54 protein-coding genes (1 of these 54 running past the window's edge) are annotated in these 56,582 nt (G+C 73.9%); 18 read left to right on the plus strand and 36 right to left on the minus strand.

Annotation, left to right across the window (positions count from 1 at the left end):
* Nucleotides 1–86 precede the first annotated feature (86 nt).
* The 8 genes from GCU60_RS10240 to GCU60_RS10275 form a co-directional block, all read right to left on the minus strand.
* Nucleotides 87–905, minus strand: coding sequence for an ABC transporter permease (locus GCU60_RS10240; RefSeq protein WP_163204837.1), 819 nt, complete (start codon nt 903–905; stop codon nt 87–89).
* The gene (locus tag GCU60_RS10245; RefSeq protein WP_345770519.1) at nt 902–1,846 is read right to left on the minus strand and encodes an ABC transporter ATP-binding protein; all 945 of its coding nucleotides are present in this window, start codon (nt 1,844–1,846) and stop codon (nt 902–904) included. Before GCU60_RS10245 ends, GCU60_RS10240 begins: the two co-directional genes overlap by 4 nt.
* Nucleotides 1,847–1,895: 49 nt before the next feature.
* Entirely contained in the window at nt 1,896–3,176 is a 1,281-nt protein-coding gene (locus tag GCU60_RS10250) for a thymidine phosphorylase (protein ID WP_163204839.1), read from the minus strand.
* Nucleotides 3,176–3,601 (minus strand): cytidine deaminase, encoded by a 426-nt coding sequence (locus GCU60_RS10255; RefSeq protein WP_345770520.1) that lies wholly within the window; start codon nt 3,599–3,601, stop codon nt 3,176–3,178. The genes GCU60_RS10250 and GCU60_RS10255 overlap by 1 nt, the downstream gene beginning before the upstream one ends.
* On the minus strand, nt 3,601–4,884 hold the full coding sequence (locus GCU60_RS10260; RefSeq protein ID WP_163204841.1) for an ABC transporter permease: 1,284 nt from the start codon (nt 4,882–4,884) through the stop codon (nt 3,601–3,603). The genes GCU60_RS10255 and GCU60_RS10260 overlap by 1 nt, the downstream gene beginning before the upstream one ends.
* A complete protein-coding gene (locus tag GCU60_RS10265) occupies nt 4,881–6,068 on the minus strand; it encodes an ABC transporter permease subunit (protein WP_163204843.1) in 1,188 nt (395 codons plus the stop codon). The genes GCU60_RS10260 and GCU60_RS10265 overlap by 4 nt, the downstream gene beginning before the upstream one ends.
* The gene (locus GCU60_RS10270) at nt 6,065–7,633 is read right to left on the minus strand and encodes an ABC transporter ATP-binding protein (protein ID WP_163204851.1); all 1,569 of its coding nucleotides are present in this window, start codon (nt 7,631–7,633) and stop codon (nt 6,065–6,067) included. Before GCU60_RS10270 ends, GCU60_RS10265 begins: the two co-directional genes overlap by 4 nt.
* A gap of 295 nt (nt 7,634–7,928) precedes the next feature.
* A complete protein-coding gene (locus GCU60_RS10275) occupies nt 7,929–8,975 on the minus strand; it encodes a BMP family lipoprotein (RefSeq protein WP_163204853.1) in 1,047 nt (348 codons plus the stop codon).
* A gap of 262 nt (nt 8,976–9,237) precedes the next feature.
* On the opposite strand from GCU60_RS10275, the gene GCU60_RS10280 reads away from it, so the two are divergent.
* On the plus strand, nt 9,238–10,545 hold the full coding sequence (locus GCU60_RS10280; RefSeq protein ID WP_163204855.1) for a D-alanyl-D-alanine carboxypeptidase family protein: 1,308 nt from the start codon (nt 9,238–9,240) through the stop codon (nt 10,543–10,545).
* Here the strand turns inward: GCU60_RS10280 and GCU60_RS10285 are convergent.
* The 4 genes from GCU60_RS10285 to hisC form a co-directional block, all read right to left on the minus strand.
* A complete protein-coding gene (locus GCU60_RS10285; protein WP_345770521.1) occupies nt 10,430–11,428 on the minus strand; it encodes a YihY/virulence factor BrkB family protein in 999 nt (332 codons plus the stop codon). The genes GCU60_RS10280 and GCU60_RS10285 overlap by 116 nt on opposite strands.
* A gap of 79 nt (nt 11,429–11,507) precedes the next feature.
* On the minus strand, nt 11,508–12,077 hold the full coding sequence (locus GCU60_RS10290; RefSeq protein WP_163204857.1) for a 2'-5' RNA ligase family protein: 570 nt from the start codon (nt 12,075–12,077) through the stop codon (nt 11,508–11,510).
* Nucleotides 12,074–13,096, minus strand: a complete 1,023-nt coding sequence (trpS, locus tag GCU60_RS10295; RefSeq protein WP_163204859.1) for a tryptophan--tRNA ligase — start codon at nt 13,094–13,096, stop codon at nt 12,074–12,076. Before trpS ends, GCU60_RS10290 begins: the two co-directional genes overlap by 4 nt.
* A 78-nt stretch (nt 13,097–13,174) precedes the next feature.
* Nucleotides 13,175–14,296, minus strand: a complete 1,122-nt coding sequence (gene hisC, locus GCU60_RS10300; protein WP_345770522.1) for a histidinol-phosphate transaminase — start codon at nt 14,294–14,296, stop codon at nt 13,175–13,177.
* Nucleotides 14,297–14,326: 30 nt separating this feature from the next.
* On the opposite strand from hisC, the gene galE reads away from it, so the two are divergent.
* Entirely contained in the window at nt 14,327–15,283 is a 957-nt protein-coding gene (galE, locus tag GCU60_RS10305) for a UDP-glucose 4-epimerase GalE (protein ID WP_163204863.1), read from the plus strand.
* Nucleotides 15,284–15,289: 6 nt separating this feature from the next.
* On the opposite strand, the gene GCU60_RS10310 is transcribed toward galE, so the two are convergent.
* On the minus strand, nt 15,290–16,621 hold the full coding sequence (locus GCU60_RS10310; RefSeq protein ID WP_163204865.1) for a CNNM domain-containing protein: 1,332 nt from the start codon (nt 16,619–16,621) through the stop codon (nt 15,290–15,292).
* Between the two features lie 198 nt (nt 16,622–16,819).
* Between GCU60_RS10310 and GCU60_RS10315 the strand changes: the two genes are divergently transcribed.
* Complete coding sequence (locus tag GCU60_RS10315) at nt 16,820–17,710, plus strand: CAP domain-containing protein (RefSeq protein WP_163204867.1); 891 nt, start codon at nt 16,820–16,822, stop codon at nt 17,708–17,710.
* A gap of 73 nt (nt 17,711–17,783) precedes the next feature.
* Here the strand turns inward: GCU60_RS10315 and GCU60_RS21575 are convergent, their stop codons facing one another.
* The 5 genes from GCU60_RS21575 to GCU60_RS10340 all read right to left on the minus strand — a co-directional run bounded on the left by GCU60_RS21575 (nt 17,784) and on the right by GCU60_RS10340 (nt 22,335).
* A complete protein-coding gene (locus GCU60_RS21575) occupies nt 17,784–18,677 on the minus strand; it encodes a DUF559 domain-containing protein (protein WP_163204870.1) in 894 nt (297 codons plus the stop codon).
* A gap of 234 nt (nt 18,678–18,911) precedes the next feature.
* Nucleotides 18,912–20,126, minus strand: a complete 1,215-nt coding sequence (locus GCU60_RS10325; RefSeq protein ID WP_163204872.1) for an NADP-dependent isocitrate dehydrogenase — start codon at nt 20,124–20,126, stop codon at nt 18,912–18,914.
* Nucleotides 20,127–20,164: 38 nt separating this feature from the next.
* A complete protein-coding gene (gene mdh, locus GCU60_RS10330; protein WP_163204874.1) occupies nt 20,165–21,118 on the minus strand; it encodes a malate dehydrogenase in 954 nt (317 codons plus the stop codon).
* Between the two features lie 45 nt (nt 21,119–21,163).
* On the minus strand, nt 21,164–21,463 hold the full coding sequence (locus GCU60_RS10335; protein WP_163204876.1) for a DUF3017 domain-containing protein: 300 nt from the start codon (nt 21,461–21,463) through the stop codon (nt 21,164–21,166).
* Between the two features lie 2 nt (nt 21,464–21,465).
* On the minus strand, nt 21,466–22,335 hold the full coding sequence (locus tag GCU60_RS10340) for a bifunctional methylenetetrahydrofolate dehydrogenase/methenyltetrahydrofolate cyclohydrolase (RefSeq protein WP_163204877.1): 870 nt from the start codon (nt 22,333–22,335) through the stop codon (nt 21,466–21,468).
* 105 nt (nt 22,336–22,440) lie between these two features.
* Between GCU60_RS10340 and GCU60_RS10345 the strand changes: the two genes are divergently transcribed.
* Complete coding sequence (locus GCU60_RS10345) at nt 22,441–23,010, plus strand: hypothetical protein (protein WP_204261801.1); 570 nt, start codon at nt 22,441–22,443, stop codon at nt 23,008–23,010.
* Nucleotides 23,011–23,016: 6 nt separating this feature from the next.
* Here GCU60_RS10345 and GCU60_RS10350 read toward each other — a convergent pair whose 3' ends face one another.
* The 7 genes from GCU60_RS10350 to sucC all read right to left on the minus strand — a co-directional run bounded on the left by GCU60_RS10350 (nt 23,017) and on the right by sucC (nt 30,606).
* Nucleotides 23,017–23,649: a pentapeptide repeat-containing protein gene (locus GCU60_RS10350; RefSeq protein ID WP_163204879.1), complete on the minus strand. Its 633-nt coding sequence runs from the start codon at nt 23,647–23,649 to the stop codon at nt 23,017–23,019.
* Nucleotides 23,649–25,199 (minus strand): bifunctional phosphoribosylaminoimidazolecarboxamide formyltransferase/IMP cyclohydrolase, encoded by a 1,551-nt coding sequence (purH, locus tag GCU60_RS10355; protein WP_163204882.1) that lies wholly within the window; start codon nt 25,197–25,199, stop codon nt 23,649–23,651. Before purH ends, GCU60_RS10350 begins: the two co-directional genes overlap by 1 nt.
* Nucleotides 25,199–25,825 carry a phosphoribosylglycinamide formyltransferase gene (gene purN, locus GCU60_RS10360; RefSeq protein WP_163204884.1) on the minus strand — a complete coding sequence of 209 codons (627 nt, stop codon included), beginning with the start codon at nt 25,823–25,825 and terminating at the stop codon, nt 25,199–25,201. Before purN ends, purH begins: the two co-directional genes overlap by 1 nt.
* Nucleotides 25,826–25,910: 85 nt before the next feature.
* A complete protein-coding gene (locus GCU60_RS10365) occupies nt 25,911–27,107 on the minus strand; it encodes a cell division protein PerM (RefSeq protein WP_163204886.1) in 1,197 nt (398 codons plus the stop codon).
* A gap of 74 nt (nt 27,108–27,181) precedes the next feature.
* Nucleotides 27,182–28,384 carry a hypothetical protein gene (locus GCU60_RS19865; RefSeq protein WP_204261802.1) on the minus strand — a complete coding sequence of 401 codons (1,203 nt, stop codon included), beginning with the start codon at nt 28,382–28,384 and terminating at the stop codon, nt 27,182–27,184.
* A 151-nt stretch (nt 28,385–28,535) separates the two neighbouring features.
* Nucleotides 28,536–29,414, minus strand: a complete 879-nt coding sequence (gene sucD / locus GCU60_RS10375) for a succinate--CoA ligase subunit alpha (protein WP_163204888.1) — start codon at nt 29,412–29,414, stop codon at nt 28,536–28,538.
* 31 nt (nt 29,415–29,445) lie between these two features.
* Nucleotides 29,446–30,606 carry an ADP-forming succinate--CoA ligase subunit beta gene (gene sucC / locus GCU60_RS10380; RefSeq protein WP_163204890.1) on the minus strand — a complete coding sequence of 387 codons (1,161 nt, stop codon included), beginning with the start codon at nt 30,604–30,606 and terminating at the stop codon, nt 29,446–29,448.
* A gap of 146 nt (nt 30,607–30,752) precedes the next feature.
* Between sucC and GCU60_RS10385 the strand changes: the two genes are divergently transcribed.
* Complete coding sequence (locus tag GCU60_RS10385) at nt 30,753–32,627, plus strand: CocE/NonD family hydrolase (protein WP_163204892.1); 1,875 nt, start codon at nt 30,753–30,755, stop codon at nt 32,625–32,627.
* A gap of 2 nt (nt 32,628–32,629) precedes the next feature.
* Here the strand turns inward: GCU60_RS10385 and GCU60_RS10390 are convergent, their stop codons facing one another.
* Together GCU60_RS10390 and GCU60_RS10395 are read right to left on the minus strand one after the other, a co-directional pair.
* Entirely contained in the window at nt 32,630–33,037 is a 408-nt protein-coding gene (locus tag GCU60_RS10390) for a cobalamin-dependent protein (RefSeq protein WP_163204894.1), read from the minus strand.
* Between the two features lie 75 nt (nt 33,038–33,112).
* Nucleotides 33,113–34,126 carry a hypothetical protein gene (locus GCU60_RS10395; RefSeq protein WP_345770523.1) on the minus strand — a complete coding sequence of 338 codons (1,014 nt, stop codon included), beginning with the start codon at nt 34,124–34,126 and terminating at the stop codon, nt 33,113–33,115.
* Between the two features lie 183 nt (nt 34,127–34,309).
* Between GCU60_RS10395 and GCU60_RS10400 the strand changes: the two genes are divergently transcribed.
* Together GCU60_RS10400 and GCU60_RS10405 are read left to right on the plus strand one after the other, a co-directional pair.
* Complete coding sequence (locus GCU60_RS10400) at nt 34,310–35,203, plus strand: esterase/lipase family protein (RefSeq protein ID WP_163204896.1); 894 nt, start codon at nt 34,310–34,312, stop codon at nt 35,201–35,203.
* 219 nt (nt 35,204–35,422) lie between these two features.
* Complete coding sequence (locus tag GCU60_RS10405) at nt 35,423–36,256, plus strand: M23 family metallopeptidase (protein ID WP_345770524.1); 834 nt, start codon at nt 35,423–35,425, stop codon at nt 36,254–36,256.
* Nucleotides 36,257–36,270: 14 nt separating this feature from the next.
* On the opposite strand, the gene GCU60_RS10410 is transcribed toward GCU60_RS10405, so the two are convergent.
* A complete protein-coding gene (locus tag GCU60_RS10410) occupies nt 36,271–36,564 on the minus strand; it encodes a hypothetical protein (protein WP_345770525.1) in 294 nt (97 codons plus the stop codon).
* Nucleotides 36,565–36,569: 5 nt separating this feature from the next.
* Complete coding sequence (pcrA, locus tag GCU60_RS10415; RefSeq protein WP_163204898.1) at nt 36,570–38,867, minus strand: DNA helicase PcrA; 2,298 nt, start codon at nt 38,865–38,867, stop codon at nt 36,570–36,572.
* A 329-nt stretch (nt 38,868–39,196) separates the two neighbouring features.
* Here pcrA and GCU60_RS10420 point away from each other — a divergent pair, with 329 nt between their 5' ends.
* Nucleotides 39,197–39,472 (plus strand): chorismate mutase, encoded by a 276-nt coding sequence (locus tag GCU60_RS10420; RefSeq protein ID WP_163204900.1) that lies wholly within the window; start codon nt 39,197–39,199, stop codon nt 39,470–39,472.
* 8 nt (nt 39,473–39,480) lie between these two features.
* On the opposite strand, the gene GCU60_RS10425 is transcribed toward GCU60_RS10420, so the two are convergent.
* Nucleotides 39,481–39,774: a hypothetical protein gene (locus tag GCU60_RS10425; protein WP_163204902.1), complete on the minus strand. Its 294-nt coding sequence runs from the start codon at nt 39,772–39,774 to the stop codon at nt 39,481–39,483.
* A 110-nt stretch (nt 39,775–39,884) separates the two neighbouring features.
* On the opposite strand from GCU60_RS10425, the gene GCU60_RS10430 reads away from it, so the two are divergent.
* From GCU60_RS10430 to GCU60_RS10460, 7 genes are all read left to right on the plus strand, one after another.
* Entirely contained in the window at nt 39,885–40,442 is a 558-nt protein-coding gene (locus GCU60_RS10430; RefSeq protein ID WP_163204904.1) for a carboxymuconolactone decarboxylase family protein, read from the plus strand.
* The gene (locus GCU60_RS10435; RefSeq protein ID WP_163204906.1) at nt 40,439–41,332 is read left to right on the plus strand and encodes an RNA polymerase sigma-70 factor; all 894 of its coding nucleotides are present in this window, start codon (nt 40,439–40,441) and stop codon (nt 41,330–41,332) included. Before GCU60_RS10430 ends, GCU60_RS10435 begins: the two co-directional genes overlap by 4 nt.
* Nucleotides 41,333–41,471: 139 nt before the next feature.
* Nucleotides 41,472–43,292: a SpoIIE family protein phosphatase gene (locus GCU60_RS10440; protein ID WP_163204908.1), complete on the plus strand. Its 1,821-nt coding sequence runs from the start codon at nt 41,472–41,474 to the stop codon at nt 43,290–43,292.
* The gene (locus GCU60_RS10445) at nt 43,289–44,023 is read left to right on the plus strand and encodes a PIG-L deacetylase family protein (protein WP_163204910.1); all 735 of its coding nucleotides are present in this window, start codon (nt 43,289–43,291) and stop codon (nt 44,021–44,023) included. The genes GCU60_RS10440 and GCU60_RS10445 overlap by 4 nt, the downstream gene beginning before the upstream one ends.
* A gap of 37 nt (nt 44,024–44,060) precedes the next feature.
* Nucleotides 44,061–45,218, plus strand: a complete 1,158-nt coding sequence (locus GCU60_RS10450; protein WP_163204912.1) for a serine hydrolase domain-containing protein — start codon at nt 44,061–44,063, stop codon at nt 45,216–45,218.
* Between the two features lie 117 nt (nt 45,219–45,335).
* A complete protein-coding gene (locus tag GCU60_RS10455; RefSeq protein WP_163204914.1) occupies nt 45,336–46,721 on the plus strand; it encodes an acetamidase/formamidase family protein in 1,386 nt (461 codons plus the stop codon).
* A 51-nt stretch (nt 46,722–46,772) separates the two neighbouring features.
* Nucleotides 46,773–47,078 (plus strand): TfoX/Sxy family protein, encoded by a 306-nt coding sequence (locus GCU60_RS10460; protein ID WP_163204916.1) that lies wholly within the window; start codon nt 46,773–46,775, stop codon nt 47,076–47,078.
* Between the two features lie 3 nt (nt 47,079–47,081).
* Here GCU60_RS10460 and GCU60_RS10465 read toward each other — a convergent pair whose 3' ends face one another.
* A complete protein-coding gene (locus tag GCU60_RS10465; protein WP_163204918.1) occupies nt 47,082–47,735 on the minus strand; it encodes a response regulator in 654 nt (217 codons plus the stop codon).
* The gene (locus GCU60_RS10470) at nt 47,732–48,940 is read right to left on the minus strand and encodes a PspC domain-containing protein (RefSeq protein WP_163204920.1); all 1,209 of its coding nucleotides are present in this window, start codon (nt 48,938–48,940) and stop codon (nt 47,732–47,734) included. The genes GCU60_RS10465 and GCU60_RS10470 overlap by 4 nt, the downstream gene beginning before the upstream one ends.
* 124 nt (nt 48,941–49,064) lie before the next feature.
* Between GCU60_RS10470 and GCU60_RS10475 the strand changes: the two genes are divergently transcribed.
* Nucleotides 49,065–50,003, plus strand: coding sequence for a PspC domain-containing protein (locus GCU60_RS10475; protein ID WP_163204922.1), 939 nt, complete (start codon nt 49,065–49,067; stop codon nt 50,001–50,003).
* Nucleotides 49,996–50,289 (plus strand): hypothetical protein, encoded by a 294-nt coding sequence (locus tag GCU60_RS10480; protein ID WP_163204924.1) that lies wholly within the window; start codon nt 49,996–49,998, stop codon nt 50,287–50,289. The genes GCU60_RS10475 and GCU60_RS10480 overlap by 8 nt, the downstream gene beginning before the upstream one ends.
* Nucleotides 50,290–50,371: 82 nt before the next feature.
* Here the strand turns inward: GCU60_RS10480 and GCU60_RS10485 are convergent, their stop codons facing one another.
* The gene (locus GCU60_RS10485; RefSeq protein ID WP_345770526.1) at nt 50,372–51,433 is read right to left on the minus strand and encodes a sodium:calcium antiporter; all 1,062 of its coding nucleotides are present in this window, start codon (nt 51,431–51,433) and stop codon (nt 50,372–50,374) included.
* A gap of 430 nt (nt 51,434–51,863) precedes the next feature.
* Here GCU60_RS10485 and GCU60_RS10495 point away from each other — a divergent pair, with 430 nt between their 5' ends.
* Nucleotides 51,864–53,039: an META domain-containing protein gene (locus GCU60_RS10495; protein ID WP_163204926.1), complete on the plus strand. Its 1,176-nt coding sequence runs from the start codon at nt 51,864–51,866 to the stop codon at nt 53,037–53,039.
* A 25-nt stretch (nt 53,040–53,064) separates the two neighbouring features.
* On the opposite strand, the gene guaA is transcribed toward GCU60_RS10495, so the two are convergent.
* From guaA to guaB, 3 genes are all read right to left on the minus strand, one after another.
* Entirely contained in the window at nt 53,065–54,627 is a 1,563-nt protein-coding gene (gene guaA / locus GCU60_RS10500) for a glutamine-hydrolyzing GMP synthase (protein WP_163204928.1), read from the minus strand.
* Entirely contained in the window at nt 54,627–55,775 is a 1,149-nt protein-coding gene (locus GCU60_RS10505; protein ID WP_204261803.1) for a GuaB3 family IMP dehydrogenase-related protein, read from the minus strand. The genes guaA and GCU60_RS10505 overlap by 1 nt, the downstream gene beginning before the upstream one ends.
* Nucleotides 55,776–55,836: 61 nt before the next feature.
* On the minus strand, nt 55,837–56,582 hold the end of the coding sequence (gene guaB, locus GCU60_RS10510; RefSeq protein ID WP_163204929.1) for an IMP dehydrogenase. 769 nt of this gene lie beyond the right edge of the window; only the last 746 of its 1,515 coding nucleotides appear in the window; its start codon lies beyond the right edge, outside the window; it ends in the stop codon at nt 55,837–55,839.

Below are 56,582 nucleotides of genomic sequence, written 5' to 3' on the forward strand. Positions count from 1 at the left end.
CCGGAGGACCGCGGTGTCATCACCTCCGGCCCCCACTCCGGAGGACCGCGGTGTCATCGCCTCCGGTCCCGCTCCGGGGTCCCGTGCTAGCGCCGGTCCTGCCAGCGGAAGGTCTTGACGCACAGGAACAGCCCGACGACGCACCAGACGGCCAGCACCAGCGCCACCCGGCCCAGCTCCCACGAACCGGCCGGCTCGTCGGCGACCAGCGAGTCGGGCAGGAACACCGACCGCAGCCCCTGGGCCATCCACTTCAGCGGGAAGATCGCGGCGACGGTCTGCATCCAGGTCGGGATCTCGCTGAACTGGAAGAAGACGCCGGAGATGAACTGCAGCACCAGCGCGAACGGGGTCACCGTCGCCGACGCCGAGCGGCCGTTCTTCGCCAGGCTCGACAGCGCGATGCCCAGCAGCGTGCACGCCGCGGCCCCGAGCGCCGACACCCAGGCGAAGACGACCCAGTCCGAGCCCGACGGCAGGTCGATGTCGTAGAAGACGACGCCGATCAGCAGCAGCACGACGATGATCGCCACGGTCACCGCGAGGACCTGGACGACCTTGCCCACGAAGAAGGCGCTGCGCGGCATCGGGGTGCCGGCCAGGTGCTTGAGGGTGCCGTCGGAGCGCTCGGTGGCGATGCTGATCGCCATGTTCTGCAGGCTGGCGCCGAGGATGCCGGCGGCGATGATCCCGGCCATGAAGTACTGGGTGAAGCTGACGCCGTCGGACAGCTCGAAGTTCAGCACCGCGCCGAAGACCGTCAGCAGCAGCACCGGCAGGAGGAGCGTGAAGACCACCGACTCGCGCTGGCGGAAGAACTCCTTGAGCTCGACGACCGCGCGGGAGCGGTAGACGGAGGTCAGTGACGGGAGGGCCGCCTCGCGGGCGGGCTCGGTGGTCGTCATCGGGACACTCCCTCACCGGCGGCCGCGGTGCTGCCCGCACGCTCGCCCTCGCCGATCATCCGCAGGTAGACGTCCTCCAGCGTGGGCCGGGCGACCACCAGGTCCGGCACCTCGCCGGGGAAGCGCTCGGCCAGGCCCCGCACGAAGGCGGTGGGGGTCGCGGTGGCCTCGGTGCGGCGGGCGCCGCCCTCGGTCCAGCTGACCACCGCCGGTGCCGTCTCGCGCCCGCCGAGGGCGGAGGGCACGGCCACCTCGGCGAGCCGTCCGCGGGCGATCACGCCCACCTGGTCGGCCAGCGCCTCGGCCTCGTCGAGGTAGTGCGTGGTCAGCAGCATGGTGGTGCCCAGGTCGCGCAGCGACCGGATCAGCGACCAGAACTGCCGCCGGGCCTCGGGGTCGAAGCCGGTCGTCGGCTCGTCGAGGAACAGCAGCGTCGGCCCGCCGACGATCCCCAGCGCGACGTCGAGCCGGCGGCGCTGCCCGCCGGAGAGCGCCTTGGCGCGGACGCCGGCCTTCTCGGTGAGGCCCACCAGCTCCAGCACCTCGTCGGCGTCGCGCGGACGCGGGTAGTACGACGCCTGCGCGCGCACCAGCTCCCGCACCGACAGCTGGCTGTCGCCGCCGCCGGACTGCAGCACGATGCCCAGCTGCGCCTTCCAGCGGCGGGTGCCCGCGGCGGGGTCGGCGCCCAGCACGCGGACCTCACCGGCGTCGCGGCCGCGGTAGCCCTCGCAGATCTCCACCGTCGTCGTCTTGCCGGCGCCGTTGGGCCCGAGCAGGGCGAAGATCTCGCCGCGCTGGATGTCGAGGTCCAGCCCGTCGACCGCGGTGAAGTCGCCGTAGCGCTTGACCAGCCCGCGGATGGAGATCGCGGCGTCCGGGTCGAGCGGGGCACCGCTGGGCACCGGCCGCACCTCGGGGGCCGCGGGAGTCCGTGTCACGAGAAGACAGTGTCCCCTATGGAGCTGGGACGCCCCGGGCCCCCGCTCGTCACGCCGTGATGCGCTCCAGGACGAGGGGAAGGGGCGTGTCGTCGGTGTCGACGCCGATCGCGCCCTCCAACGCCTCCAGCGCCCGTGGCAGGCGGGCGGCGTCGTCGGTCTGCAGCTCGAGCAGCGGCTGGCCGGCGGTCACCTGCTCCCCCACCCCGGCGGTCCAGGTGATCCCCGCCGCGGCCGACACCGGGTCCTCCTTGCGGGCCCGGCCGGCACCCAGCCGCCAGGCGGCGACGCCCAGGGCGTAGGCGTCGAGCCGGGTCAGCGTGCCACTGGCCGGGGCCGTCACCACGTGGGTCTCGGCCGGCTCCGGCAGGGGCGCGTCGGGGTCGCCGCCCTGCGCGGCGATCATCCGCCGCCACACGTCCATGGCCCGGCCGTCGCGCAGCGCGTCGGCGGGGTCGACGTCCGGGCGGCCGGCGCCGGCCAGCATCTCCCGCGCCAGCGCGAGGGTCAGCTCGACGACGTCGGCCGGCCCGCCACCGGCGAGGACCTCGACGGACTCGGCCACCTCGACCGCGTTGCCGGCGGACCGGCCCAGCGGCCGGTCCATCGCCGTCACCAGGGCCACCGTGCGGACGCCGGCCGCCGTGCCGAGGCCGACCATGGTGCGGGCCAGCGTGCGGGCGTCCTCGGCGCTCTTCATGAACGCACCCGAGCCGGTCTTCACGTCCAGCACCAGCGCGTCGGCGCCCTCGGCGATCTTCTTGCTCATGATCGAGCTGGCGATCAGCGGGATCGACTCCACGGTGCCGGTGACGTCGCGCAGCGCGTAGAGCAGCTTGTCCGCCGGCGCCAGGTCGTTGCCCGCCGCGCAGATCACCGCCCCGACCTCGCGCAGCTGGGCCAGGTAGGCCTCCTCGTGCACGTCGGCGCGCCAGCCCGGGATCGACTCCAGCTTGTCCAGGGTGCCGCCGGTGTGACCGAGCCCCCGACCCGACAGCTGGGGCACCGCGACGCCGCAGGCGGCGACCAGCGGCGCGAGCGGCAGGGTGATCTTGTCGCCGACGCCCCCGGTGGAGTGCTTGTCCGCCGTCGGTCGGCCCAGCGACGAGAGGTCCTTCCGCTCCCCGGAGTCGATCATCGCCTGCGTCCAGGCCGCCAGCTCGCCCGCGGCCATGCCCCGGAAGAACACCGCCATGAGCAGCGCGCTCATCTGCTCGTCGGGCACCGCGCCGCGGGTGTAGGCGTCGATGACCCAGCGGATCTGCTCGCCGGAGAGCTCGACGCCGTCCCGCTTCGCCCGGATGACGTCGATCGCGTCGTGCCCGGCCATCAGCCCTGCCCCCGCTCCGCCGCCGCGACCAGGTCGTCCGGCCCGAACGCGTCGGGCAGCACCTCGCGCATGGGCACGATGCCCAGGGACACCGTCTCGATGAGCATGTCCGCTCCCCCGTGCTCCCACAGCAGCTGCCGGCAGCGACCGCACGGCATCAGCGGCTGCCCGTCCCCGCCGACGCAGGCCACGGCCACCAGCCGCCCGCCACCGCTGCGGGCGAGGTCGCTGACCATCCCGCACTCGGCGCACAGGGCCAGCCCGTAGGACGCGTTCTCCACGTTGCAGCCGGTCACCACGCGGCCGTCGTCCACCAGCCCGGCGACGCCGACCGGGAACTTCGAGTACGGCGCGTAGGCATGGGTCATGGCCTCGCGGGCGGCGGCCCGCAGGGCGTCCCAGTCCGGCTCGGGCAGGGCGGTCACTAGTGGTCCCCTCGTCGGTACACCAGACCGTCGGCCTTGGGCATTCGCAGCCGCTGCGCGGCAAGCGAGAGCACCAGCAGCGTGATCAGGTGCGGGGTGAAGGAGACGATGCCCTCGGGCAGCTCCTCGATGGTCAGGTAGGCGACCAGGCTGGCGGCGGCGAAGACGACGGCCAGCACCGCCTGGACGAGCCGGCGGCGGCCGACCTGGTAGAAGGCGACGGCCAGCAGCAGGATCGCGATCAGCAGCAGCAGCGCCACGACGGCGCCGCGGCTGCGCAGCTGCAGACCGTCGGCGAAGCCGAAGAGCCCCGCACCGGCGGCCAGGCCGCCGGGCCGCCAGTTGCCGAAGATCAGCGCCGCCAGGCCGATGAACCCGCGGCCACCGGTCTGCCCCTCGCGGTAGATGTTGGCGACGAACACCAGCGCCACACCGCCGAGGCCGGCGAGAGCGCCGGAGATGATCACCGCGATGTACTTCAGCCGGTAGACCGGCACCCCGAGGGTGTCCGCGGCGGCGGGGTTCTCACCGCAGGAGCGCAGCCGGAGCCCGAAGGCGGTGCGCCACAGCAGCAGGTAGCTGGCGGGCACCAGCAGCACCGCGAGCAGGGTCAGGACGCCCACGCCGCTGGTCAGGCCGCGCAGCAGCCCGGCGACGTCGGAGACCAGGAACCAGTGCGCGCGTTCGACGTCCCCCAGGAGGTCCGGACCGCTGGACAGCACCGGCAGCGAGAAGCTCGGTGGCCGGCTCGCCAGCGCCGGGGACTGGGTGACGCCACCGCCCTCGGTCCCACCGGCGTACAGCAGCTCGGAGAGGAAGCGGACGACGCCCTCGGCCAGGATGTTGATCGCCACACCGGAGACGACGTGGTCGACGCCGAAGGTCACCGTGGCGACGGCGTGCAGCAGCCCGCCCACGGCGCCGAAGACGGCACCGCCGATGATCGCGGCGCCCCAGCCCCACTGGTAGCCGGCCCAGCCGGCGCCCCAGGTGCCGAGGATCATCATCCCCTCGAGGCCGATGTTCACCACGCCCGCGCGCTCGGCGAACAGGCCGCCGAGCGCGGCCAGGCCGATCGGCACGGCGAGCAGCAGCGCCGCGGCGAACGTCGACGACGAGGTCAGCGCCTGCTCGCCGGAGATGATCCGGACGGCGGACATCAGCAGCATCAGGCCGACGAACAGCCAGGCGATCCGGCGGCTGCGGCCGCCACCGAGGAAGAGCTCGGTCAGCGGTCCCCGGTTCGCGCCGGGAGCCGGGGGTGCGGACGTCGCGGTGCTCATGCCCCGGCCTCCTGGCGGTCGTCGGTGATGCGGGTGCCGACCGGGCCACCGGGGCCGGCGGAGGTCCCGCCGTCGGCGGTGCCGGAGTCGCCCTGGCCGCTGGCCCGGCCGGCGCGACGGCGGGTGAGCTGCTTGGCGACCTCGTTGGCGACGACCACCGAGAGCACGATGGTGCCCTGGATGATCGTGACCACCGACGCCGGGATGTCGGCGAACTGCAGCGGCACCGCCGCCCGGTCGAGGAAGGCGAACAGCAGCGCGGCGAACGCGATGCCGACCGGGGAGTTGCGGCCGAGCAGCGCGACGGCGATGCCGAGGAAGCCCAGGCCGGCGGTGAACTCGGTGCCGAAGTGGTGGGTGTCGCCCAGCAGGTCGGGCAGGCCGATCAGGCCTGCGATCGCACCGGAGATCAGCATCGTCTTGATGACCATGGCGCGGGCGTCGATGCCGCTGGCGGTGGCCGCCGACGGCGACAGCCCGGTGGCCCGCAGGTCGAAGCCGAACCGGGTCCGCTTGATGAGCACCGAGACGACCACTCCCACGACGACCGCCACGAGCAGGAAGCCGAAGAGCTGGCCGCGCGGCTGCTCGAGGCCGAGCAGGTCGAACACCCCGTTGATCGCGGGGAAGCGACCGGACTCGGGGATGTCGGTCGTGGTGATGATCGCCGCGCCCTCCTCGCTGCCCCGCAGGGGGCCGGTGAGCAGGAACGAGGCGGTGCCGAGCGCGATGAAGTTCAGCATGATCGAGCTGATCACCTCGCTGACGCCGCGGGTGACCTTGAGGACGGCGACGATGCCGGCCCAGACGGCGCCGACGGCCATGGCGACCACGATGATCAGCAGGACGTGCAGCGGCGCGGGCAGCACGACGGCCGCACCGGCACCGGCGGCGATGACGGTGGCCATGCGGTACTGGCCCTCGACGCCGATGTTGAACAGCCCCATGCGGAAGGCGACCGCGACCGCCAGGCCCGACAGGAACAGCGGGACGGCGCGGTTGAGGATCACCACGATCGACTGGGTCTGCTGCGCCGGGGTGTCCCCGAAGTCGAACAGCACGCGCAGCGCCACCGCCGGGTCCTGCCCGATCAGCAGGATGACGACAGCGGTCAGGACGATCGCGACGACGACGGCGAGCGCGGGCGCGAACAGCGACGCCCCGATGCGGCGGAGGGCGCTCACGCGGCACCCACCGAGCCGTCGTGGGCGCCGGTCATGTGGCCGCCCAGCTCCTCCGGCGTCAGCGACGACGGGTCGAGCGAGGCCACCAGCCGGCCGCGCAGCATCACGTGCAGCGTGTCGGACAGGCCGATCAGCTCGTCCAGGTCCGCCGAGATCAACAGGATCCCCATCCCCTCCGCGCGGGCGTCCTTGAGCAGCTCCCAGATGGACGCCTGCGCGCCGACGTCGACACCCCGCGTGGGGTGGGCGGCGATCAGCAGCTTGGGAGCGGCGCTCATCTCGCGCCCGATGATCAGCTTCTGCTGGTTGCCGCCGGACAGGGCGCCGGCCGGCGTGTCCGGCCCGGGGGCGCGGACGTCGTACTCGCGCATGATGCGCTCGGTGTCGGCCCGGGCGGAGCGGCGGTCGATGAACCAGCCCTTCACCGCCGGCGGGCGGGTCTGGTGGCCCAGGATCCGGTTCTCCCAGAGCGGGGCGTCCAGCAGCATGCCCTGGCGGTGCCGGTCCTCCGGGATGAAGCCCAGGCCGGCCTCGCGGCGGGCCCGGGTGCTCCAGCGGGTGATGTCCTGGCCGGCGAACGACACCGTGCCCGAGGCCAGCGAGCGCAGCCCCATGACCGCCTCGACGAGCTCGGCCTGGCCGTTGCCCTCGACCCCGGCGATGCCCACGACCTCGCCCTCGCGCACGGTGAGCGCGACGTCGTCGACCGCGGGACGGCCGACGAGGGAAGGGACCGTGAGGCCGGTCAGCTGGAGGACGGGCTTCTCGCGGACCGTCGACGACCGGGTCTCCGGGGAGGGGAGCTCGGAGCCGACCATCAGCTCGGCCAGCTGGCGCGCAGTCGTCGTCCGCGGGTCGGCGGTGCCCACGGTGGTGCCGCGCCGGATCACGGTGATCGAGTCGGCGACCTTGCGGACCTCGTCGAGCTTGTGCGAGATGAAGATGACCGTGAGGCCCTCGCGCTTGAGCTCACCCAGGTTGCCGAAGAGCTCGTCGACCTCCTGCGGGACGAGGACGGCGGTCGGCTCGTCGAGGATCAGCGTGGTGGCGCCGCGGTAGAGGACCTTGGCGATCTCGACGCGCTGCCGGTCGCCGACGCCGAGGTCCTCGACCAGCACGTCGGGCTCGAGGTTGAGCGCGTAGCGGTCGGAGAGCTCGCGGATGCGGCGCCCGGCCTCGGCCCGGTCGAGCCGGCCCCCCCTGGTCGGCTCGCTGCCCAGGACGATGTTCTCCAGGACGGTGAAGTTGTCGGCCAGCATGAAGTGCTGGTGGACCATGCCGATGCCGGCGGCGATCGCGTCGGACGGGCTGCGCAGCTGGGTCTCGCGGCCGTCGAGCAGGATCGTGCCCTCGTCGGGGCGGTGCATCCCGTACAGCGTCTTCATCAGCGTGGACTTGCCCGCGCCGTTCTCGCCGACGATGGCGTGCACCTCGCCGCGCCGGACGCGCAGCTCGATGTCGCGGTTGGCGACGACACCGGGGAAGCGCTTGGTGATGCCACGCAGCTCGACGGCGTACGGGGCGCCGTCCCCCGGCGGGGAACCGGTCGCTCCTGCTGCGGCCATGGTGGGCCTCTCTCTCGCGGTGCGGCCGCGGGTCGGCGGCGCACGTCCACTCGTCTGCACCGGCGGGGAGCAGGTCGTGCGTCTCCCACCGGGTCCTGCCGGGACCGGGTGCGGCCACCGGCCGCCGGATGCGGCACGGGCATGATCCCGCACCGCGTCCCGCGGTCACCGCCCGCCCCCGCGGCCGGTCCCCCCTGGATCACGACGGCGGGCCCGGGCGCATGCGCACCCGGGCCCGCCGTGGACCGATCCGGTTCGGCGCAGGCCCACCGGGAAGGCGGGCCCGCGCCGGAGATCACGGGGTGGTCGGGACCTCGATGTCGCCGTCGATGATCTGCTGGCGGTAGTCCTCGATGACGTCCTGGATGTCGTCGATGAAGCCGCCGGAGGTCGACAGGGCGATGCCGCCGGTCTCCAGGTCGTTCAGGATGTCGCTGCCGCCCTCGAGGTCGCCCGCGGCGAAGTCCTCGATGTAGCCCTCGACGGCGTTGTCGACCCGCTTGAGCATCGACGTCATGATCACGGCCTGCTGCTCGGCCGAGGCGCTCAGGTACTGGTCGGAGTCGACGCCGATGGCGCGCTGACCGGCCTCGACGGCCGCCTCGAAGACGCCCTCACCGGAACCACCAGCGGCGTGGAAGACGATGTCCGCGCCCGCCTGGTACATGCCCTGCGCCGCGACCTTGCCGCCCTCGGGGTCACCGAAGCCGGAGGGGTCACCGGCCGGCGAGAGGTACTTGACGTCGACGATGACGTCCGGGTTCACGGCCTTGGCGCCGGCCTCGAAGCCCGCCTGGAACTTGCCGATCAGCGGGCTCTCCTGGCCACCCACGAAACCGACGTGACCCGTGGCGCTCTTCGACGCGGCGGCGACGCCGGCGAGGAAGCTGCCCTCCTCCTCGGCGAAGACCAGACCGGTGAGGTTGTCCACGCCCATCTCCGAGACGGAGGTGTCGACGATGGCGAACTGGGTGTCCGGGTACTCGGCGGCGATGTCGCCGATGATGTCCCCGTAGGCGAAGCCGACGGCGATGACCGGGTTGAAGTCGTTCTCGGCGAGCTGGGTCAGCAGCTCGGCGCGGTCGGAGCCGTCCGCGTTCGGCGAGAGCTCCTGGATGTCCTCCTTGACGTCGCCGCCGGCGGCCTTGACGGCCGCCTCGACACCGGCGATCGCCGAGTCGTTGAAGGACTTGTCGCCGCGACCGCCGGTGTCGTAGGCGACACCCACCTTGAGGTCGCCCTCGCCACCGCCGCTGGTGCCACCGGAGCTGTTCTCGTCGTCGCTGGCACAGGCCGCCAGGGCCAGGCTGCCGGCCAGCAGCAGCGCCGCGGCCTTCGTCATCCGCGCAGGGCGCAAGACGATCTCCTCTCTGGGGGGACCCGCCCGCCTCGTGGCGATGCGGTGTCCCGGGGAATCAGGTTCATCGATGCCCGCCACCCGCTGTGCGGGCACGGCAGGACACCGGCGACGACGCTAACCGCGCCCACCGAGTGGTCTACAACGTCTGGCCCGGACTGAGACCCGATCGTTGCGAAGGCTCATCCCTTCGGGCACCGGGGACCGGACGGCGGTGTCGCAGGTCACGCTCGCATACGGTGGCGGCATGCCCGTTCGCCGCCGCGCCGGCCTGCTGAGCGGCGTCGCCGTCGCGGTCGCCGTGCTCCTGCCGGCGGCCGGCGCGGCCGCGGCGCCGGCCCCCGCGGGGGCCTCCGGCACCTCCGCGGGACCCACCGTGGACCTCGACGCCGCGACCCCCTCGGCACCCCTCACCGGGCTCCCCGACCGCGGGACGGCGCCGGACGGGAGCACGGTGGGTGGCAGGGCGCTCGCGGCGCGCGGGACGGTCGTGGCCGACGACTCACCACCGCTCCCCCAGGGCCTGACGGCGTCGGCATGGCTGGTCGCGGACGCCACGACCGGTCGGGTGCTGGCCGCCCGTGACCCGCACGGCCGCTACTACCCGGCCAGCACGCTCAAGGCGCTCACCCTGCTCACGCTGCTGCACCGCCTCGACCCGGCCGCCGTCGTGACCGGCACCGGAGAGGACGAGGCCGTCGAGGGCAGCCGGGTGGGGCTCGTGGCCGGCGGGCAGTACCCCGTCCCGCTGCTGTTCGAGGCGCTGGTCCTGCAGTCGGGCAACGACGCGGCGAACGCCCTGGCCCGCGCGGCCGGCGGCGACCGGGCGACCGTGGCCCTGATGAACCGGACGGCGGCCGAGCTGGGCGCGTACGACACGGTCGCCGGGACGCCGTCCGGACTGGACGTCGCCGGCCAGTCCTCCTCGGCCTACGACCTGGCGCTGATCTTCCGGGCGCTGTTGGAGGACCCGGCCGCGACGGCCGTGCTGGGCACCCCGGTCGCGGACATCCCGCCCGTGGACGGCCGGGCGCCGGGCTTCCAGATCCAGAACCAGAACCCGCTGGCGGGCTATCCCGGCATCCTGGGCGGCAAGACCGGCTTCACCGACGCCGCCCGCCACACGTTCGTGGCCGGCGCCGAGCGGGACGGCCGCCGGCTGGTGGTGAGCGTCCTGGACACGGAGAACGTGCCGCTCCGGGCGGCCGACCAGGCGGCGCTGCTGCTGGACTGGGGGTTCGCCGTCCCGGCCGGCGCCGAGGGGGTCGGCCGGCTCGTCCGGGCCGACGAGCTGGTGGCGACGGCCACTCCCAGCCGCACCCCGACCGCCGAACCGACGCCGACCAGCCCCCCCGCGGGCACGGGGACGGCGGCGGCGTCGTCCGCCGCGCTGCTCTCCGCCCCCGCGGTGGGCGGTCTCGGTCTGGCCGGCGTGGCGCTCAGCGCGACGCTGGTGCTGGCTCGCCGGCGGGCTGCCCGTCGTCGCGCTGCGGCGACGGCTCGACCGGCGCCGGCTGCTCCGCCTCGAGGCCGGTGGCCGTCCAGGCGGCGGTGAAGAAGGCGAACCGGGCCACCAGGTTGATCCAGACCAGCACGCCCACGGCGCCACCGAACGCCGAGGCCGTGACGCTGTCGGAGATGAGCGAGAGGTAGTAGCCGCCGATCACCTTGAGCACCTCGAAGCCGAGCGCGCCGAAGAGCGCGCCGGGCAGCAGCCGGCGCAGCGGGTGGTTGACGCCGGGCACCACCCGCAGCAGCCACAGGAAGACGACGACGTCGCCGATCATGGCCAGTCCGATGCCGATCAGCCAGGTGAGCACCCCGTAGCCGGGCTCGTCGGCGAGGTCGAGGAAGTCCAGCACCCGGGACGACGCCTGGGTGACCACGCCGGTCAGCCCGAGGCTCGCGACCCCGACCGCACCCAGCACGACCAGGGCGACGATGTCCTGCACGTTGTCGCGGAGGAACTCCGGTTCGTCCACCCGCCCCTTCCAGATGCGCTCCATGCCGACCCGGAGCTTGTCCATGGTCCGTAGGCCGGCGTAGAGGAAACCGGCCAGCCCGATGAGTCCGACGAAGCCGGCGGAGTCGATGGCCCCCGACAGCTGCTCGACCAGCCGGCGGCCCAGCGCGCCGGGGAAGGTCTCCCGGATCGCGGTGAACAGCTCCCGCTGGAGCAGCTCGTCGCCGGCGATCACCAGCCCGATCACCGAGGCGACCAGCAACAGGACGGGGAAGAGCGCCAGGAAGGCGAAGTAGGTGACACCGGCCGCCATCAGGTCGCCCTGGGTGCGCTGGTAGCGGCCACCGGCGCGGGCCAGGTGGTCGAACCAGCCGAAGCGCGCCCGCCCGGCGTCCAGGCCCGCCTCGACGCGGTCGTACAACCGGGTCCACCAGGCCTTGGACGGCGGCGGCTCGCCGGAACGGGCTGAACTCACCGCCCGAGTCCTGCGCCTGCGCGGCTCCCTCGCAGGGTCCCGACGCGAGCCTGCGAGCGCCGGGGGGCGAGGGGGTCCTTCATCGGCGTTCGGGTCCGGTGAGCCGGTACTCGCGGGCGACCGTCCACCCACCGGCGGCGGTCTGCTCGAACTCGGTGAAGTGCTCGACGCGGAACTCCGCCGACAGGTCCTGCAGCCCGCTGTAGGCGAGCTCCTGCATGTCGGTCGGGACGTCGTGGGCCACGGTCACGTGCGGGTGGTACGGGAAGGAGAGCGTCCGGGCCAGCGGTCCCTGGCGGACGTCGTCGGCCAGCAGCTCGCAGTTGCCGATGCCCCGCGCCACGGCCACGAACACCACGTCGGAGACCGGCCGGAAGGTGCCGGTGCCCGCCAGGTGCATGTCGAACGGCGGGTGCGCCGCGGCGACCTCCTCGAGGTGCCGGGTGATCGCGTCGCGGTCCCCGACCGGCACCTCCGTCGGCGGGAGGAGCGTCACGTGCGGCGGCACCAGCGTCGCCTGCGGGTCGCCGACCTTCGTCCGCCAGTCGACCAGCAGCGCCGCCCACGGGTCGGGCACCGGCACGATCACGCCGAGCAGCGCCGTCTCCGGCGGCCCCTGCAGCCGGCCGACGAAGGTGTCGTCGTTCATGCCGGGGACCCCGCCGGCGGGAGGAAGCCCACCCGGTCGTACGCCTGCGCCAGTGTCCGGGCCGCCACCTCGCGGGCCCGCGCGGCGCCACCGGCGAGGATCCGCTCGAGCTCGGCCCGGTCGTCCAGGAGTTCCTGGGTCCGCTGCTGTACCGGGGTGACGAACTCGGTGACGACCTCGGCGAGCTCCTTCTTCAGGTCGCCGTAGCCCCGTCCCGCGAAGTCCTGCTCCAGCTGGGCGACGGTGCGCCCCGACAACGCGCTGTGGATGGTCAGCAGGTTGGTGACGCCGGGCTTGTTGGCGGCGTCGGCGACGATCTCGCGGCCGGTGTCGGTGACCGCCGAGCGGATCTTCTTCGCCGTCACCTTCGGCTCGTCGAGCAGGAACACGCAGCCGGCCCCGGGCAGGCTCTTGCTCATCTGCTTCTCGGGGGTCTGCAGGTCCAGGATCTTCGCCGCGCCGGGCGGGATGAACGCCTCGGGCACGGTGAACGTCTCGCCGAACCGGCCGTTGAAGCGGACGGCGAGGTCGCGGGTCAGCTCCAGGTGCTGGCGCTGGTCCTCGCCCACGGGCACCCGTGCGGCCTGGTACAGCAGGATGTCGGCCACCTGCAGCACCGGGTAGGTGAACAAACCGACCGTGGTGTTGGCCGAGCCCTGCCGCTGGCTCTTGTCCTTGAACTGGGTCATCCGGCTGGCCTCACCGAAGCCGGTGAGGCACTGCATCACCCAGCCCAGCTGCGCGTGCTCCGGCACGTGGCTCTGGACGAACAGCGCGCTGCGCGACGGGTCGACGCCCAGGGCGAGCAGCTGGGCGGCCGACGTCAGGGTGTTGCGCCGGAGCTCCGCGGGGTCCTGCGCGACGGTGATCGCGTGCAGGTCGACGACGCAGTAGAAGGCCTCGGCGGAGTCCTGGAGGTCGACCCACTGCCGCAGCGCACCCAGGTAGTTGCCGAGGTGGAAGGAGCCGGCGGTCGGCTGGATGCCGGACAGCACTCGGGGAAGAGCCACGTCGGCCATCAAACCAGCCGCCGGCCGGCCCCGTCCCGGGGCCCGCCCGGAGCCTGCGAGGGGTGGGCCCCGGGACGGGGTCCTCTTTCAGCGGGCCGCGCCGCCGAGGGCGTCGTCGAGCGCGGCGAGGAAGACGTCGTCCTCCTCGGGAGTGCCGACGGTGACCCGGATCCCCTCACCGGCGAACGGCCGGGTGATCACCGCACGGGCCTCGAGGGCCGCGGCGAGCTCCGCCGTCCGCTCCCCCACCGGCAGCCAGACGAAGTTCGCCTGGCTGTCGGCGACCTCCAGGCCACGGTCGCGCAGCGCCCCGGTCAGCCGCGCCCGCTCCTCGGTGACGGCCGCGCACCGGCGGCGCACCTCGTCCTCGCTGGCCAGCGCCGCGACGGCGGCCGCCTGCGCCACCATGCCGACGCTGAAGGGGAGGTGCGTCTTGCGCACGGCCTCGGCCACCGCCGGGTCCTCGGCCAGCAGGTAGCCCACCCGCAGGCCGGCCAGGCCCCAGGCCTTGGAGAACGTGCGGAGGACGGCGACGTTCGGCCGGCCGCGCATCAGCTCGACGCCGTCGGGCACCTCGGGGTCGGTGACGAACTCCCGGTAGGCCTCGTCCAGGACCACGAGGGTCTCGGCCGGGACCGCGTCGAGGAACCGCTCCAGCTCGGGCCGGCGGACCGCCGTCCCGGTGGGGTTGTTCGGGTTGCAGACGAAGACGAGCCGGGTGGTGTCGTCGATCTGAGCGGCCAGCGCCTCGAGGTCGTGGGTGTCGGGCGAGCCGCCGTCCCGGCCTGCGACCAGCGGCACCTGGACGGCGCGGGCGCCGGCGACCCGCGCCAGCAGCGGGTACATCTCGAAGGAGCGCCAGGCGAAGGCGATGCTCGTGCCCGGGTCGTTGTAGGCCTGGGCCAGCTCCTGGCAGATGGCGACGGCGCCGCAGCCGGTGGCCACCTGCGCGGGGTCCACGCCGTACCGGTCGGCCAGCGCCCGGGTGAGGACCACCGCGCCGTTGTCCGGGTAGCGGTTGGTCTCGGTCACCGCTGCGGTCACGGCCTGGACGACGGCGGGCAGCGGCGGGAAGGCGACCTCGTTGCTGGCCAGCTTCACCGCCCGCTCGACCCCGATCTCCCGCGCCAGGTCGGCCGGATTGCGGCCGGGCTTGTAGACCGGGAGCGACTGCACGGCTGGCCGGGCCCTGACCACGACTTCCTCCACCTCCGGGGCAGCCCTCGTAGGGTGTGCCCCATGCGCGTACTGGTCGCCGGCGGAGCCGGCTACATCGGCAGCGTAGTGACGGCGGCCCTGCTGGCCGACGGTCACGAGGTCACCGTCCTGGACGACCTCTCGACCGGCCATGCGGACGCGGTGCCCGAGGGGGCCACGCTGGCCCAGGTGTCGCTGCACGACTCCGCCCCGGTCCTGGCGGAGCTCCGACCGGAGGGCGTGCTGCACTTCGCGGCCAAGTCGCTGGTCGGGGTCTCCCAGCAGCGGCCGGAGGAGTACTGGGACACCAACGTCGGCGGCACCTTCGCGCTGCTCGAGGGGATGCGGGCAGCCGACTGCCGGCGGATCGTCTTCTCCTCGACGGCGGCGACCTACGGCGAGCCCGACCAGGTGCCGATCCGGGAGGACGCCCCGACCCGGCCGACCAACACCTACGGCGCCTCGAAGCTCGCCGTGGACCACATGCTCACCTCCTACGCCGTCGCGCACGGGTTCGCGGCGGTGAGCCTGCGCTACTTCAACGTGGCCGGCGCCGCGTACGGCCTCGGCGAGCGGCACGCCACCGAGACGCACCTGATCCCCCTGGCGCTCCAGGTGGCCTCCGGGCAGCGGGAGTCCCTGACCGTGTTCGGCCAGGACTACCCGACGCCCGACGGCACCTGCATCCGCGACTACGTGCACGTCGAGGACCTCTCCGACGCACACCTGCTGGCCCTGCCCGCCCCGGCGGCCGGCGAGCACCGGATCTACAACCTCGGCAACGGCACCGGCTTCTCGGTGCAGGAGGTCGTCGAGGCGGTCCGGGAGGTCACCGGCCACCCGGTCCCGGTCACCCTGGGCGAGCGGCGGGCCGGCGACCCCGCCCAGCTGGTGGCCTCCAGCGACCGCATCCGCGCCGACCTGGGCTGGACGCCGAAGCACACGGACCTGGTGGGCATCGTCCGCGACGCCTGGGAGGTCGCGCAGGCCCGTCGCTGACGCGGGTCAGCCGGCGGAGGTCTCGCCGCTCTCGCCGTCCTCGGACACCGGGGCGGGGGGCGGGCTGACGCGCAGCCGGGCGATCCGTCGTCCGTCGAGCTCCAGCACCTCCAGCCGGCGACCCTCGATCTCGACCGCGTCGCCGACCTCGGGCAGCCGGCCGAGCTCGGCCAGCACGAAGCCCGCCGCCGTCTCGTACGGCCCCTCGGGCAGCGCCAGACCGGTGGCCTCGGCGAAGTCGTCCAGGTTGAGCAGGCCGTCGACCTCCCGCGGGGCGTCGGGTGACTGCTTGCCGTCGGGGGCGACCTCCTCGTCGTACTCGTCGTAGATCTCCCCGATGACCTCCTCGATGAGGTCCTCGAGGGTCACGATGCCGTCGGTGCCGCCGTACTCGTCGACGACGATGGCCAGGTGCTGGTTCTCCCGGCGCATCTCGCTGAGCGCGGTCAGGACCCCGGCGGTGCCCGGCAGCCGCTTCACCTCGCGCGCCAGGTCCCCGACGGTGGCCGCGCGGCCGGCCGCGTGGGTGGGCAGGAACAGGTCGCGGACGTGCGCGAAGCCCAGGACGTCGTCCTGGTCCCGGCCGGCGACCGGGAAGCGGGACCAGTTGGACTCCGCGACCAGCTTCGCCGCCCGGCTGGCCGTCATGGAGGCGTCCAGGAACTGGACCTCGGTGCGGGGCGTCATCACCTCGCGGACCTCGCGCTCACCGGCCCGGAAGACCTCGTCGATGAGCCGGCGCTCGTCGCTGCTCAGCGACTCGTGCGCCGCCACCAGGTCGCGCAGCTCCTCCTGGCTGATGGCCTCGCCGCTGGCCTTGGGGTCTGCCCCGACGAGCCGCACCAGGCCGTTGGTCGACTTCGACAGCAGCCAGATGACCGGGCGGGACAGCTTGGCGATGGCGTTCAGCGGCGCGGCGACGAGCAGCGAGAACCCCTCGGCCCGCTGCAGCGCCAGGCGCTTGGGGGTCAGCTCACCGACGACCAGCGAGACGTAGCTGATCGCGATCGTGACCAGCACCAGGGCCAGCGTGCCGGACAGGCCCTCGCTCATCCCGCGGGTCTCCAACCAGTCGGCCAGCGGCGCGGACAGCGTGCTGGCACCGAAGGCGGCGGAGAAGAACCCGGCCAGGGTGACCCCGACCTGGACGGCGGCCAGGAACTGGTTGGGGTCCTTGAGCAGCTTCTGCACCGCCTGGCCGCGACGGCCGCCCTGCTCGGCCATCGCACGGACCTGCGACTCGCGCAGCGAGACCAGCGCGATCTCGGCGCCGGCGAAGACGCCGCCGACCAGGACGAACGCGACGACCATGACGATGTTGAGCCATACGTCGCTCACCGGCGGCGTGCTCCTCGGGATCTCGGGACGGGACGGACGGGTCCATGGTGCCCGGTCCATGCTGCACGCCCGGCACGCGCGTCATACGCACAGCTGCCCCGGTCGGGTGGGGAGTTCTCCGCGCTCGGGGCTACCGCAACGCGGCGCGCACGGTTAGTCTCGGCTTGATAACAGATCGTGATCATTCTGAGGATCCGTATGCACCACCGGCCTTCCGGTCCCCCGCTGTCCGCCCGCCTCACCGCCCCCGTCCGGGCGGCGCGACTGCTCCTCCGCCACTGGCTGGGGCGCCACGGCCGACGGCTCGGCCTGGGAATCGCCGTGACGGTGGCGGTGACGGCGGTGGTCCTCGCCGTGCCGGTGTCCGTGCCCGCGCCGGGGAGGTCCTCGGTCGCGCTCGCCCCGTCGTCGATCGGCTCGCCGTCGGGGTCCCCGTCGGCCGGGCCGTCGTCGGCGGAGTCCTCCACCTCGGCGTTCCCCGACCCCTCCCCGGCCCCGACGGCACCGGGCGCCGGCCCGTCCTCGTCGGCCGCGGCCCCGCCGCCCGCCCCCGCCGAGGTGCCGCCGCCCGCATCCGAGGCCCCCGAGGCGCCCGCGTCGACCACCGCCGCCGATGCGCCGACGACGTCCCCCCGCTCCTCGGCAGCTGCCACCACGCCGCGGGAGACCTCGGCCGCGGCCCCGCCGCCCGCTCCCCTCGCCGCGGCCACCCCGGCGGCCACGGGGATCGAGGGCGAGGTGCTGGCGCTGACCAACGCCGCCCGCGCCGAGGCCGGGTGCGGACCCCTGGTCGCCGACGCGGGGCTGGCCGCCGTCGCCCGTGCGCACAGCGCGGACATGCGCGACCGGGGATTCTTCGCCCACGACAACCCCTCCGGGCAGAACCCGTTCCAGCGCGCCGGCCTCGCGGGGGTCGCCGCCCTGGCCGAGAACATCGCCCGGGGTCAGCAGGACGCGGCCGACGTGATGGACAGCTGGATGAACAGCCCCGGCCACCGCGCGAACATCCTCGACTGCCGGCTCACCCGCCTCGGCCTCGGCGTCGCCACCGGCGCCGGTGGGCCCTGGTGGACCCAGCTCTTCGGCTGACCACCCCGCGCGTCCGAGCGGCACCATGCGCCCTTGTGCGCGGAAGTGGGGCCCTGCGCGTCGGTGCGGAGCCCTACTTCCGCGCACGAGGCCTGTCGACGAGGGCCCGGATGCGAGCGATGAGCGCCTCCGGGTCCCGGAGATCGGCCGCGGTGACGTGCAGGACCGTCCACCCCGCCTCCACCAACCGGTTGAGCCGACGGCGATCGCGCCGGAACTGCCCGGGTTCGGCGTGCCAGGCCCCGTCGTACTCGATCGCCACTCGACTCTCGGGGAAGGCCAGGTCCACGCGGGCGACGAACTCCCCCGCCGCGTCGCGGATCGTGTGCTGAGGCGTAGCGATCAGTCCGGCGAGCTCCATCAGGACCCTGAGTCGCGTCTCCGGCTGGCTCTCCGACCGCGGATCCGCCATGGCGACCGCACGCTGCGCCCGGCGGGCGCCCCGGGCCCCACCCAGAGCGTCTGCCGCTTCTGCCAGTTCACCCCGCCCGACGACGACCAGGCTGAGGAGGACGTCGAGGGCGACCACTGCCTCGACGAGCGGCTCCACCCGCGCGATGTCCAGGGCGGTGCGCAGTCCGGTGGTGCACCGACGCCGACGCACGACCACGACGTCCGGGTCGAGCAGGGGCACCCGCCGGATGCGCAGGCCGGCCACGGGACCGAACCGGACGGCCGGCGGCACGGAGACCTCGACCGGCGTCCTGGCGTCCACCAGGTCCCGGGCACCGTGCAGGTACGCCGCGGTGCGGCCGCTGAACACCCCTGTCGACGGCACGATCAACGACGCCCCGGCGACGCGGAGTTCGAAGGTCGGCGGCAGGGCGGCGTCGGCGTAGACCCCTCGGTAGAGACGGCACCAGGCCGACGAACGGAGCGAGTCCCGCGTCAGGAGACCGGCGGTCAGCGCGTCCGCACCCCGGAACACCCGGCCGACGAGGGCTTCGGGACGGCGGGGTGGAGGCACGCCCGCAGGATGCCGCGCGCGAGCCTGTGCCCGCTGACGTCGTCCACAGGGGCCATGTGCGGTGAACGAGGGCTCTGGCAGCGCGCGCAGAGCCCTCGTTCTCCGCACGAGGCCGCAGGCGGCCCGCCCGGGCGCCCGAGACCCGCGCGCAGGCGCCCGGGCGCACGACGGCCCCCGCACCCTGGTCGGGTGCGGGGGCCGCCGCGCGTGTGCGCCTACGTCAGGCCAGCACCATCAGGCCATGGCCTTCTGCAGGTTGGTGTCGATCGCCGCCAGGAAGTCCTGGGTGGTCAGCCAGGGGCTGTCCTTGGAGATCAGCAGCGCCAGGTCCTTGGTCATCTTGCCGCTCTCGACGGTCTCGATGCAGACGCGCTCGAGGGTCTCGGCGAAGCGGGTGACCTCGGGGGTGCCGTCCAGCTTGCCGCGGTGTGCGAGGCCCCGGGTCCAGGCGAAGATCGACGCGATCGGGTTGGTCGACGTCTCCTTGCCCTGCTGGTGCTGCCGGTAGTGGCGGGTCACCGTGCCGTGCGCGGCCTCGGCCTCGACCGTGCGGCCGTCCGGGGTCGCGAGCACCGACGTCATCAGGCCGAGCGAGCCGAAGCCCTGCGCCACGGTGTCGGACTGCACGTCACCGTCGTAGTTCTTGCAGGCCCAGACGTAGCCGCCCTCCCACTTGAGCGAGGCGGCGACCATGTCGTCGATCAGCCGGTGCTCGTAGGTGATGCCGGCGGCGTCGAACTTCTCCTTGAACTCGGTCTGGAAGACCTCCTCGAAGATGTCCTTGAACCGGCCGTCGTAGGCCTTGAGGATCGTGTTCTTCGTGGACAGGTACACCGGGTAGCCGCGGTCCAGGCCGTAGTTCAGCGAGGCCCGGGCGAAGTCGAAGATCGACGCGTCGAGGTTGTACATCGACAGCGAGACGCCGGCGCCCGGGGCCTGGAACACCTCGTGCTCGATCGGCTGGGAGCCGTCCTCCGGGGTGAAGGTGACGGTGAGCCGCCCGGCGGAGGGGAACGTGAAGTCGGTGGCGCGGTACTGGTCGCCGTAGGCGTGACGGCCGACGATGATCGGCTTCGTCCAGCCCGGCACCAGCCGCGGCACGTTCTGCATGATGATCGGCTCGCGGAAGATCACGCCACCGAGGATGTTGCGGATCGTCCCGTTCGGGGACCGCCACATCTTCTTCAGGCCGAACTCCTCGACCCGCGCCTCGTCCGGCGTGATGGTCGCGCACTTGACGCCGACGCCGTGCTTCTTGATGGCGTTGGCGGAGTCGATGGTGATCTGGTCGTCGGTCGCGTCGCGCGACTCCATGCCCAGGTCGTAGTACTCGAGGTTGACGTCGAGGTAGGGGAGGATCAGCTGGTCCTTGATGAACTGCCAGATGATCCGGGTCATCTCGTCGCCGTCGAGCTCGACGACGGTGCCCTCGACCTTGATCTTGCTCACGTTGGTGGTTTCCCTCTCTGCAGCTCTGACCCGTTCGGTCAGAGGTCGGCTACGTCGGCCTGCTTGGCACGCACCGCTTCGGCCGCCTCGCGCAGACCTGCCAGCTCGTCGTCCGCCAGGTCGCTCTCGACGACGCGCTTCACGCCCCCGCGGCCGATCTCGGCCTCCACCCCCAGGTACACCCCGGAGATGCCGTACTCGCCGTCCACCCAGGTGCACACCGGCATCACGGCGCCGGAGTCCTCCATGACCGCCCGTGCCATCCGGGCGGCTGCGGCGGACGGAGCGTAGTAGGCCGAACCTGTCTTCAGCAGGGCGACCACCTCGGCGCCCCCGTTGCGGGTGCGCTGGACCAGGTGCTCGATGCGGTCGGCGGCCAGCACGTCGGACAGCGGCCTGCCGTCGACCGTGCAGCGGGAGGGCACCGGCACCATGGTGTCGCCGTGCGATCCGAGGGTCAGCGTGCGCACGGTGCCGACCGGCACGCCGAGCTCCTCGGCGACGAAGTTGGAGAAGCGCGCGGTGTCGAGCATCCCGGCCTGACCCATGACCCGCTGGTGCGGGAACCGGGTGGCCAGCTGCGCCAGCGCGGTCATCTCGTCGAGGGGGTTGGAGACGACGACGACGACGGCGTCGGGCGAGGTCTTCGCGATGTTCTCCGATACCTGGCGGACGATGCCGGCGTTGGTCTCGATGAGGTCCATCCGGCTCATGCCGGGCTTGCGGGGCAGGCCGGCGGTGACGACGACGACGTCGGACCCCTCGGTGCCCTCGTAGGAGCCGCCCCCGACGCCGACGACCCGGGTCTCGAAGCCCTCGATGGGCCGGGACTGGTTCATGTCGAGGGCCAGACCCTCGGGCTTGCCCTCCACGATGTCGGTGAGGACGACGGTCTCGAAGATGTCGTACTCCGCGAGACGGAGAGCGGTGGTGGAGCCGTAGAACCCGGCGCCGACGACGGTCACCTTGCCGTTTCTGGGCTGCGCTGCCATGGCCGCCAACCTAGCCCCCGTCGCTCCGGAGCGCTGCCCTGGGCGTCACGTGCCCGGCACCGCCAGCGCCACGCCGGTGAGCGTGAGGCCCACTCCGGCGAGCAGGACGACGTCGACGGCCCGGCTGCGCACCGCGAGGAACCCCACCTGCCGGACGGGGAGGAGCAGCCGCAGCAGGGAGGCCCCCACGAGGGAGAGGCCGACGACGACCAGGCCGATCCGCCAGTGCTCGAAGGTGACCAGCAGCAGCCCGGCGCCGACGGCGAGCAGCACCGCCAGCAGCGGGAGCTGCCGGACCACGCCGGCCAGGAAGGGCCGGCGGACGTAGAGCGGCGGACGCGTCACGGTCAGGCCGGCTGCGCCTCGAGGGCGGCCGCCTGCTCGGCCGCGAGCACCACGTTCTGCAGCAGCATCGCCCGGGTCATGGGCCCCACTCCCCCAGGGTTCGGTGCCACGTGCCCGGCGACGTCGACGACGTCCGGAGCGACGTCGCCGGCGATCTTCCCGTCCACCCGGCTGACGCCCACGTCGAGGACGGCGGCGCCCGGCTGCACCATGTCGGCGGTGACGATGCCCGGCACACCGGCGGCGGCGACCACGACGTCGGCCCGGCGGGTCTGCGCGGCGAGGTCGCGGGTGCCGGTGTGGCAGAGGGTCACCGTGGCGTTCTCCGAGCGGCGGGTGAGCAGCAGCCCGAGCGGCCGACCCACGGTGATGCCGCGGCCGATGACCACGACCTCGGCGCCGGCCAGCGGGACGTCGTGGCGGCGCAGCAGCTCGACGATCCCCAGGGGCGTGCACGGCAGCGGCCCGGGCACGCCCAGGACCAGCCGGCCGAGGTTCACCGGGTGCAGGCCGTCGGCGTCCTTGGCCGGGTCCATCGCCTCCAGGACCCGCGCCTCGTCGATGTGCCGGGGCAGCGGCAGCTGGACGATGTAGCCGGTGCACGCCGGGTCGGCGTTGAGCTCGGCGACCACGTCGAGCACGTCCTGCTCGGTGGCGTCGGCGGGCAGCTCCCGCTGGATGCTGGCGATGCCGACCTGGGCGCAGTCGGAGTGCTTGGCGCCGACGTACCAGCGGCTGCCCGGGTCGTCACCCACCAGCAGCGTGCCGAGACCGGGGCGGTGGCCGGCCGCGCTGAGGGCGGCCACCCGTTCGGTGAGCTCGGCGCGGATCGCTGCCGCGGTCGCCTTGCCGTCCAGAGTCGTCGCGGGCACACCGACAGTCTGCCGGAGGGGCGCGCGCAGCGGCGTCGCGGTCCTAGGCTCGCGGCAGGGGGCGGGTCCCCACCCCTGCTGCAGACGCACCGGAGGTGTGCCTCGATGACCGAGCGCGAGCAGGAACCCGCCACGACCGCGATCCCGGTGGCGGGCGCCTCGCCCGCGGGCGCGCACCCCGCGTCCGACGACGCCACCGCACCGCCCTGGGCCACCGAGCGTGCGGTGTTCCGCCGCCCGGACCCGCTCGCCGGCCTGCTGCTGGTGCTGGCCGGGCTCGCCGCCGTGGCGAGCCTGCTGCTGCGCTGGCTGGACGACGACCCGGCCACCGGGCTGGACTGGGTGGGGCGCGGCTTCGACGAGTTCGGCGACCTGGTCGGCACCGGCCTCTGGCAGCCGCTGGTGATCGTGCTGGGCGGCGCGGTGCTGCTGGTGCTCGGGGTCCCGATGCTCCTGCCTGCCCGGAGCCACCGGGTGTGGGGCGGGATCGCGCTGGTGGTCGGCGGGCTCGTCTGCTGGGCGGTGCTCGTGCCGCTGATCGCGGCCGACTGGGACCTCGGCGCCTTCGGCCCCGGTTTCTGGTGCGCGATCGCCGTCGCCGTCCTCGGCCTGCTCGGCGGGCTCAAGGCGCTGCTGACCCGGCCCCGGTACGGCACGGAGCCGGCGCGGGGCTGAGCGGGCTCAGTCCCCGACCAGCGCCCCGTGCGAGCGGGTGAACTGGACGGCCTGGGCCAGGTCCAGGCGTACGCCGGTGAGGTCGAACGCGCGCCAGTTGATCTCGTCGGTCGACGCCCCGCGCAGGTCCGCCCCGCGCAGCTTCGTGCCCTGCAGCCGGGTCCGGTCCAGGGAGGCGCCGGTGAGGTCGCACTCGCGCAGGTCGGCGTCGGTCAGGTCGGCCTCGCGGAACCGCTGGCCGGAGAGGTCCAGGCCGGAGAGGTCGACGCCGCGCAGCGCCGCATAGCTCCAGTCGCACTCCGTCGCGGTCATCGGCCGCATGTCGGCGCCGGGGAACTGCGAGCCGGTCAGCTTGCAGCCGTCCCACGTGACGTCGATGAGCTTGGCCCGGTCGAACCGGCAGGAGAGGAAGGCCGTGCCGGAGTGCCGCGCCCCGGCCATGCGGACACCGGTCAGGACGCAGTCGTCGAACACGCAGCGCCGGGTGACCAGCTCCTCCAGCCCGGCGTCGTCGAAGCGGCAGCGGACGAAGGTGACGCCGTCGAGCTCGGCGCCCCACCAGTCGACCCGGGCGAAGTCCTCCCCCTCGATCTCGGCACCGGCCTCCGGCGGCCCGACGTGCGGGCGCGTGCCGCGCATCAGTGCGCGAAGTGGCGCGTACCGGTCAGGTACAGCGACACCCCTGCGGCCGCTGCCGCGGCCACGACCTCGTCGTCGCGCACGGACCCGCCGGGCTGGACGACGGCGCGCACACCCGCGTCCAGCAGCACCTGCAGGCCGTCGGCGAAGGGGAAGAACGCGTCGGAGGCGGCCACGGATCCGGCGGCCCGCTCCCCCGCCCGCGCGACGGCCAGCCGCGCGGAGTCCACCCGGTTGACCTGCCCCATGCCCACGCCGACGGTCGCCCGGTCGTGCGCCAGCAGGATGGCGTTGCTCTTCACCGCGCGCACCGCCCGCCAGGCGAAGACGAGGTCGTCCAGGCCGGCGGCGTCCAGGGGCTCACCGGTGGCGAGGGTCCAGGTGGTCGGGTCGTCGCCGGCGGCGTCGATGCGGTCGACGGTCTGCAGCAGCAGCCCGCCCCCGATCGGGCGCATCTCCGCGCCGGCGCCGGGCAGGTGCGGCAGCCGCAGCAGGCGGACGTTCTTCTTCGCGGTCAGCACCCGCAGCGCGTCCTCGGTGAACGACGGCGCGACGACGACCTCGGTGAACACCTCGGCCACCTGCTCGGCCATGGTGAGGTCGACCTCCCGGTTGGCCGCGATCACCCCGCCGAACGCCGACAGCGGGTCGCAGGCGTGCGCCTTGCGGTGGGCGGCGGCGATGTCGGCGCCGACGGCGATCCCGCACGGGTTGGCGTGCTTGATGATCGCCACGCACGCCTCGTCGTGGTCGTGCGCGGCCCGCCAGGCGGCGTCGGTGTCGACGTAGTTGTTGTAGGACATCGCCTTGCCGTGCAGCTGCTCGGCGTGCGCCAGCCCGGGCTGGACGCCGCGGTAGAGCGCGGCCTGCTGGTGCGGGTTCTCGCCGTAGCGCAGCACCTCCGCGCGCTCCCAGCCGGCGCCCGCCCAGGCGGGGAAGCCGCTGTCGTCGTCGGTGGTGAGCACGTTGCCCATCCAGGAGGCGACGGCGATGTCGTAGCTCGCGGTGTGCCGGAAGGCCGCAGCGGCGAGGCCCTGCCGCTCGGCCAGGCTGAAGCCGCCGGCGGAGACGGCGGCCAGGACGTCGTCGTAGCGCGCCGGGTCGACGACGACGGCGACCGACGGGTGGTTCTTCGCAGCGGCCCGCACCATCGCCGGGCCGCCGATGTCGATCTGCTCGACGCACTCGTCCGGCGAGGCGCCCGAGGCGACCGTCTCGGTGAACGGGTAGAGGTTGACCACCACGAGGTCGAACGCGGCGATGCCGAGCTCATCGAGCTGGGCGACGTGGTCGGCCTTGCGGCGGTCGGCCAGGATGCCGGCGTGCACGGCGGGGTGCAGCGTCTTCACCCGCCCGTCGAGGCACTCGGGGAAGCCGGTGACCTGCTCCACCGGGGTCACGGGCACCCCGGCCTCGGCGATGCGCCGGGCCGTCGCCCCGGTGCTGACCAGCTCGACGCCGGCGGCGGCCAGCCCGCGGGCGAGCTCCTCGATGCCGGTCTTGTCGTAGACGCCCAGCAGGGCGCGGCGGATGGGGCTGCGGTCGCTCATCAGGGGCTCTTCCTCGTCGGGGCCGGGCTTGTCGGTGGTGGGGTGACGAACGCCGCCACGGTCTCCACCAGGAGCACGCGCTCCACGTCCTTGATCCGCTCGTGCAGGGTGGCCTCGTCGTCGCCGGGCAGCACGGGCACCTCGCGCTGGGCGAGCACCGGCCCGGTGTCGACGCCGGCGTCGACCAGGTGCACCGTCGATCCGGTCACGCCGGCGCCGGCCTCGAGGGCGTCGCGCACGGCGTGGGCGCCGGGGAACAGCGGCAGCAGCGCGGGGTGGGTGTTGATCAGCCGGCCCTCGAAGGCCGCGAGCACCGCCGGCCCGACGATCTTCATGAAGCCGGCCGACACCACCAGGTCGGGTTCGAACTCCGCGACGGCCGCGGCCAGCGCGCGGTCCCAGGCGGCCCGGTCGGGGTGGTCGCCGAGCGCGCAGACGAACGTGGGCAGGCCCCGCCGGCGGGCGTGCTCGAGCCCGGCTGCCTCCCGGTCGGCGCCGACGGCGACCACCGTGGCCGGGTAGGCGGGGTCGTCGGTCGCGGCGAGCAGCGCCGCGCACAGCGAGCCGGTGCCCGACAGCAGGACGACGACGCGCGCCCGCTGGGCAGGCTCGTCGGCGGCGGGCACGCGCTCGACAGTAGAGGTCCCGGCCCGCCGGCCCCCGCGCCGGGGCCCGCCGCGAACCTGCGAGCGGTGGGGGCCAGGGGTCCCTTCAGCCCAGGGCCCGCCACCGCGACACAGCGGCGGCGAGCGCGGCGGTGATCCCGGCCTGCGCGGCGACGGCGATACCGGTGGCGACCGGCGGCGCCCCCACCATGGCCAGCGCGCCGTCGCCGAGGCTGCCGCCCCCCGCCCAGGCCAGCACGCCGACGGCCACGCCCAGCAGCGACCCGGTGAGCAGCCCGGCGAGACCGGCGATGACCGATCCGCCGTCGGCGCCGGAGAACCAGCGGCCGACCGTCATCCCCGCCACCAGACCGGCCACGGCGGGGATCACCTGGGAGGCGAACGCGACCAGCGGCACCGCCTGGGTGTCCGGGAGGGCGGCGAGCAGGGGCAGGGCAGGCACCGACCCGAGGGTCACCCCGTGCACCGACACGAGCGTGCCGCTCCCGACGTAGAAGCCGGGGCCGGCCGCCAGCCCCAGGACCGCGACGACGGCGTTGGGCAGGAGCAGCGCGCCGAGACCGAGCAGGCCGACCGCGCCGGCGCCGGCGCCCCCGAGCGAGCCCGAGACCGCGGCGTACCCCCCGGCGTCGCTGGCCAGGGCGATCGCGACCACCCCGGCGCCCAGCGCGAGCGCGGCGAACAGCCCGGCCAGCAGGCCGCGGAGCACCGGCCGGACCACCCCGGGGAGGCGGTCGAGGGCGGCGTCGACGAGCCCGGAGTCGCGTCCGGCGCCCCAGCCGACGGCGAGCACGGCCAGCACGAGCGGTCCGAGCAGGGCCCGGGTCCAGCCGATCCCCGCGCCCTCGCCCCCGGCGACCACCGCGACCAGCGCGCTCAGCAGCACGTGCGCGACGACGACGAGCCCCGCCGCCCGCAGCACGTTCCGCCCGTCGGCGTCGTCGTCGAGCGCCCGCACCGACACCCGCCCCGCCCAGGACAGACCCCAGGCCAGGAGGGCGGTCAGCAGCAGCGGGGCCAGGACCAGCGGCCCGGAGACGAGCGCGAGCTGCCCGCCCTGGGCGAGCACCCACAGGCGCGCGGCGAGGACGGCCGAGGCACCGGTGGACATGCCACCGTCGGGGTCGAGGGTCTGGACGACGACGACCGCGAGCCCGAGGCCGAGCATCCCGACGACCGTGACGGCCACCGCGGCGGCTACAGCGAGGAGTCCGGGCGGGACCGAGCCGTGGGACTCCCCGTCGGCCCGCCGGAAGGGCAGTCGTGCGAGCAGGGCGGCCACCCCTCCACTCTCGCAAGCAGCTCCCTGCGATGCGTGGCGCACTCGCCGGGAGCTCCCCGACCCGTCCGACGACTTCAGTCCTCCGTGCGCGGCCTCTCACTCTCCGCAGCCCCGGAGGCCGTGGCGCCACCTGCCGGCGGCTGCCGCCCCGGCTGGGGTCCACCGTGCTCCGGCCGGCCCGGGCCGGGGTCGCCGGCCTGCTGCCACTGCGAGCCAGCGGCTGCCCCGTACTGCTGCGCCTGCTGGCCGGCCGGTGGGTACTGCGGAGTCTGCTGCGGAGCCGGGTAGGCGTGCGGGTAGGGGTAGGGCTGACCGGCGCCCGGCCGACCGCCCCAGGAGGGCGGCCCGGGGACGCCGGCCGGCCTGGCCGGGCGCTCCCGCATCTCCCGGCGGAGGGTCAGGACGGCGACGACGGTGAGGCCCAGCGCCGTCAGGAAGCCGAGCAGGGCCCAGAACGAGAAGTCGTACTGCAGCGTGTCCAGCCAGGCGAACAGCGTGAGGATCAGGCCGAGCGCGGCCAGTCCGACGGTCAGCGACGACCTGGTGAAGGTGACCGTCGCCTTCACGAAACCGGGCAGCAGCGCCCAGATGGCGGCGAGCACGAACAGCACGGCGGCCGACACCACCATGCCGTCGTCGAACCCGCTGAAGCTGACCCCGAAGGTGTCGTCACCGAACCGCCACCACGGCAGGAAGCCCAGCAGCAGGAAGAGCAGCGTCCCGCCCCCGAACACGTAGTCCAGCGGGCGCAGCCGGCCGAGATCGACGGAGAACTCTGCGCCGGGCCCGGACGGACGGCCGTAGGGGCCCGGCGCCGCACCGAAGGGCGGTTGCCCGTACTGCGGCGGGTAGCCCGGCTGGCCGTAGGGCTGCTGCCCGTACCCCGGCGGGTAGCCCGGCTGCCCGTACGGCTGCCCGGAACCGGGCTGGCCGTAGGACGGCTGCCCGTAGCCGGGCTGCGGATACTGCGGCTGCCCGTACTGCGGCTGCCCGTACTGCGGCTGTCCGTAGCCGGGCTGGGCGTACGGCTGCTGCCCGTAGCCGGGTGGTGCGTACGGCTGCTGCCCGTAGGCCGGCTGGCCGTACTGCGGCTGGCCGTACTGCGGCTGGCCGTACTGCGGCTGCCCGTGCTGCGGCTGCTGCCCGTACTGCGGCGGCTGCCCCTGGTCCTGGCTCGTGGAGCCGGGCGTTCCCGGGCCGTCCTGGCCACCGGGTGCGCCCTGCCCGTGGGGCGGCTGGCCACCCTCGGGTGGGTGCGGGGGCTGACTGGCGGTCACGGGATCTCCTCCGGAGGGGACGGGTGCTCCATGATCGTGGCCGTCCCGGGTGGGCGGCCGCAAACGACGCGCCCACGGGTGGTGGGGCGGGCCGGAGACAGCGCTGCCCGGCGACCGCGGACGCGGTCACCGGGCAGCGGCAGGGGCCTGGTCAGGCGCCGACGATCTCCCGCATGAGCTTCGCGGTCTCCGACGGGGTCTTGCCCACGCGCACGCCGGCGGCCTCGAGGGCCTCCTTCTTGGCCTGCGCGGTGCCGGCCGAGCCGGACACGATGGCACCGGCGTGGCCCATCGTCTTGCCCTCGGGCGCGGTGAAGCCGGCGACGTAGCCGACGACCGGCTTGGTCACGTTGGCCTTGATGAAGTCGGCGGCCCGCTCCTCGGCGTCGCCACCGATCTCACCGATCATCACGATGGCCTCGGTCTCCGGGTCGTCCTGGAAGGCCTGGAGGGCGTCGATGTGCGTGGTGCCGATGACCGGGTCGCCACCGATGCCGATCGCGGTGGAGAAACCGATGTCGCGCAGCTCGTACATCATCTGGTAGGTCAGCGTGCCCGACTTCGACACCAGACCGATCTTGCCCTGCTTGGTGATGTTGGCCGGGATGATGCCCGCGTTGCTGCGCCCGGGGCTGATCAGGCCGGGGCAGTTCGGGCCGATGATGCGCGTCGCGCCACCCTGGGCGTGCGCCCAGAAGTAGGTCGAGTCGTGCACCGGGATGCCCTCGGTGATGACGACGGCGAGCCCGATCTGGGCGTCGACGGCCTCGATGACCGCGGCCTTCGCGAACGGCGGCGGCACGAAGATGACGCTGACGTCCGCGCCGGTCTCCTTCATGGCGTCGGCGACGCTGCCGAACACCGGCACGCTGGTGCCGTCGAAGTCGACGGACGTGCCGGCCTTGCGCGGGTTGACGCCACCGACGATCGCGGTGCCCGAGGCGAGCATGCGCGCAGTGTGCTTGCTGCCCTCGGAGCCGGTCATGCCCTGGACGATGACCTTGCTGTTCTCGTTGAGGAAGATCGACATTCTGGTGTCCTGTCCTGAGTAAGGGCGGCGATCAGGCGGCGAGTTCGGCGGCCCGGCGCGCGGCGCCGTCCATCGTGTCGACCACGGTCACCAGGGAGTGGTTGGCCTCGGCGAGGATCCGCCGGCCCTCCTCGACGTTGTTGCCGTCGAGGCGGACGACGAGGGGCTTGGTCGCCTCGTCGCCGAGGATCTCCAGGGCGGAGACGATGCCGTTGGCGACCGCGTCGCAGGAGGTGATGCCGCCGAAGACGTTGACGAAGACGCTCTTCACGGCGGGGTCGGAGAGGATGATCTCCAGACCGTTCGCCATGACCTCGGCGGAGGCGCCACCGCCGATGTCGAGGAAGTTGGCCGGCTTGACGCCGCCGAACTCCTCACCGGCGTAGGCGACGACGTCGAGGGTGCTCATGACCAGGCCGGCACCGTTGCCGATGATCCCGACCTCGCCCTCGAGCTTGACGTAGTTGAGGTCCTTCTCCTTGGCGCGCGCCTCCAGCGGGTCGGCGGCGGCGGCGTCCTCCAGCGCGGCGTGCTCGGGGTGCCGGAAGCCGGCGTTCTCGTCGAGGGTCACCTTGGCGTCGAGGGCCAGGACCGTGCCGTCCGGGGCCTTGGCCAGCGGGTTGACCTCGACCAGCGTGGCGTCCTCCTTGGCGAAGACGTCCCACAGCTGGACGGCGATGGCGATGACCTGGTCACGCACCTCGGCCGGGAAGTTCGCGGCGTCGACGATCTCGGCGGCCTTGGCCGAGTCGACGCCCTTGCTGGCGTCGATCGGGATGCGGGCGAGGGCCTCGGGCCGCTCGACGGCGAGCTGCTCGATCTCCATGCCGCCCTCCTTCGAGGCCATGGCCAGGAAGGTGCGGTTGGAGCGGTCGAGGAGGTAGGAGAAGTAGTACTCCTCGGCGATGTCGCTGGCCTGGGCCACCATCACGCGCTGCGTGATGTGGCCCTTGATGTCCAGCCCGAGGATGTCCTGGGTGCGCGCCCTGGCGTCCTCGGGGTTGTCGGCGAGCTTCACGCCGCCGGCCTTGCCGCGGCCGCCGACCTTCACCTGCGCCTTGACGACGACGGTCTGCCCGATCTCGCGGGCGATCGCCTCCGCCTGGTCGGGCGTGTCGGCGACGCCGCCGGGGAGCACGGGGACACCGTGCGAGGCCAACAGGTCACGGGCCTGGTACTCGAAGAGATCCACGATCAGGCACCGTAGCCCGCCCGTAACCACAGCGCTGCCCCGGGCGTTACGTCTGTGGGTCAGCCGTGCCGTGCATCACACGATGTCTCACTCGTTCAGAGCACGAAAGGGCTGGCCCACCGCGTGTCCCCCACCGAGGAGCCCCCGTGCGCCGAACCGCGACCGCCCTGCTGTCCTCCGTCGTGGTCGCCGGAGGCGTGGTCGCCCTCGCGCCGCAGGCGTCCGCCACCGGCGGGATCACGCCGCGGGACCTGACGATCACCGTCACCGGGCTCGGGCCGGAGCAGCGGACGTGCCGGATCGACGCCGACCTGTACGTGCCGGCGGGCGCCACGAAGAAGCGGCCGGCGCCGGCGCTGCTGACCACCAACGGCTTCGGCGGCACCAAGGCCGACCAGGCGGACTTCGCGCAGGGGTTCGGTGAGCACGGGTACGTGACGCTGGCCTACACCGGGCTGGGCTTCGTCGACGGCGACCAGTGCCCGATCACCCTGGACGACGTCGAGCACGACGGCGCCGCGGCGAGCCAGCTGCTGCGCTTCCTGGGCGGCGACCCGTCGATCCGGGCCGTCGACGACGCGACCGGGAAGCCGGTGCTGATCGACCAGGTCGCCCGGGAGGACGCCCGTACGAAGGTCCCCCACGACCCGGCGGTCGGCATGATCGGCGGCTCGTACGGCGGGCAGATCCAGTTCGCGACGGCGGGCTTCGAGCGGGCCGCCGGCACCGACCGGCTGGACGCGATCGTCCCGCAGATCACCTGGAACGACCTCGCGTACTCCCTCGCCCCCGAGAACAGCAGCCTGCCCGGGGGCACCGCCCGCAGCGGGTCGGTGAGCGCCTCGGGCACGGGGGTCTTCAAGTACCAGTGGGCGGCCCTGTTCACCGCCCTCGGCGCCGCCGACGGCGTGCAGGACCTCCAGGCGCTCGCCGATCCCGCCCGGTTCACCGAGTTCTTCCTGCAGGCCTCGAAGGCCCAGAACTGCGCGAACTTCGAGCCGCAGGTCTGCACCGCGCTGGCCGAGGTGGCCACGGTCGGCCACCCCAGCCAGGTCTCGATCGACTACCTGCGGTCGAACTCGGTGGCCAGCTACATGGCCGACGTCCGGGTGCCCACGCTGCTCGGGCAGGGCCAGGCCGACACCCTCTTCAACCTCCAGGAGTCGGTGGCCACCTACACGGCCCTCCGGCGGCAGGGGACGCCGGTCTCGCTGGTGTGGCAGTCGTGGGGGCACAGCAGCTCCGCACCGCAGCCGGGCGAGCTGGACGAACGCCACCCGGCCCGGTCGCTGCAGGGCAGGGCGGCGCTCGCCTGGTTCGACCACTACGTGCGCGACCGCGGCCCGAAGCCGCCCCAGGGTTTCGCGTACTACCGGGACTGGGTCTTCCGGGCCACCGGCGACATCGCCGAGGCCTACGCGGTGGCACGCTCCTACCCGGTCGGCGACGAGCAGACCTTCCACCTGTCCAGCACCGGGCCCGGCGGCGGGGCGCTGGTCGGCTCGCCGGCCCAGGTCGCCCGGGGCACCAGCAGCTGGACGAGCGTGGCGCCGATCGGGCCGAACTACACCGAGACCTCGGCGCTGGACCAGAGCGGGCCGGTCACCGATCCCCCGGGCACGGCCGTCCGGTTCTCCACCGCGCCGCTGCCGCACGCCATGGACGTCGTCGGCTCCCCCCGGCTGACGGTGCAGCTGGGCTCCCCGACCGTCCCGGCGACGCAGCTGACAGGGCCGGCCGGCCAGCTGGTCGCCTACGCGAAGGTCTACGACGTCGCTCCCGACGGCAGGGCCGTCGAGCTGCCCAACCGGCTGATCTCGCCGGTGCGGATCACCGACGTGACCAGGCCGGTGACCATCGAGCTGCCCGGCATCGTCCACCGGTTCGACACGGGGCACCGGCTGGCCGTCGTCCTGGCCGGCGGGGACCTCGCCTACCGGGGATCGACCGCGCCGCAGCCGGTGACCCTCACGACCGGGGCGGGCGCACGGCAGAGCCTGACGGTCCCCGTGGTGCGGTGAGCTCAGGCGCCGGCCGGCGCACCGACGTGGGTGCGCACCCACTCCACGATGTCGGTGGTGGTGGCGCCGGGGGTGAACACCCCGGCGACGCCGAGGCGCTGCAGCTCGGGCACGTCCTCCTCCGGGATGATGCCGCCGCCGAAGACGACGACGTCGTCGATGCCGCGCTCGCGCAGCAGCTCGACGAGCCGGGCGAACAGCGTCATGTGCGCCCCGGAGAGGACCGAGAGGCCCACCGCGTCGGCGTCCTCCTGGACGACGGTCTCCACGATCTGCTCGGGCGTCTGGTGGAGGCCGGTGTAGACGACCTCCATGCCGGCGTCGCGCAGCGCCCGCGCGACGACCTTGGCGCCGCGGTCGTGCCCGTCGAGGCCCGGCTTGGCGATGACCACCCGGATGCGTTCGTCCACGGGGGCGAGCTTAGTAAGAGGACCCACTGCCCCCCACCACTCGCACGCTCGCGGCGGGTCCCTGCAGCGGGGCCGTCAGGCAGACCGGCGGGCGCGCCAGGCGACGCCGGTGAGGACCGCGAACGCCACCCCCACGACGACCAGGCCGACGCCGGGCACGGTCCACTCCAGCTCCGCGGAGTGCGACGCGTCGCGCAGCCCCTCCAGACCGGCGACCAGGACGGTCACGGTGATCGCCAGCAACCCGCCGACGGCGGCGAGCCGCGGCCGCAGCGAGGGGGCCACGACCGAGCACAGCAGCAGTGCCCCGGCCAGCAGCAGGCCACCGAGCAGGGCCAGGCCCGGGCGCTCGAGCAGGGCCTGCGCCCCCTCGCGGGTGACCACGGTCCGCAGACCGGTGGCCGGGTCGGTGCGGAGCTCGTCCGGCACGTCGGCGGCCGGCAGGGTCAGGCACAGCACGGCGGCGACGCCGAGCAGCACGGCGGCCCCGGCCAGCACGGCGCGCAGCGGGTCGAGCGCGCCACGGTCCTCCATGACCGTCCGCCCCCAGGCGGCCAGGGCCACGGCGCCCGCGAGGACGGTGAGTGACAGCGCGACGACGCCGAGCACCCACCCGGCGCCGACCTCGATCCCGCGGGTGAGCACCCGCTCGCCGGCGAGGACCTCCACACCCGGCCGGGAGGTGGAGCTGCTGCCCCGGTAGATCTCGATCAGCAGCTCGCCGACGGCGAGCGTGCCGGCGATCGAGGCGTAGGCGAGACCGAACTTGGGGACGGCGCGGCGGACCAGCGTCGCGCCGACGGCGACCTGGACGGCCGGCACGAGGAGCGCCAGGAGCGCGCTCCCGGGGCCGTGCACCTGGCGCAGGACCGTCCCGTCGACGACCAGGTAGGTCGGGAACGCCGCGGCCAGCCCCGCGATGCCCGCGAGCACCAGCAGGACGCCGACGACGGGGACGACGGGCGGCACCGTGCCGACGATCAGCCGGTCGCCGCTCACCGCCACCGAGGGGGCGGTCGTGCGCCTCCCGGCGCGACGGGCGGCAGGTCGGGTGCGCTCGGTTCCGGTGCGGGCGTCGCGGTCGGGCACGGTTCCCCCTTCGGCGGCTTGGTCACGAACAGGCCTCGATCGACGCCCGGCGATGACGATCGTGTGACGCTCGGCACACCGCGGCTTTACCGTCGCGTGAACGGAGCACACACGGGAGCGACGCACCGGCGGACGACCCGAACCCGAGGTTCCGCCGGACGGCTCCAGACGGGGAGAACGGCCATGCAGCCATCGAGCGAGGTGAGCCCTCCTCCAGGGTGGCACACCGGCGCCGACGCCGAGGTCGCGCCACGTGGCCTGCGGGCACTGTGTTCGCCGACGACGCTGACCGGCGGCCTGACCGAGCTCGCCTGGGTCGGCGCGCACGTCCTGATGTACCCGCTGGGCACCCGCATGGAGGCCCTGCGACCCGATCCGCGCCGGCGCACCGGGAACCAGCCGGCCGCCGTCCGGGCGCTGTTCGCCGCCGACCCGCTGGCGGCGAGGGTCCCCGTGCTGCTCGTGCACGGCCTGGTCGACAACCGGTCGGTGTTCGCCCTCACGCGCCGCAGCCTGCGCAAGCGGGGGTTCACCTCCGTCTGCTCGTGGAACTACAGCCCGCTCCTCACCGACATCACCCTCGCCGCCACCGCCCTCGGGCAGCAGATCGAGCGGATCTGCGAGCAGACCGGCCACGACCGGGTGCACGTGGTGGGGCACAGCCTCGGCGGTCTGATCGCCCGGTACCACGTGCAGCGGCAGGGCGGCGACGAGCGCGTCGACTCGCTGATCACCCTGGGCACCCCGCACCAGGGCTCGGTCCTGGCGCACGTCCTGCCCACCCCGCTGGTGCGCCAGCTCCGCCCCGGGTCGCCGGTCCTGCGCGAGCTCGAGGAGCCCGCGCCGGGCTGCCGCACCCGCCTCACCGCCGTCTACAGCGACCTGGACCAGGTGGTCCTGCCCACCCGGTCCGGCCGCTGCGACCACCCGGACCTCGGCGCCCGCAACGTGCTCGTCCGCGGCGTCGGGCACATGTCGCTGCCCATCCACCGGGGCGTCCTGGACGAGGTCGCGACGACGCTCGCCGGGGCCGGGCAGCAGGACGCCGGTCGCCGCCACATCGCCGCGGTCGCCTGAGCTCTCGGCGCTCCAGCGCGCCCTGTCGACTCGTCGTCTTCACGATTCGGGTACATCACGACACGCAGAGTGCGGTGCTTGGCCGCGTCCTGACAGATCGTTACGGTTCGATCACGGCGCCGGGTAATTCCGGCGGACGCCTCCCCGGCGTCCACGCCGTCGTCGCTCCCCCGACGAACGCCCTCGGGCGCTCGCACCGTGCAATCCGAGAGGTCCGCCGTGTCTCACAGCAGTGCACAGGTGCTGGAGCGACCGGCGACCGCCGCGGACGCGCAGGCTCCCGCCGTCGTGGAGGCGCTCGCGGCCCGTCGCGCCGCCGCCGCCGCCGCCGCCGAGGACACGGGCTCCGAGCCCACCCCGGAGAAGCCCACGCTGCTCACCCGGCTGATCGGCGGCCGCCGGCTCCCCCACCCGCCGGGCCGTCGTGCCCCGATGTGGTTCGCCGCGCTGGTGGCCGGCGCCCTCGTCGCCGGGGTGCCCGGCATGTTCGGTGACCGCACCCCCGCGGTGTCCGCGTCGGCAGCCGACTACGGGCTCGGCGAGAGCACCGAGGTCAGCTTCAGCGGTGGCCTCGAGGACGCCGACGCCCGCCGCGGCATCACCGAGGCGGAGGCGCAGGCCCGGCTCGGCGAGCTGGCCGCCTCCCGCGCCGCCCGTCAGCCGAAGACGGCCCTGCCGGTGCGCGGCACGCTCACCACCTGCTTCTGCATGCGCTGGGGCAGCATGCACTACGGCCTGGACCTGGCGGCGCCCCTGGGCACGCCGATCCTGGCGGCCACCGACGGCGTCGTCATCCGCGCTGGGCGGGCGTCCGGCTACGGCAACGCCGTCTACATCCAGGACCCCGACGGCAACGTGCACATCTACGGGCACATGCGCTACTACAGCGTCTCCGAGGGCGACCTCGTCACCGCCGGCGACCAGATCGCCAAGGTCGGCAACGAGGGCCAGTCCACCGGCCCCCACCTGCACTACGAGCTCCACCGCGGCGGCATGGACGGGCGCCCGATCGACCCGGCCAAGTACCTCGCCGAGCGCGGCGTGGAGGTCTGATCCGCTTCGGCCGGTCAGACGTCGGTCAGCGACTCCACCACGCGCAGGGTCACGGGCACGTCGCTGAGCAGTGAGCGGTGGGCCGAGCGATCGGGGTCGGCCAGGTATCGCCGGTAGTCGGCGTCCGTGGGGAACGACAGGACGTGCACCTCCGTGCTCCCGTCCGGGCTCCGGAGCCGGCGCTCGAGCCGCCCTCCGTGCCGGTCGAGCAGCGGCAGCACCTGGTTCTCGTAGCGCTGGAACGCGCCCACCGCCTCGGGAGGGACGTCGACGACCGCCACGACGGTCATCCGCTGGTCGCGGGACACGCGGCTCAGAGCTTGACGAGAGGGGCGTAGCGGAGGACGAGGCGCTTGGTGCCGCCGGAGCCGAAGTCGACCGTGGCCTGGGCCTTGTCGCCCACGCCGGTCACCTCCACCACGGTGCCGAGCCCGAAGGCGTCGTGGCTCACCCGGTCGCCGACCTCCACCGAGATCACCTGGCGGTTGCCGACGCCGCCGCGCAGACCGCCGGTGGACAGGCCCGTGGCCGCCACCCGGGTCTGCGCCGACCGGTAACCGGTCGACGGCGCCGGGGTGGGGTCGAGCCGCTCCCAGTGGATGGTCTCGCCCGGGATCTCGTCCAGGAACCGCGACGGCGGGTTGTATGCCGGCTGCCCCCAGCTGGTGCGCACCGTGGCCCGCGAGATGAACAGCCGCTGGCGGGCACGGGTGATGCCGACGTAGGCCAGCCGGCGCTCCTCCTCCAGCTCGCGCGGGTCGCCGAGCGCACGCAGGTGGGGGAAGACGCCGTCCTCCATGCCGGTCACGAAGACGACCGGGAACTCCAGGCCCTTGGCGGTGTGCAGCGTCATCATCGTGACCACGCCGGCGTCGTCACCGGTGACCGGGATCTGGTCGGCGTCGGCCACCAGTGACACCTGCTCCAGGAAGTCGGTGACCGTCCCGTCGGGGTTGGCCGCCTCGAACTCCGCGGCCACCGAGATGAGCTCGTTGAGGTTGTCGACGCGACCCTCGTCCTGCGGGTCGGTGCTCGCCTGCAGCTCGGCCAGGTAGCCGGTGCGGTCGAGGATGCTCTCCAGCAGCGCGGCCGGCCCCGAGCCCGTCTCCACCAGCTGCTCGAACTCCTCCAGCAGCGCGACGAACTCCTGCAGCGCCTTGAGCGAGCGGGTGGCGAGGTCGGGCACCTCGGCGCAGCGGCGCAGGGCCGAGCCGAACGCGATCCGCTCGCGGTCGGCGAAGGACTCGATGCAGGACTCGGCCTTGTCGCCGATGCCACGCTTGGGGACGTTGATGATCCGGCGCAGGCTGACCACGTCGGCCGGGTTCGCCACCAGCTTCAGGTAGGCCAGCGCGTCGCGGACCTCCTTGCGCTCGTAGAACCGCACGCCGCCGACGACCTTGTAGGGCATGCCGACCCGGATGAAGACCTCCTCGAACACACGGGAGGCGTTGTTCGTCCGGTAGAAGACCGCGATGTCCGCAGGTCTCGCCTTGCCCTCGTCGACCAGCGCGTCGATCTGCTCGGCGACCCAGGCGGCCTCGTCGTGCTCGTTGTCGGCGACGTAGCCCTCGATCAGCTCGCCGTCGCCGGAGTCGGTCCACAGGTTCTTGGGGCGCCGCCCGGTGTTCTTGGCGATGACGGTGTTCGCGGCCTTGAGGATCCGCTGGGTGGAGCGGTAGTTCTGCTCCAGCAGGATCGTCGTCGCCTGCGGGTAGTCGCGCTCGAACTCGTCGATGTTGCGGATCGTGGCGCCGCGGAAGGCGTAGATCGACTGGTCGGCGTCACCGACGACGCACAGCTCCGCCTGCGGCACCGGCCCCTCGCCCGTGCCGGTCAGCTCCCGCACCAGCATGTACTGGGCGTGGTTGGTGTCCTGGTACTCGTCGACCAGCACGTGCCGGAACCGGCGGCGGTAGTGCTCGGCCACGTCGGGGAAGGCCTGCAGCAGGTGGACCGTCGTCATGATCAGGTCGTCGAAGTCCATGGCGTGCGCCTCGCGCAGCCGGCGCTGGTAGAGGGTGTACGCCTCCTTGAGCACCTTCTCCGGAGCCGTCTGCGGGCTGAACGACTCCTCGTCGACCAGCTCGTTCTTCAGGTTGGAGACCTGGTTGGACAGGCTGCGCCCGGGATAGCGCTTGGCGTCGAGGTCCAGGTCCCGGGCCACCATCGTCATCAGCCGGATCGAGTCGCCCTGGTCGTAGATCGTGAACGACGACTTCATGCCGAGCTTGGCGGCCTCGGCCCGCAGGATGCGCACGCACATCGAGTGGAAGGTCGACACCCACATCGACCGCGCTCGTGGCCCGACCAGCGCGGCCACCCGGTCCTTCATCTCGCCGGCGGCCTTGTTGGTGAAGGTGATCGCCAGGATCTCGCCCGGCTGGACCCCGCGGGCACCCAGCAGGTAGGCGATCCGGTGCGTGAGCACCCGCGTCTTGCCCGACCCGGCGCCGGCGACGATGAGCAGCGGGCCGCCCTCGTGGACGACGGCGTCGCGCTGCGGGCCGTTGAGGCCGGCGAGCATCCGTTCCAGCTCCCGTCCGACCGTGCCGGGCGTGGAACGCGGCAGGGCGGCGGTGCCGGGGAGGGACTGCTGCACGCTGCTCATGCCGGGGTCCCCGCGGAAACGTGGAGCGCCGGCGGAGCGTTTTCGTGGGGTGGGTTCATGACGGAGCCACTGTAAGCCGGACGGGTGACGGTCCCGGCGGGCGCGGGACCCCCCGCACCACGCGTCCCGGCGCCCGCCGCCGTGGCGCCGTCCGGCGGTCCTGTGGCAGACTCGCCCCGTGCTCGCCACGGTCAGCTTTTACTACGGTCACCGGGATCCGGTGTCCGTCACCGCCGGCTGAGCACACGCCGCAACAGACGCCCCGGGCCCGAGGAGCCCGGGGCGTTTCTCGTTCTCAGGGGTCTCGGGCCAGAACCTAAGGACACCTCATGAGCACCACCCCCGTCACCGTGACCGGCACCGACGTCGAGCGCATCGGCGCGCTGCGCACCGAGATCGACGCCTGCGACGCCGCGATCATCGAGCTCGTGCAGCGGCGCCTGGCCGTCTCGCAGGAGATCGGCGCCCTGCGCAAGGCCAGCGGCGGCACCCGGCTGAACCTCTCCCGCGAGCAGCAGGTCCTCTCCCGCTTCCGCGAGGCGCTCGGCCCCGACGGCGCCGCGCTGGGCATGATGCTGCTGCGGCAGGGCCGCGGCCGCCTCTGAAGAAGGCCTCAGGGGCCGCTGCGCCACACCTGCGAGTCGTCGTCGCCCATCGCGGCGACCTCGAACACCCGGCCCGGGCACGCCCTGTTGGCCTCCTCGGCCAGGTCCTTGCCGAGGTCGAGCGCCGCGTCGAGATCGGCCGCCTCGCACTCGGTGGCCACCCGCAGCACCGCGCGGTCCGGCTCCCGCCACAGGCGCAGCTCCTGGTCGTCGGGGCGCAGCACGGCGCGGAGGGCGTCGATCGCGGCGTCGTCCAGCGGTGCGGAGGAGCGCAGCGCGACGGACAGGGTGAACGCAGGCACGTCGAGGAGTCTGCGCGACCGCTCCCCCGGATCCACCGCCGGCCCGCGTCACACCCGCGCGGGCTGCGTCGTCTCCATGGTCGGACCCCCACCGCCGAGAGGAACGACCCATGGCCCGCATCCCGCTCGACCCGCCCCGCTCCACCTTCGTCCGGCTCACCGAGTGGTACTCCCGCCGTCGCTTCGGCGCCGTCCTGGACCCGGGCGCCGCGATGGCCCACAACGGACGCGTGCTGCGCAGCCACGTGCGGCACGAGACGTCGCTGGCCCGGTGGAACCGGCTGGACCCGACGCTGAAGTCACTGGCCGTCATGGCGTCGGCGGCCACGATCGGCTGCTCCTGGTGCCTGGACTTCGGCTACTGGGAGTCCACCGAGCGCGGGATCGACCCCCGGAAGCTGCGGGAGGTGCCCCGGTGGCGCGACAGCGACGCCTACTCCAGCCTCGAGCGGCAGGTCATGGCCTACGCCGAGGCGATGACGACGACGCCCCTGCAGGTGACCGACGAGATGGTGGCCGGGCTCCGCGACCACCTCGACGACGCCGAGCTCGTCGAGCTGACGATGATGATCTCCGTGGAGAACTCGCGGTCGCGCTTCAACAGCGCCCTGGGGCTGACCAGCCAGGGCTTCTCCGACCGCTGCGCCGCACCGGTCCGCGCCTCGTGAGCGCGCCCCTCGCCCCGTTCGACCGCCACCGCGGGCTGCTCTTCTCCGTGGCCTACCAGCTGCTGGGCAGCGTGGCCGACGCCGAGGACGTCGTGCAGGACACCTGGCTGCGCTGGTCGGCGGCCGACCGGGGCGAGGTCGCCGACGCACGCGCCTACCTGGTGCGCATCGCCACCCACCTCGCCCTGGACCGGCTCGGCTCGGCCCGGGCTCGCCGGGAGAGCTACGTCGGGCCGTGGCTGCCCGAGCCGCTGCTGACCGGCGACCGGGTCGCCGCGGCGCCGGCGCCGGCGGACCCGACGGAGGCGGCCGAGCTCGGCGAGCAGGTGTCGCTGGCCCTGCTCGTGGTGCTGGAGAGCCTCTCCCCCGCCGAGCGGGCGGTCTTCGTGCTGCGCGAGGTCTTCGGGCTGCCGGTCGCCGAGGTGGCCGCCGTCCTCGGGCGGACGGAGGCCGCCGTCCGCCAGACGGCGCACCGGGCGCGCGAGCACGTGGAGTCCCGCCGTCCCCGGTTCGAGACCGACCGCCGGGCGCAGCAGGAGGTCACCGAGCGCTTCCTGGCGGCCGCCGGTGGGGACGTCGACACGCTGCTCGCCGCGCTCGCCCCCGACGTCGTCCTGACCAGCGACGGCGGCGGCAAGGCGAAGGCGGCGCTGCGGCCGGTCGTGGGCGCGGACAAGGTGGCCCGGTTCCTGCTGGGCATCGCCGCCCAGGGCTGGGCCCTGTCCGGCCTGCGGATCGAGACCACCGAGGTCAACGGTGAGGCCGGCATCGCGGCGTGGGTGGACGGCGAGCCGCTGCTCGCGATGTCGCTGGTCACGGTCGACGGCGTCATCACCCAGGTCCTGGTCGTGCGCAACCCCGACAAACTGGCCGGTCTGCGAACGCATTAGATTGCGTCACGTCATCTGGCGCGCGCCGGATATGGGACCACGCGCCACGAGCGCGAGTGCTCGGTTACATTTCGGTCACGTCGGCACGCTGGATCCACCTGTGCCGCCCCGCCGGGGTCGTCCAGGATGCGAGGAGTGCATGTCGGCAGTCCAGGTGGCGACCTCCCTGGTCCCGACCGACTTCCAGCTCCTGTTCGGCGCCCTTCCCACCGCCTTCCTGGTCATGGACCCTGACCTCGTCATCGTCGACGCGAACGCCGCCTACCTGGAACTCCTGGGCCGCCGACGCGAGGAGCTCGTCGGTCGGCCGGTCTTCGAGGCGTTCCCGCCGTCGCCGGACGCCCTGGACGAGCACGGCCGGAACCCGGTGCAGGTCTCCTTCGAGCGCGCCCGCGACACCGGCCAGATCGATCCGATGCCGATCGCCAAGTACGACGTCGTGGACGCGGTCACCGGCGAGCTCGGCGAGCGGTACTGGTCGCTCATCAGCGCCCCGGTGCTCGACGCCGACGGCCGTACCGTGCTGGTGCTGCAGCGGACCGAGGACGTGACGGCCTACGTCCGCGAGCGGTCGGCACCCGCCCGGGCCGGCGAGCCCGAGGACAGCCGTGCGATCCAGGCACTGGAGGCCGACCTGTACGCCCGCGTGCAGGAGCTCGCGGCCGTCCAGGAGGCCCGCGACACCGCCGCCCGGCGGCTCTCCAGCCTCGCGGAGGTGGCGCTGCAGCTGACGACGGCGGAGACGGTCGAGGACCTCGAGCGCATCGTGGTCAGCCGCGGGCTGGCCGTTCTGGGCGCCGACGGCGGCGGGATCATCTCCCCCGACGATCGCGGCGGCTGGCGGGCGACGCTCAGCGCGGCCCTGGGCGAGCAGGTGCAGCTCGGCTACGGCAACGTGCCCTACGACAGCCCGCTCCCTGCGCCGTGGGTGGCCCGCACCGGGCGGGAGCTGCTCCTCCCGACGGAGCGGTCCGGCCTGGCCTTCGACGACTCCATGGTCGGCGTCTACGCGGACATCGGCCGCTACGGCTGGGCGTTCCTCCCACTGACCGTCAGCGACGTGTGCGTCGGGAGCCTGGCGGTGGCCTGGGCGGAGGAGCATCCGTTCAGCAGCGACGAGCTGGAGCTGCTGCGGGTGTTCGCGGCGCAGTGCGCGCAGGTCCTGGTGCGGATCCGCGCGACGGCCGCGCAGCGGGCAGCCGCTGTCGCGGCGCAGGTGATGTCCGAGACGCTGCAGCGCAGCCTGCTCCAGCAACCGCCGACGCCGGAGACCCTGCAGCTCGCCGTGCGTTACCAGCCCGCCTCGCTGGGAGCCCACGTCGGCGGCGACTGGTACGACGCGTTCGTCACGACGAGGGGCGCGACGGTGCTGGTCGTCGGTGACGTCACCGGTCACGACGTCGAGGCGGCGGCGACGATGGGCCAGCTGCGCAACCTGCTGCGCGGCATGGCCTACGACTCCGACGACGGCCCGGCGGCCCTGCTCGCCCGGCTCGACGGCGCCATGGGCGGCCTGCACGTGGGCACGCTTGCGACCGCGGTGCTGGGGCGGGTCGAGCAGCACGGCACGGCCGAGGAGCCGGCCTGGCGGCTGAGCTGGTCCAGCGCAGGGCACCTCCCACCCCTGCTGCGTCGGCCGGACGGGACCGTCGAGGTGCTGGACGGCCGACCCCAGCTGCTCCTGGGCCTGGACCCCGGCACCCCCCGGAGCGAGCGGGTCGTCGACCTGGAACCGGGCAGCACGGTGCTGCTCTACAGCGACGGCCTGGTCGAGACCCGGACCGCCGACCTGGACCACGGCATCGCCCGGCTCGCCGACGCACTGGCCCACCACGGGGACCTGGCACCGGAGGAGCTGTCCGACCGCGTGCTCGCCGAGGTGGCCCCGGGGGCGAACGACGACGACATCGCCCTGCTCGTCCTCCGGCCCGGTGCCCCGGGAACCGGGGAAGCGGGATGACCGGCCCGCTCCCCACCGCCCCCGCCGAGCACGTCGAGCGCGCGCTCTGCGTCCTCGCCCACCCCGACGACGTCGACTTCGGCAGCGCGGGAACGGTCGCCACGTGGACGGCGGCCGGCACCGAGGTGACCTACCTGATCGTCACCGACGGCGACGCGGGCGGGTTCGACGAGACGCCGCGGGAGCAGATGGGTCCGCTGCGGCAGGCCGAGCAGCGCGCGGCCGCCGCGCAGGTCGGCGTCACCGACGTCCGGTTCCTCGGCCACCCCGACGGCCGGCTGGAGCTGACCCTGGACCTGCGCCGCGACATCAGCCGGGTGATCCGCCAGGTGCGCCCGCAGCGGGTGCTCACCAGTTCGCCGGAGCGCTGGTGGGAGCGGATCGCGGCCAGCCACCCCGACCACATGACCGTCGGGGAGTCGACCCTGCGCGCGGTCTACCCCGACGCCCGCAACCCGTTCGCCTTCCCCGAGCTGCTGGCCGACGAGGGCCTGGAGGCCTGGACCGTCGCGGAGGTGTGGCTGGGCGCCAGCCCGCGCGCCGACCACGCCGTCGACGTCACCGACGTGGTGGACCGCAAGCTCGCCGCGCTGCGCTGCCACGTCAGCCAGGTGGGCCACATGGCCGACCTCGACGAGTTCGTCACCGCGTGGATGCGGCAGAACGGCCGGACCCACGGGCTGCCCGACGGCCGGCTCGCCGAGGTCTTCCAGGTGGTCCACACCGCCTGAGCCGATCAGTTCGCGGCAGCCCCGCGGTCTGACCCCCATGGACGATCGGGCAGGACGGATCGAGGCGGCGGTGGCCGGAGCGGTCGCCGCCGGGCAGGTGCCGGGCGCGGCCTGGTGGGTCGGCGAGGACGGCGCGGTGCTCGGCTGCGGGGCGGCCGGGACGCGCACGCCGGGCGCGGCGGACCCGGTCGGGGTCGACGACGTCTTCCGGATCTCGTCGGTGACCAAGCCGGTCGTCGCGGCGGCGGCGATGTCGCTGGTCGACGAGGGCCTGCTCGGGCTGGACGAGCCGGTCGACGCGCTCCTCCCCGAGCTCGCCGATCGGCAGGTCCTCGTCGACGCCGGCGATCCGGCCACCGGGACGGAGCCGGCATCCCGGCCGATCACCGTGCGCGACGTGCTCACCTTCCGGCTGGGCCTGGGGTTCGACTTCACCGTGCCGTGGCCGGCTCCGGGCATGGCGGCGATGGCCGCGGCCGGACTGCCCCTGGGTCCCCCGGCCCCGCAGGCCGCACCCGAGGCGGACGAGTGGCTGCGCCGGCTGGCCGGCGTCCCGCTGACGCACCAGCCCGGGACGCGCTGGCTGTACCACGTGGGGGCGAGCGTGCTGGGCGTCCTGGTGGCCCGGGCGGCCGGCCGAGCGCTCCCCGAGGTCCTCGCCGAACGGGTCCTGCGGCCGCTCGGGATGGCCAGCACCGGCTTCGGTGTGCCGCCGTCGGCCCGAGAGCGCCTGGGCCCGCACTGGACCCCGCCCGCGCCCGACGGCGCCCGCGAGGTCTACGACGCCGCGGACGGGCAGTGGTCCCGGCCGCCGGCCTTTCCCGACGGCGGTGACGGCCTGGTGTCCACCGTCGACGACCTCGCCGCCTTCGCCACCATGCTGGCCGGCGGAGGGCGAGCCCGGGACGGGTCGCGGGTGCTCGGCGCGGAGGTGGTCCGCGCCATGACCACCGAGCAGGTCGGCCCGGTCGACGACGAGGGCGGTGGGTGGGGGCTGGGCCTCGGCGTCCGTCGCACCGACGAGCCCGGGGGCCGCCACGCCGGGTCCTACGGCTGGGACGGCGGGCTGGGCAGCAGCTGGTGGACCGACCCGGTGACCGGGGTGACGGCCGTGCTGCTGACCAACCAGATGTGGGCCTCGCCCCAGCCGCCGCCGCTGTTCGGCGCGTTCCGGCAGGCCGCCTTCGGCGCCTGAGACCGGCTCGCCCCCGCCGAAACGGGATGGCAACATCCCGCCCCCGGATCGGCACGAGGACGCAACACGGGCCACGTAGAACAGCCCCGACCGCTCAGCACGGCACCGGGAGAGCACATGACCACGACGTCGCACGACCACACCGGCTCCGCGCCCGACCCGCAGGAGGCGGCCGAGCGCCTGGAGCGCGGACTGGGCCGGCGCGGCTTCGTGCAGGCCGCACTGGCCACCGGCGCCCTGATGGCCGCGGGCGTGGCCACGGCCGGGCCGGCCACCGCCACACCGCCCGGCCGCACCCGGCTGCCGGGCGAGATCCTGCAGCCGGGCAAGGGCCCCATCGACGGTGACGTCTACCTGCCGTCGCGGGTCGACGAGGTCCGCTGGGGCTACCTGCCGCGGACGACGGACAAGCCGGTCGTCCGCATCCGCTCGGGCCGCACCATCACGATCGACACGGTCAGCCACGAGGGGATCCTCGAGGACCAGGGGCGCGACCCGGTCGCCTGGTTCGGCAGCAAGGGCGTGCCCCGCAACCGCGTCCTGGACGACGCCGTCGCCATCGCCAAGGGGTACGCGCGGCACCCGCGCAGCTTCGACGCCGACGGCCCGCACGTGGTCACCGGCCCGGTGTACGTCGAGGGCGCCGCCCCGGGTGACGTGCTCAAGATCGAACCGCTCTCGGCGCTGCCCCGCGTGCCGTACGGCGTCATCAGCAGCCGGCACGGCAAGGGCGCGCTCGCGGCCGGGTTCGCGGCCAACCCCGGCGACATCAGCACTGCCGAGGTCCTGCCGGCGGCCGCGACCGACGGGCGCGCCACCAAGGACCCGACGAAGTACGGCAACGTCTCGCACTTCACGCCCCTGTCGACCAGCCGGGGCGTCGTCCGGGCTTCCCTCCCGCGTGGCCGGCACGGTTCGGTGGCGTGGCCGGTGGACCCGTTCGCCGGGTTGATGGCCGTCGCCACGGTCGCCGACGCACCGGTGCTCAACGACCCGCTGGTCAACTCGATCCCGCCGACCGTGGGTGGCGGCAACATCGACGTCAACCTGCTCGGCGTGGGCTCGGCGTTCTACCTGCCGGTGGTCGCCGACGGCGCACTCTTCTCCGTCGGCGACCCGCACATGTCCATGGGCAGCGGCGAGGTCGCGCTCACCGCCCTGGAGGGATCGCTGCGGCTGACCTTCCGGCTGACGGTGTGCAGGAAGGGCTCGAAGGACGCGCCGTCGGTGGCCTACCGCTACCCGTTCGGGGAGACACCGGAGTCCTGGATCCCGATCGGCCTGTCCGACCCCGACGGCGCCCGCTTCGGGCAGGGCGGCGACCTCGACGTCGCCAACCGCCGGGCGGTGATCCACGCCCTGGACTTCCTGCAGAACGACCTCGGGATGGACCGGATGGTCGCCTACGCCTACCTGTCCGCAGCGGTGGACTTCGAGGTGTCCCAGGTGGTCGACCGCACCGTCGGCGTGCACGCGGTCATCCCCAAGAGCCACTTCGGCTGAGCCGCGCGGGCGGCCCCCGCGGGAGGCCGCCCGCGCGGCATGATCGCGCGCATGACGGAGGAGGGCTGGGAGGACCTCGTCGACCGGTTCGCCGACGGCGACGTCTCCCGCGGGCACATGTTCGGCTGCCAGGGACTGCGGACCGGGCGGAGGTTCTTCGCGATCCGGTGGGACGGGCACCTGGTGCTCAAGCTGCCCCCGGCCCGGCTCACCGCGCTGGTCGAGGCGGGCGACGGGACGCCGTTCGAGCCCATGGAGGGGCGACCGATGAACGGCTGGGTCGTGCTCGGCGGCTCGGCGGATCCGGCTCCGCTGGTCGAGCAGGCCCGGGAGTTCGTCGCCGCGCAGCCCGCCTGAGGCTCAGAGCAGGCGGTTCGTCGCCGCCCAGCGGGTGAGCTCGTTGCGGTTGGACAGCTGGAGCTTGCGCAGCACGTTGGAGGCGTGGGACTCCACGGTCTTCACCGAGATGAACAGCCGGGAGCCGATCTCGCGGTAGGTGTAGCCGCGGGCCAGCAGCTGCATCACCTCGCGCTCGCGCGCGCTGAGCAGGTCCAGACCGGGGTCGGTCGCCTCCTCGGCGGGCGCGGGCGCGGCGGGTCCGGCGGAGAAGGCGTCGAGCACGAAGCCGGCCAGCCGGGGGCTGAACACGACGTCGCCGTCGGCCACCCGGCGGAGGGCGTCGAGCAGGTCGGGCCCGGAGATGGTCTTGGTGACGTAGCCACGCGCCCCGGCCCGGATGACGGCGATGACGTCCTCGGCGGCGTCGGACACCGACAGCGCCAGCCACTTCACGTCGGGCAGCTCGGCCCGCAGCGTCTCGAGCACCGCGCGCCCTCCTCCGCCGGGCATGTGCACGTCCAGCAGGACGACGTCGGGCTTCGCGGCCCGGATGCCGTCGACGGCGGCGGCGACGTCGGCCGCCTCACCGACGACGTCGACGGCGTCGCCGAGCTCGGCGTGCACCCCCGCCCGCACCATCGCGTGGTCGTCGACCAGGAAGACGCGCGGGCTCATGCTCTGCTCCTCGGTTCGCTGCCGCGGGGCGATCCGCTCCTCGGCAGCATCAGTTCCAGCTCGGTGCCCTCGCCCGCGGCGGACCGCACCTGGACGGAGCCGCCGAGGCGGGCGAGCCGGCCGTGCACCGAGTCCCGCAGGCCGCGGCGGTCGTCGGGCACGGTGGCCGGGTCGAAGCCCTTGCCGCGGTCGCGGACGAAGACCGACACCTGGTCGGCCGTCACCTCGGTGTAGAGGTCGGCGGAGTCGGCCCCGGAGTGCTTGGCCGCGTTGACCAACGCCTCCCGGGTGGCCGCGCCCAGGGCGGCGAGCGCGTCGTCGACCGGGGCGTCGCCGACGACGACGGGGTCGACCAGGAACGCGTGGTCGGCCTCCACCTCGGCGACCATGCCGGCCACCAGACCGGCCCAGGTGCCGCCCTCGCGCAGCGCCGCCGGGTCGTACAGCCACGCGCGCAGCTCGCGCTCCTGGCTGCGCGCCAGCCGGCTGACCGCCTGCGGCTCCTCGGCGTTGCGCTGGATCAGGGCCAGGGTCTGCAGCACCGAGTCGTGCAGGTGCGCGGCGACGGCTGCCCGCTCCTCCGAACGGATGCGCGCGGCGCGCTCATCGGCACGGGAGTCCAGCAGCCGGCGCCACAGCGGCGCCGTCGCCAGCACCACCCCGGTGAGGATGAGCAGCGTGGCCGCGAAGCCGTTGCGCGCGTTGGCCAGCTGACCGGTGGTGGCCAGCAGCAGGAACAGCCCGATCCCGACGACGGCGACGCCCCCGGCCAGCGCCCAGCGCACGCCGGCCACGGCGAGCGTCCGGTCGGTGTCCAGCTGGCGCCAGATCACCGTGAGCCCGCCCACGAGCAGGACGATCGGGATCACGACGTCGCTGCTGGTCCACTTCGTCAGCTGCCCCAGCAGGCTCGCGGCGGCCAGGCCCAGGACGATCAGGGCGACCCACTGCAGGACGCCGACCGGCCGCCAGCCGCGGACCGGCGGGGCGTCCTCGCCCGGAGCCGCCACGGACATGGTCAGCCAGAGCAGGGCGTAGGCGATGATCCCCAGCCCCGTGGTGGCCAGCAGCACGAACGCCACCCGCACGACCAGCGGGTCCTGCCGCAGGTGCGCGGCGGTGCCGGCGGCGACCCCGGCGATGAGCCGACCCTCGCGCGGGCGCGCCAGAGCAGGCCGCGGCGGCGCTCCGGCTGTGGTGGTCACGGTGTCGATCGTCGCACCGAGGGACGGCCGACCGACACCGGTGATCACCCCGGAAGAGGAACCAGGGTCGGTTCGGGGGGATCCCTGATGGTCAGGGGGCCCGGGCGTCGGCACGCTTGCTGCCATGACCTCCGCACCCCCTCCCGCTCCGCCCACGGCGGACCCGCCCCCCTGGCAGCCGTTGCCGCCGTCCGGCCCCCCGGACCGCCGGCAGCTGCGCCGCAGCCGCACCGACAAGGTGCTCGGCGGTGTCAACGGCGGCCTGGCCGAGTACACCGGCATCGACGCCCTGCTCTGGCGGGTCGGCTTCGTCGCCCTCACCCTCGCCGCCGGCACCGGCGTCCTGGTCTACCTGCTCCTGTGGCTGCTCATGCCCGCCGGGCCCGCCGGGGCCGCCACCCCGGCGGCCGGGCAACCCGCCGCCGCCCCCCGGGAGCCGGCCGGCCCCCGGTCGCCGATCCCCGGCATCACGCTCGCCGCCCTGCTGATCCTGATCGGCACGCTCGCCCTGATCGCCCAGCTGACCGGCTGGGACATCCCCGGCACCAGTTACCTCGGCGCGGCCCTGGCGGTCGTCGGCGCCGGCCTGGTCGCCGTCGCCTTCGCCCCGGGACGTCGTTCCCGCGGTGGGCTGATCGGCCTCGGCGTTGTCCTGTCGCTGGCGCTGGCCGCCGCGGCGTCGGGCCCCTGGGACGGCGGCTCGGGCGTCGGTGACCGCACCTTCTCCCCGCGCACCGTCGCCGACGTCCGCGAGGTCTACAGCGGCGGGGTCGGTGACCTCACGGTCGACCTGTCCGACGTCCCGCTCGAGGACCTGGACGAGGCGCTGGAGGTCCGCGTCGAGCACGGCATCGGCGACGTCGAGGTGATCCTGCCGCTCTCGGCCGACGCCGAGGTCCGGGTGAACCACGGCGTCGGCGACGTCACGGTCTTCGGCTCGGACCTGGACGGCAGCCAGTTCTTCCCGGGCAGCGGCTCGCAGCCCTGGAGCGACGACGACGAGGCCGAGTTCGAGCTCGTCGTGGAGTCCGGTATCGGAGAGGTGGAGGTGTCCCGTGGCTGACTACAGCGAGTTCCCGACCACGCCGACCAGGTGGCAGGAGCAGGAGTGGCTGGCGGTGTCCCAGCTCGACACCGAGGACCGACCGCAGCCGCCGGCCCGCCGGAAGGTGGACCCGCTCTCCCTCGTCGCCGGTCTGGTCTTCATCGTCCTGGCGATCACCGGCATGGTGGGGGCCGACCTGCCGCTGTGGTTGTTCGACGACGGCGGCCTCCTCTGGCTCGTGCTGATCGGAGCCGGGGTCGCCCTGATGGCCAGGGAACTGCGCAAGGCACGCGGCCGGAGCTGATCGGAGCGGGAGGGACGGACGTCGAGGGCCCGGGAGCAGCTGCTCCCGGGCCCTCTGCCGTATGCCGCACGGCGCGACCGGATCAGCCCACGACGGCGAGGGCGACGGTGCCGACGTAGATGAGCGGGATGGAGACGCCCTCGAAACCGATCCACTTCCGGTCCCGCATGAGCAGTCCCGCCGCCAGCACCGCCGTCATGATCAGCGTGCCACCGAGCAGCACCAGGCTGGTCGGGCCGGCGTCCCGGTAGATCGGACCCTCCAGGTAGCCGATGTCGGCCACCGAGATCATCAGGATGTCGTAGACGTTGCCGCCCACGATGTTGCCGACGCCGAGGGTGAGCTGCCCCATCCGCACCGCGGTCAGCAGGACCACGAGCTCGGGCAGCGAGCTGATCGCCGTGGTGAGCGTGAAGCCGACGACGCCGCTGTCGAGCCCGGCCACGGCGATGACGCTGAGCCCCGCCCGGCCCACGAGCCAGCCCGCCACCCCGGTGACCAGCCCCATCACGGCCAGCAGCCCCCAGAGGCGGGCCGTCGAGCGCTCGTCCCGATCCCCGTCGCCACCGTCGCCGTCGTCGTCGTTCTCCGCCTGGTCGCCGTCACCGTCGCCGTCGGCCGTCTGGTCGGTGTGGACCGGCTGCCACAGCGGCTCACGCTGCATCCGCCGCAGCAGCGTCAGGCCGTAGGCGTAGAGGGCGGGGATCAGCAGCGTCATGGGGTGGATCCAGCCCAGGCGCAGGTCGGGTGTCGCGTAGGCGACGACCGGGACCGCGAGCATGGCGATGAGCAGCACCGACTGGAGGACGTTCTGCAGCGACGCCGCCGCGTGCTCCAGGTTCACGCGGCGGTAGAGCAGGTCCGCGATCGCCAGCCAGACCGTCTGCAGGGCGATGCCGCCGATCGGGTTGGCCAGGGCGAATCCGGGGTCGCCCTCCAGTGCACCGGTGAGGACGGTGACGTTGCCGGGCAGCGACGTGACCGCGCCCAGCAGCAGGGCGCCCCCGATGGCGTCACCCATCCCGGTGCGCTCGGCGAGGGTGTCGGCGACGCGGGTCAGGCGCACCCCGGCGATCACGATGACGACGGCCATCGCGGCGAGTACGCCCAGGCTGGGCACGAGCGGCCACGGCGTGGAGCCCACCTGTGTTCCTCCGCTCGTCGACGCCGCGCCGGCCCCAGCCCAGCACACGTCACCGGGCCCGGCACGCCGAGCCGTCCGGTCCACGAGCGCACCGTGGAACCGGACGTGACCGACGGCACGTCCTGCGGGTATGCGCCCACTCGCCGTCCTGCTGCTGGCCGCCGCCCTGCTCACCGCGTGCGGCGGCGGCGGCGGCGGTGGCGGCGGCGCGGACGGGCCGGCCGGCCAGGGCGAGTGGGAGTTCGCGGAGGGCAGCCTCACGGGACGGCCCTCCCCTCCCCCGGCGGGACCACGGCCACGCTGCGGTTCGAGGCCCAGGAGGTCCGGGGCCGGAGCTTCTGCAACTCCTTCTTCGCGGGCCACCGGCTGGCCGGCGAGAGCCTCACCCTGGACGGGCTCGGCATCACCGAGATGGTGCGAGCCGGCCGTCATGGCCGCCGAGGCGGCATTCCTGGGCGCGCTCGCCCGCGCCACCACGCTGACGCGCGAGGGGGCGGACCTGGTGCTCGGCGGGGACGGCGTGCGCCTTCGCTTCACCCCGGTCCCGCCCACCCCGGACCAGGCCCTGGCGGACACCCGGTGGGTGCTCCAGACCCTGATCGACGGCGAGATCGCGTCCTCGACCACAGGAGAGCCGGCCGTCCTCGTGCTGCGCACCGACGGCGGCGCCGAGGCCTCCACCGGCTGCCGGGCGGGCACCGGCACCTGGCTGCTCGACGCCGGCGTGCTGGTGGTCGACGACCTGGCGCCGGCCGGGGACTGCCCCCCGGACCTCGCCGCGCAGGACGCCCATGTCGCCGCCGTCCTGGGCAGCGGACCGGTGCCGGCGGTCGACGGCGACCGGCTGACCCTGAGCGCCCCCGACGGTCGCGGCCTGGTCTACCGCGCCGAGGTGGCCGAGGACGGCCTGCTCGGATCCTGGGCCCTGACGGCCGGGACGGCGGACGGGAACGCCCTGCCGCTGCCCGAGGGCGCCCGCGCCACGCTCACGTTCTCCGCCGGCTCGCGGGCCGGCGGGACCTCGTTCTGCAACGGGTACGGCGGCGAGTACGTGGTCGAGGGCGAGGAGCTGCGTTTCGAGGAGGTCGCCGTCTCGCTGGTGGCGTGCGAGGGCCCCGTGGGGCAAGCGGAGGGCGCCTACCTCGGCGCGCTCCTCGACCGCACGCACCGGTTCACCGTCGGCGCCGACCGGTTGACGCTGGCCAGCGCCGGCGTCGAGCTGACCTTCCGGCGGCTGCTGCCGCCGCCCGTCGACTCGGTCACCGACCGGCGGTGGTTGCTGGAGTCGGTGGGCAGCGGCGACGACGCCGTCGCGGCGACCGGCGGGGCCGCTCTGGAGCTCCGGTCAGGTGGGACCGCTGCCGTGTCCACCGGCTGCCGGAGCTTCGAGGCCACCTGGCAGGCCGGCGGCGACACGATCCACCTCGCGGACTGGGAGTACGAGCTGCTGGACTGCCCGCCGGAGGTCGCCGACCAGGACCGGGCCGTGGTCCAGGTGCTCGGCGGCGGCATGCAGCTGCAGGTGGCCGGCGACCTCCTGACCGTGACCGCGGCCGACACCCGAGGCGCCCCGACCCCGACGCTGGTCTACCGCGCGCAGGGCTGAGCGGTCATGCCCCTGAGCTCGCGCGCTACTCCCACTCGATGGTGCCCGGCGGCTTGCTGGTCACGTCCAGCACCACCCGGTTGACCTCTTGCACCTCGTTGGTGATGCGGGTCGAGATCTTCGCCAGCACGTCGTAGGGCAACCGGGTCCAGTCCGCGGTCATCGCGTCCTCGCTGGACACCGGCCGCAGCACGATGGGGTGCCCGTAGGTGCGACCGTCGCCCTGCACGCCCACCGAGCGGACGTCGGCCAGCAGCACCACGGGGCACTGCCAGATCTCGCCGTCCAGCTTGGCCGCGGACAGCTCCTCGCGGGCGATCGCGTCGGCCTTGCGCAGCACGTCCAGCCGCTCGCGGGTCACCTCGCCGACGATGCGGATGCCGAGCCCCGGACCGGGGAACGGCTGGCGCTGCACGAGCGTGTCGGGCAGGCCCAGCTGCCGGCCCACCTCGCGCACCTCGTCCTTGAACAGCGTGCGCAGCGGCTCGACCAACGTGAACTGCAGGTCCTCGGGCAGCCCGCCCACGTTGTGGTGGCTCTTGATGTTCGCCGTGCCGGTGCCACCGCCGGACTCGACGACGTCGGGGTAGAGCGTGCCCTGCACGAGGAAGTCGACTCCTCCGCCGTGGGCCTGGGCGTCGGCGACGACGTCGGTGGCCGCCTGCTCGAACACCCGGATGAACTCGCGCCCGATGATCTTCCGCTTCTCCTCGGGGTCGCTGACCCCGGCGAGCGCGGACAGGAACTGCTCGCCGGCGTCGACGACCCGCAGGTCCGCGCCCGTGGTGGCCGCGAAGTCGCGCTCGATCTGCTCGGTCTCGCCCTGGCGCATCAGGCCGTGGTCGACGTAGACGCAGGTGAGCCGGTCCCCGATCGCGCGCTGCACCAGCGCCGCGGCGACGGCGGAGTCGACACCGCCGGAGAGCGCGCACAGCGCCCGCCGGTCGCCGATCTGCTCGCGGATCCGCTCCACCTGCTCGTCGACGACGTTGCTCATCGTCCAGGTGGGCTCCAGGCGCGCGATGTCGAAGAGGAAGTGCTCGAGCACCGTCTGCCCGTGCGCGGTGTGCCGGACCTCGGGGTGGAACTGCACGCCGGCGAGCCTGCGGTCGACGTCCTCGAACGCCGCCACCGGAGCGCCGGTGGAGGTGGCGGTCACGGTGAACCCGGGAGGCGCCTCGCTGACGGCGTCGCCGTGGCTCATCCAGACCGACTGCTCGACCGGCAGCGCCCCGAACATGCGCGACTGCGTGGTCACCGTCAGCGGCGTCCCGCCGTACTCGCGGTCGCCGGTGCGGGCCACGGTGCCGCCGAGGGAGGCGGCCATGGCCTGGAAGCCGTAGCAGATGCCGAAGGCCGGGACCCCGGACTCGAACAGTGTCGGGTCGACCTGCGGCGCCTCGGGCGCGTAGACGCTGGACGGTCCGCCGGACAGCACGATCGCGGCGGGCTTGCGGGCGATGATCTCCGCGGCCGGGACCCCCGAGGACACGATCTCGGAGTAGACCCCGGCCTCGCGGATGCGCCGGGCGATCAGCTGGGCGTACTGGGCGCCGAAGTCGACGACGAGGACGGTCGGGAAGTCCATCAGCGACCCCCGTCGCCGATCGCCCCGCCGATGACCAGGTCCACGCGCTGGAACTCCTTGAGGTCCCGGTAGCCGGTCTTGGCCATCGTGCGGGCCAGCGCACCGAAGAGGTTGGTGCGGCCGTCGGCGCTCTCGGCCGCGCCGCCCAGCACGTCCGCCAGCGAGCCTGCGGGCTCGATCGGGGCGGAGGTGGCGCCGCGGGGCAGCCGCGGGTGGGCCGCCACCGAGTCCCACCAGACGCCGCCGGCCGGCGCCTCGGCCGCGACCCGCAGCGGCTCGCCGAGCTGGACGGCGTCGGCACCGCAGGCCAGGGCCCGGGCGATCGCGCCGCTGGTCTCGATCCGGCCGTTGGCGATGACGTGCACGTAACGGCCGCCGGTCTCGTCCAGGTAGTCCCGGCGGGCGGCGGCGGCGTCGGCGATCGCGCTGGCCAGCGGCACCCGGATGCCCATGACGGCGTCGGTCGTCGAGTAGGTGTCGGCCCCGACGCCGACGATGACGCCGGCTGCGCCGGTGCGCATGAGGTGCAGCGCCGTCGTGTAGTTGGCCGCACCGCCCACGATGACCGGGACGTCGAGGTCGGCGATGAACTCCTTGAGGTTGAGCGCATCACCGTTGCTGGTCACGTGCTCGGCGGAGACGATCGTGCCCTGGATGACCAGCAGGTCGACCCCGGCCGCGAGTGCCGCCGGCGCCAGCTGCCGGGTGTGCTGCGGGGAGACGCGGATCGCCGTGGTCACACCGGCGTCGCTCATCTCCTTGATGCGCGCGGTGATGAGGTCGGGCTGCACCGGCTGGGCGTAGACCTTCTGCAGCAGCGCCACCGGGGGCGCGCCGGCCGCGGCCGCCTGGGCGATCTCGCGGTAGACCGGGGCCGGGTCGTCGTACCGGGTCCACAGGCCCTCGCCGTTGAGCACGCCCAGACCGCCGGCCTGGCCGACGGCGACGGCCGTGGCCGGGCTCATGACGGCGTCGCTGGGGCTGGTCACCAGCGGGATGTCGAACCGGAAGGCGTCGATCTGCCAGGCGGTGGAGACGTCGTCGACGTCCCGGGTGCGCCGGGACGGGACGATCGACACCTCGTCCAGGTCGTAGCCGCGACGGGCGAAGCGGTTGAGCCCGATCTCGACGGTGTCACGCACGCTCATGCTCAGCGCTCCCGGTGGGTCGGTGCTTCGGCGGACTGACCTGTTGACATGCGCATCCCGGTCACCGGGCCCGGTAGTTGGGAGCTTCGACGGTCATCTGGATGTCATGCGGGTGGGACTCGACCAGGCCGGCGGACGTGATGCGGGTCAGCTGGCCGCGCTCCTTGAGGTCGGAGATCGTGGCCGCGCCCGCGTAGCCCATGGAGGCGCGCAGTCCGCCGACGAGCTGGTGGGCGACGCCGGACAGCGACCCGCGGTAGGGCACCTGCCCCTCGATGCCCTCGGGGACGAGCTTGTCGTCGGAGAGGACGTCGTCGGCGAAGTAGCGGTCGCGGCTGAACGACTGGTTGCCGCGCTTCTGCATCGCGCCGAGCGAGCCCATGCCGCGGTAGGTCTTGTACTGCTTGCCGTTCATGAAGACGAGGTCGCCGGGCGCCTCCTCGACGCCGGCGAACAGGCCACCGATCATCACGGTGTCGGCGCCGGCGACCATGGCCTTGGCGATGTCACCGGAGTACTGCAGGCCGCCGTCGGCGATGACCGGGACACCGGCGGGACCGGCGGCCAGCCAGGCCTCGTAGATCGCGCTGATCTGCGGGACGCCGACCCCGGCGACGACGCGCGTGGTGCAGATGGAGCCCGGCCCGACGCCGACCTTCACCGCGTCCACGCCCGCGTCGACCAGGGCCTGGGCACCGGCGCGCGTGGCGACGTTGCCGCCGACCACCTCGACGCCGTTCTCCCCGCCGAACTCCTTCTTCACCCGGGCGACCATGTCCAGCACCGCGCGCTGGTGGCCGTGCGCGG

This window comes from Blastococcus saxobsidens (genome assembly GCF_010682065.1).
Classification (GTDB): domain Bacteria; phylum Actinomycetota; class Actinomycetes; order Mycobacteriales; family Geodermatophilaceae; genus Blastococcus; species Blastococcus saxobsidens_B.

Excerpts from the sequence above, each read along its gene's own strand:
- galE (WP_163204863.1), top strand. The coding sequence starts at position 14,327 with ATGCGCGTACTGGTCGCCGGCGGAGCCGGCTACATCGGCAGCGTAGTG.
- GCU60_RS10250 (WP_163204839.1), bottom strand. The coding sequence starts at position 3,176 with ATGGCCGGGCACGACGCGATCGACGTCATCCGGGCGAAGCGGGACGGC.
- GCU60_RS10450 (WP_163204912.1), top strand. The coding sequence starts at position 44,061 with ATGGACGATCGGGCAGGACGGATCGAGGCGGCGGTGGCCGGAGCGGTC.
- GCU60_RS10240 (WP_163204837.1), bottom strand. The coding sequence starts at position 905 with ATGACGACCACCGAGCCCGCCCGCGAGGCGGCCCTCCCGTCACTGACC.
- GCU60_RS10280 (WP_163204855.1), top strand. The coding sequence starts at position 9,238 with ATGCCCGTTCGCCGCCGCGCCGGCCTGCTGAGCGGCGTCGCCGTCGCG.
- purH (WP_163204882.1), bottom strand. The coding sequence starts at position 25,199 with ATGAGCGACCGCAGCCCCATCCGCCGCGCCCTGCTGGGCGTCTACGAC.
- GCU60_RS10440 (WP_163204908.1), top strand. The coding sequence starts at position 41,472 with ATGTCGGCAGTCCAGGTGGCGACCTCCCTGGTCCCGACCGACTTCCAG.
- GCU60_RS10400 (WP_163204896.1), top strand. The coding sequence starts at position 34,310 with ATGCAGCCATCGAGCGAGGTGAGCCCTCCTCCAGGGTGGCACACCGGC.
- trpS (WP_163204859.1), bottom strand. The coding sequence starts at position 13,096 with ATGGCCGACGTGGCTCTTCCCCGAGTGCTGTCCGGCATCCAGCCGACC.
- GCU60_RS10315 (WP_163204867.1), top strand. The coding sequence starts at position 16,820 with ATGCACCACCGGCCTTCCGGTCCCCCGCTGTCCGCCCGCCTCACCGCC.
- GCU60_RS10420 (WP_163204900.1), top strand. The coding sequence starts at position 39,197 with ATGAGCACCACCCCCGTCACCGTGACCGGCACCGACGTCGAGCGCATC.
- GCU60_RS10475 (WP_163204922.1), top strand. The coding sequence starts at position 49,065 with ATGACCTCCGCACCCCCTCCCGCTCCGCCCACGGCGGACCCGCCCCCC.
- sucD (WP_163204888.1), bottom strand. The coding sequence starts at position 29,414 with ATGTCGATCTTCCTCAACGAGAACAGCAAGGTCATCGTCCAGGGCATG.
- GCU60_RS10505 (WP_204261803.1), bottom strand. The coding sequence starts at position 55,775 with ATGAGCGTGCGTGACACCGTCGAGATCGGGCTCAACCGCTTCGCCCGT.
- GCU60_RS10455 (WP_163204914.1), top strand. The coding sequence starts at position 45,336 with ATGACCACGACGTCGCACGACCACACCGGCTCCGCGCCCGACCCGCAG.
- GCU60_RS10495 (WP_163204926.1), top strand. The coding sequence starts at position 51,864 with ATGGCCGCCGAGGCGGCATTCCTGGGCGCGCTCGCCCGCGCCACCACG.
- GCU60_RS10275 (WP_163204853.1), bottom strand. The coding sequence starts at position 8,975 with ATGACGAAGGCCGCGGCGCTGCTGCTGGCCGGCAGCCTGGCCCTGGCG.
- GCU60_RS10270 (WP_163204851.1), bottom strand. The coding sequence starts at position 7,633 with ATGGCCGCAGCAGGAGCGACCGGTTCCCCGCCGGGGGACGGCGCCCCG.
- GCU60_RS10460 (WP_163204916.1), top strand. The coding sequence starts at position 46,773 with ATGACGGAGGAGGGCTGGGAGGACCTCGTCGACCGGTTCGCCGACGGC.
- mdh (WP_163204874.1), bottom strand. The coding sequence starts at position 21,118 with ATGGCAGCGCAGCCCAGAAACGGCAAGGTGACCGTCGTCGGCGCCGGG.
- GCU60_RS10260 (WP_163204841.1), bottom strand. The coding sequence starts at position 4,884 with ATGAGCACCGCGACGTCCGCACCCCCGGCTCCCGGCGCGAACCGGGGA.
- GCU60_RS10350 (WP_163204879.1), bottom strand. The coding sequence starts at position 23,649 with ATGCGCGGCACGCGCCCGCACGTCGGGCCGCCGGAGGCCGGTGCCGAG.
- pcrA (WP_163204898.1), bottom strand. The coding sequence starts at position 38,867 with ATGAGCAGCGTGCAGCAGTCCCTCCCCGGCACCGCCGCCCTGCCGCGT.
- GCU60_RS10290 (WP_163204857.1), bottom strand. The coding sequence starts at position 12,077 with ATGAACGACGACACCTTCGTCGGCCGGCTGCAGGGGCCGCCGGAGACG.
- guaA (WP_163204928.1), bottom strand. The coding sequence starts at position 54,627 with ATGGACTTCCCGACCGTCCTCGTCGTCGACTTCGGCGCCCAGTACGCC.
- GCU60_RS10445 (WP_163204910.1), top strand. The coding sequence starts at position 43,289 with ATGACCGGCCCGCTCCCCACCGCCCCCGCCGAGCACGTCGAGCGCGCG.
- GCU60_RS10430 (WP_163204904.1), top strand. The coding sequence starts at position 39,885 with ATGGCCCGCATCCCGCTCGACCCGCCCCGCTCCACCTTCGTCCGGCTC.
- GCU60_RS10345 (WP_204261801.1), top strand. The coding sequence starts at position 22,441 with ATGACCGAGCGCGAGCAGGAACCCGCCACGACCGCGATCCCGGTGGCG.
- GCU60_RS10465 (WP_163204918.1), bottom strand. The coding sequence starts at position 47,735 with ATGAGCCCGCGCGTCTTCCTGGTCGACGACCACGCGATGGTGCGGGCG.